Below are 51380 nucleotides of genomic sequence, written 5' to 3'. Positions count from 1 at the left end.
CCGTAGCGCCGATGGTAGTGTGGGGTCTCCCCATGCGAGAGTAGGGAACTGCCAGACATCAATTAAGCAAAAAGCCCAGTCTTATGACTGGGCTTTTTGCTTTTCTACATTGTAAAAAACTCCCCTTTCGGGGAGGATAATACTCAATGGATGACCTGAGAAAGGAATGCGCGGGTACGTTCCGACTTGGGATTGGCAAAGAACTGATCCGGAGGAGCTTGCTCGACGATCTCACCTCTGTCCATGAAGATCACTCGGTCGGCAACGGTTCTGGCGAAGCCCATTTCATGCGTCACACACAGCATCGTCATACCGGATTGGGCCAGACCAATCATGGTATCGAGCACTTCTTTTACCATTTCAGGATCGAGCGCCGATGTTGGCTCATCGAACAGCATAATTTTAGGTTTCATGCACAGGGAACGCGCAATGGCGACACGCTGCTGTTGGCCGCCTGAGATCTGGCCTGGAAACTTATGTGCATGTTCAGCAATACGTACACGTTCCAGATAATGCATGGCTAACACTTCCGCCTCCTTCTTCGGCATCTTCCGCACCCAGATAGGAGCCAGGGTACAGTTTTGCAGAACCGTCAGATGCGGGAATAAATTGAAGTGCTGGAACACCATCCCCACTTCCTGTCGCACGCGTTCGATATTGCGAATATCTTCATTCAATTCAATACCATCGACGACTATACGCCCCTGCTGATGTTCTTCCAGGTGATTGATACAGCGAATAGTCGTCGATTTCCCGGAACCTGATGGGCCACAAAGGACGATTCGTTCACCCTGTCTGACGTTCAGATTAATATCCTTCAGCACATGAAACTGCCCGTACCATTTATTGACGTTTTCCAGCGTAATCATCGCGTCCGCTGGCTGGAGTAATGTTTGACTCATAATATCCTCAGTGCGGAGTACGCCCGGTGTTAAAGCGCTTTTCCAGATGTTGGCTGTAGCGCGACATGCTAAAACAGAAGATCCAGTAGATCAGCGCGGCAAAGACATAGCCTTCCGTTGACATCCCAAGCCAGGCGGGATCGACGGTGGCTTGCTGAACGCTGCTGAACAGATCGAACAAACCAATGATGATCACCAGACTGGTGTCCTTGAACAGCGCGATAATGGTGTTGACCAGTCCAGGAATGACCAGCTTCAGGGCCTGGGGAAGAATCACCAGCGCCTGCGTTTTCCAATAGCCCAGAGCGAGCGAACTCGCGGCTTCATATTGTCCTTTCGGTAAAGCCTGTAGTCCGCCGCGCACCACTTCCGCGACATAAGCTGACTGGAACAGCACCACCCCGACCAATGCACGAATGAGTTTATCGATGCTGGTGCCTTCCGACATAAACAGCGGCAGCATCACCGAAGACATAAACAGAACGGTGATCAGCGGCACGCCACGCCAGAATTCGATGAAGATAACAGACAGAATACGTACGACCGGCATGGTTGAACGTCGTCCCAGCGCCAGCAAGATCCCGAGTGGTAATGCCCCTGCAATCCCCACCGATGCAATGATCAACGTCAGCGTCAGTCCACCCCATTGCCGGGTTTCCACCCGTTCCAGTCCAAAAAACCCACCATACAGCAGAAACCAGACAACGATCGGATACGCCACGGCCCAACAGGCGATGTAACGCCCGCGACGAGGCATCGCATTCAGGAACATGGGTACAATCGACAGCAGGCCAATAATCAATGTGGTATTGATGCGCCAGCGCTGGTCATGGGGATACAGCCCATACATGAACTGGCCGAAACGCTGATGAATGAACACCCAACAGGCACCCGCTTTGGTACAGTCAGCGCGCGTGGTGCCCACCCAGTTGGCCTGCAAAAAGGCCCAGTTCAACAAGGGGGGAATCAGCTCCCACATAAGCCATAGCGCGAATAGCGTCAGTAGCGTGTTGGACCAGCTGGAGAACAGGTTCTTGTGCATCCACGCCAGAGTTGGATTTCGCTTTGCACCGGCCGGGTGCGCAGAATGAGACACAAGTGCTTTTGTCATCATGACCCCTTAGCGCTCAATCAGTGCCATACGGCGGTTGTAAATATTCATCAGCAGCGAAATGCTCAGGCTGATAATCAGGTAGACCGACATTGTGATGGCAATGGTTTCAATGGCCTGGCCGGTTTGATTCAGCACTGTCCCGGCAAACAGCGACACCATATCGGGATATCCGATGGCAGCTGCCAGCGATGAGTTTTTAACAATATTCAGATACTGGCTGGTGAGTGGCGGGATAACCACGCGTAACGCTTGCGGAATAATGACCTGTCGCAACGTCACCGGATTCGGCAGACCCAACGAGCGGGCCGCTTCATGCTGACCATAAGGCACTGCCTGAATACCGGAACGAATAATCTCGGCGATAAAGGCGGAGGTATAGACCGATAGCGCCAGCGTCAACGCCGCCAATTCCGGGATCAGCGCCATCCCTCCGCGGAAATTAAACCCTCGAAGAACCGGCACATCCCAGTGGAGCGCCGCACCAAATACCCAGTGGGCGAGCAGCGGCAGAACGATGATAAGTACCAGCGCGGAGGGCCATGTCCGCCGGAGCTGCCCGGTTTTTATCTGATGCATTTTGTTGTAGCGAAACAGTCCGACGGTTAACAGTCCAGCCAACCCAATCGCCGCAACAAAAGCCAGTAATCCCTCTCCCCATTGCGGAGACGGAATATAGAGCCCGCGGTTACTGAGAAATGCTAAATCAAAGGCGCTGACGGCCTGACGTGGCCCGGGCAGGTTACGTAAAACGGCAAAGTACCAAAAGAAGATTTGCAGCAGCGGCGGGATATTACGGAAGGTCTCGATATATACCGTCGACAGCTTACGTAGCAGCCAGTTATCCGACAGTCTCGCCAGACCCAGGAAGAACCCAAGAAAGGAGGCAAAGACAATGCACAGCGCTGAGACCAACAGGGTATTGAGCAAACCTACCAGGAAAACCCGGCCGTAGGTGTCGCCCTGCTGATAATCAATTAAGTGTTGAACGATGCCAAAGCCCGCGCTTCGGTCGAGAAAAGCAAAACCGGAGGTAATGCCACGCTTGTCCAGGTTGGTGATGGTGTTGTGTATCAAATAGATGGCAATAGCGACGATGGTCACTACCGCCAGGATTTGAAACAGCCAGGCGCGAACCGTGGGGTTGGAAAAGGAGAGCGATCCTTTTACGGTCAGGCGGCGTTGGGACATAGGAAAACCTCAATGACCAGAACATCAGGTTGGGCACCGCCGAAGCGATGCCCGTCACAGCGTAAAACTTAACGAACCGGTGGAGCGTACTGGATCCCGCCGTTGTTCCAGAGATTGTTCTGGCCACGTTTGATCTTCAGCGCGCTGTCTGCACCGACGTTGCGATCAAAAATTTCAGCGTAGTTACCGACCTGTTTAACGATGTTGTAAGCCCATTTGTTGTCCAGCTTCAGATCCTTGCCGAAATCACCCTCTTTGCCCAACAGGTGAGACATATCCGGCGTCGATGGAGTCGCGAATTTCTCATCCACGTTCTTCGAGTTGATGCCCATTTCTTCGGCATTCAGCATGGCAAACAAGGTCCAGCGAACAATGGAGAACCACTCGTCATCACCGCGACGAACGACCGGACCCAGCGGTTCTTTAGAAATCACTTCTGGCAGAACAACCCAGTCGCCTGGCTTGCTCAGCTTGATGCGCAGAGCATATAGCTGGGACTGGTCAGACGCCAGCGTATCGCAACGCCCGGATTCCAGTGCTTTTGCGGATTCGTCAGAGCGGTCGAAAGTCACCGGCGTGTATTTCATCTTATTGGCTTTAAAGTAGTCCGCCACGTTCAGCTCAGTATCCGTACCGGCCTGAATACAGACGGTTGCACCATCGAGTTCTTTCGCGCTTTTCAGGCCCGCTTTATTGTGCGTCAGGAAGCCAATGCCGTCGTAATAAGTCACGCCGGTAAAGGAAAGACCCATACCCGCATCGCGAGAAGAGGTCCAGGTGGTATTACGCGACAGTAAATCCACTTCGCCCGACTGCAACGCGGTGAAACGTTCTTTCGCTGTCAGCGGGGTATATTTCACTTTGCTGGCATCACCAAATACCGCGGCGGCCACACCACGACAGACATCAACATCGATACCGGTAAATTTGCCGTCGGCATCCGCGTAGGAAAAGCCTGGCAATCCGTCACTGATCCCGCACTGGACAAAGCCTTTCTTTTTCACGGCTTCGAAAGTAGTACCTGCATGTGCCTGACTGGAGATTGCAAACAGCACGCCCGCCGCTGTGAGGCTGGCGATCATCATCTTTTTCATAAAGCATCCTGTGTGGCGAAATTTATCGTTATATATAGACGTCCGAAAGAACGTCGAAACCTGTCTGTGGCCATGGCCATACCCTGTTAAGCAAAGGGGATGCCAGAATTGCAACCACCTGATTTTGGGTCGCGGGGGAGCAATAGAGTGAGTGTAGACAGGAAAGAAAAAAATAAGCGCCCTGGGTTGGTGCAAAATTACAACCTGTGCCACAAAACAGAGCGAAAAAGTGTCAGGATTGAGAGGGGGAAAAGAATTGATTTCGTGGGTTAATATTTGCGTGAGAACGAAGGGAAATAAACTGTGAAATTGCTCACGAGAAAACGGCTGAACAATAATTTTTAATTATGGATGTCTTATGAAGACCACAATTTTATTTTTTTATGCAGTAAGGAAATGAGGCGATTTTTTTACTTTAGGGGTAAGTGCGCACTATTGTGAAGCAAAAGCGCGGGACCCCGCGCTTGAGTGTGATTATTTGGTTAAGGCGACAATACCTAGCGTCAGGCCTGCCAGAGCTGCTGCGCCACCGGCGATCGCTCCGGCTGTTTCCCAGTTATCCTGCGTGGTGCCTTTCATGCAGGTGTTGGTATGAACCAGCCGCCCCTGATCGTCATAAACCGGCACGCAAGGTGAATCGTGTGCGCAGCCTGCGAGTAAGGCGGCCAATAACGCAACTGAAATTAATCTTTTCATAATATTACCTCGAAAAAACCGCGGTGCCATAAAATATCGGTCTTGCGGAATGACGTTAATTTTACCATTGGGACGAGAACCGTCGGAGGGGCAAATAATCTCAATTTGTTTTCTCTGTAAACATCGTGGAGGTTTTGGCGAATATCCCGCTAATTATGTGGAAAATGTGCAGAATAAAACACTGATTTTGCCATCTGCTATTTAGGTATTAATCTGGTTGAAATTAAAAAGGCGCTTTAAGCGCCTTTTTGTTTTACTTATCATTTCGTTGTGCTGAAACGCCGGCGGACGACCACAAAGAATACCGGGACAAAGAAGATGGCCAGCAGCGTCGCGGCTAGCATACCGCCCATCACGCCAGTCCCTACGGCATTCTGCGCTCCGCTGCCGGCACCGTTACTGATTACCAGCGGCATAACGCCGAGAATGAACGCCAATGACGTCATCAAAATTGGACGTAGACGCATTCGGGAGGCCTCAAGGGTGGCTTCAATCACCCCTTTTCCTTCTTTTTCCATTAGGTCCTTAGCGAATTCGACAATCAGGATGGCGTTTTTCGCCGACAGTCCAATCGTTGTTAGCAGGCCAACCTGGAAATAGACGTCGTTATGCATCCCGCGCAGTGATGCGGCAAGTAGCGCCCCGATAACCCCCAGAGGCACTACCAGCATGACCGAGAACGGTATCGACCAGCTTTCATAAAGCGCCGCGAGGCACAGGAACACGACGATCAGTGAAATGGCATACAGCGCCGGAGCTTGGTTACCGGACAGGCGCTCCTGATAGGACATGCCCGTCCAGTCGTAACCAATACCGGCAGGCAGTTTGCTGGCCATCTCTTCCATCAGCAGCATCGCTTCACCGGTACTTTTACCCGGGGCTGCTTCGCCGAGAAGTTCCATTGACGGCAGACCGTTGAATCGCTCCAGACGCGGTGAGCCGTAAACCCAACTTGCGGTAGAAAACGCGGAGAAGGGAACCATTTCACCATTTGCACTGCGAACATAAAGGCTATTGATGTCGTTTGGCAGCATACGGAATTTTGCTTCCGCCTGAACGTAAACCTTCTTCACGCGCCCCCTGTCGATAAAGTCGTTCACGTAGCTCCCACCCAGCGCGGTCGAGATGGTCTGATTGATATCAGAAATCGACACCCCCAACGCCTGCGCTTTTTCCTGATCGACATTCAGCTTGTACTGCGGAGTATCCTCAAGACCGTTTGGACGCACACGTACCAATACGTCCGGATGTTCTTTAACCATGCCGAGCAGTTGGTTACGGGCCTGAGTCAGACCACTGTGCCCAAGCCCGGCCTGATCGACCAGCTCAAAGTCAAAACCCGTTGCCGTGCCTAATTCAATAATCGCAGGCAGGTTAAACGGGAACACCATGGCATCTTTAATGTGGCTAAAGCTGGCCGTTGCGCGTTTGATGATCGCTTCAACATGGTTCTCTTCACCGCTGCGTTCATCCCACGGCTTAAGGCTGATAAATGCCATCCCAGAGTTTTGACCCTGGCCGCTAAAGCTGAAACCATTCACGGTGAAGACGCTCTCGACGTTAGCTTTCTCATCGTTAAGATAGTAGTTGGTCATGGTATCCAGCACCTTTTGGGTGCGCTCCTGCGTCGCCCCCGACGGCAGCTGAACCATGGTCATGAACACGCCCTGATCTTCTTCTGGCAGGAAGGAGGTCGGTAAACGCATGAACAGAACCGCCATTCCCACGACGATTGCCACATAGATAATTAAATAACGCCCGGTTCCTCTCAGGATACGACTGACGCTGTCGGTGTAGTGGTTGACGCTCTGGTCAAACCGGGTATTAAACCAGCCGAAGAATCCGCGTTTGGGGGCGTGATGATCGGCTGAAACAGGTTTCAGCAACGTCGCGCACAGGGCTGGCGTCAGAATTAACGCTACCAATACGGACAGGGCCATGGAGGAAACGATGGTTATCGAAAACTGACGATAGATTGCCCCCGTTGAGCCGCCGAAGAATGCCATCGGGATAAACACGGCGGAGAGCACCATTGCAATCCCGACCAGCGCACCCTGAATTTGCTCCATCGATTTTATCGTCGCGTCTTTTGGTGAGAGCCGTTCTTCGGCCATCACACGCTCGACGTTTTCCACCACCACAATGGCATCATCCACCAATAGCCCTATCGCCAGCACCATACCAAACATCGTCAGGGTGTTAATCGAATAGCCAAACGCTGCCAGAATGGCGAATGTGCCCAGCAGTACAACGGGCACAGCGATGGTCGGGATAAGCGTTGCGCGGATATTTTGCAGGAAAAGATACATCACAAGGAAGACGAGGACGATCGCTTCGAACAGGGTTTTTACGACTTCGTGAATCGAGATTTTGACGAATGGCGTTGTATCGTAAGGATAGACGACACGCATTCCCTGTGGGAAGAAAGGCTGAAGCTCAGCGAGTTTAGTTTTGATCGCCTCGGCGGTGTTAAGGGCGTTCGCCCCGGTGGCGAGTTTAATACCCAAGCCGGATGCTGGCTGGCCGTTAATGCGGGCAAGCGTGTTGTAGTTTTCACCCCCGAGTTCAATCTGTGCCACGTCGCGCAGGTGCACAACCGATCCGTCCTGATTGACGCGCAGCGTGACGTTGCCGAACTCCTGCGGATCTTTCAGGCGTGTTTGAGCAATAATCGACGCGTTAAGCTGTTGGTTGCCGATGGCGGGTGTCCCGCCGAGCTGGCCCGCAGCAATCTGGTTGTTCTGGATTTTCAGCTGATTTACGACATCAACCGGTGTGAGCTGAAACTTGTTGAGTAGATTCGGATCGAGCCAAATGCGCATGGCATACTGTGCGCCGAACAGTTGGGTATCGCCGACGCCATTCAGGCGGCTGATCGCATCTTTAAGGTTGGAGGCGACATAGTCAGAAATATCATCCTGATTCAGGGCCTTATTATCAGATACAAAGCCCGCCACCAGTAAATAGCTGCTGCTCGATTTTTTAACGCTGATGCCTTGTTGCTGCACTTCCTGCGGCAGCAACGGGGTGGCCAGCTGCAGTTTGTTCTGCACCTGTACCTGAGCGATATCCGGATCGGTACCTGACTGGAAGGTCAGGGTAATGGTCACGCCACCGGCAGAATCGCTGGTGGAGGACATGTACATCAGGTTATCGATACCGTTCATGTTCTGTTCGATAACCTGCGTAACGGTGTCCTGCACGGTTTGCGCATCAGCCCCGGGATAGGTGGCCGAAATGGCTACCGCCGGGGGTGCAATCGTCGGGTACTGTGCGATGGGTAGTTGCAGAATAGCAAGACCACCCGCCATCATCAGAATGATGGCCAGTACCCAGGCAAAAATAGGGCGCTGAATAAAAAAACTGGACATAATGGCCCCTGATTATTTTGCGATTGAGGTTGCAGTGTCTGGTTCGGCCTGCACCGGCACGCCAGGACGCACCTTCTGCAATCCGCTGACAATGACTTTGTCACCAGGTTTAAGTCCGGCGGTGATAAGCCACTGATCGCCGACGGCCTGTGTGGCTGTCACGGTGCGAACTTCGGCCTGATTTTTGGCATTAACAATCATCACCGTAGCATCGCCTCTAGGTGTACGAGTTACGCCCTGTTGCGGAACCAGGATTGCGTCAGGCTGTACCCCTTCATCAATGCGTGCCCGGACAAACATGCCCGGCAGCAGGACGTGTTGTGGATTAGGGAAAACGGCCCGCAGAGTAATGGAGCCGGTGCTTTCATCCACCGTAACATCGGAAAATTGCAGTGTGCCTTTCTGGGCATATGGCTGGCCATTTTCCATCACCACTTCCACACTCTTGGCATCGTTGCCGCGCTCCAGACTCTCCTGCTTGAGACGCATGAAGTCATTGCTCGACTGAGTGACATCGACATAAATCGGATCCAGCTGCTGCACCGTCGCCAGCGCCTGAGCCTGGCCGTTGGTCACCAGGGCACCTTCGGTCACGCTGGATTTACCAATGCGACCACTGATAGGGGATGAAACTCGGGTGTAGGCCAGATTAATACGTGCCGTTTCTACTGCAGCTTTTGCGGCGAGGACGCTGGCATCCGCCTGTTGGGCATTGGCGACTGCCTGATCGTAATCCTGACGGCTGACGTACTGTGTCCCGACCAGCGGGATATAACGCTTCACGGTTAAATGAGCGATAGAGGCGGCGGCTACGGCTTTTGCCTCATCGCCTTTAGCGCTTTCCCAGGCCGCTTTGTAGGTGGCAGGATCTATCTGGTAGAGCGATTCCCCAGCCTGAATATCACCGCCTTCGGTGAAGTTACGGTTCAGGATGATCCCGCTGACCTGCGGGCGAACTTCGGCGATACGGAATGCCGAGGTTCTGCCCGGCAGTTCGGTGGTCACGGAAAGTGGCGCACTGCTGACCACATGTACGGTGACATGCGGAACCTGAGTTTGTGGCTGCCGATCCCCGGCATTATCGCAGCCGCTAAGCAGCAAAGCCGAAGCGAGCAAACTGGATAAGAGCGTAACCCTTGCGTGAGTCGTCATTGCAATTCCTTAATAACCGATATAGCAAATTCGCCGGAAACCGGTGAAAAAATAAAAAGTGAAGCGCGTTATAGTACAAATAAAAACTTTGAATTGTTAGTCGCGATAATTCAGTGGGAGGGGGTAACAGCACGCATACACAAAAAAGGCAGGATTCGTCCTGGTTTACCCGGAATAGCGCAGGTGATGAAATATATTCAGTATTTATGATTCGCTAGAATTCATTTCTTATGTCTATTGTTTGGTGACAAAAGTGTGCTGAGTCCGGCATTGGTAAATAAATAATTATGTATATAATGCCGATACCCATATATTTATGGGCTCACATTTTCGATTGTCTTGTAGGGGCACACTTAATGGTAAGAAAAACCAAAGCCGATGCGCTGGTCACTCGCCAGCAGTTGATCGATGCTGCCATTGAGCAGTTTGCGCTACGAGGCGTCTCTAACACGACATTGACGGATATTGCTGATGCCGCAGGGGTTACGCGAGGAGCGGTATACTGGCATTTTAACAGCAAGGTAGAAATATTTAATGAGATGTGGCGTCAGCAACTTCCGCTGAGTGACATTATTAAACATAGAATGATACAAAACGAAAAAGAAAATCCGTTGGGATGGTTACGCGAAGCATTTGTAACGGGTTTGCAATATATTGCACAAACACCGAAACAGCGTGCATTGATGCAAATTTTGTATCATAAATGTGAATTTAATAAAGACATGATGTGTGAAATGGAGATACGTCAACGTCTGTGCTTTCGTCATGAAAATATGCGGCGAATATTAAGTTTATGCATCCGGCAGGGGAGTCTTCCGGCAGATACCAATATTGAATTAACGCTGGTGATGCTACACGGTTTTTTTTCCGGAGTATTAAAAAACTGGCTACTTTCTCCTGAAAGTGTCGATCTTTACCATCAGGCCCCGGAGCTGGTGGACTACATCATGGCCACGCTACATCCTCATCCGGCGCTGTGGCCGGTCACGTTAGACACGGCGACGACATTCCAGCGTCAGGGCCTGTGATTATCCCGCTTTCTGATGGCTGGCGGTGATCGCCTCTGCGCTCTCCGGTTTGCCTAACAGGTAGCCCTGCAATGTGTTACAGCCGAGCTGGGTCAGAAACTCCAGCTGTGCCTGGGTTTCCACCCCCTCGGCGACAACGCGTAAATTCAGGGTTCGTGCCAGCGCCACAATAGCAGATACGATCGTCGCATCTTCACCTTCGCCCTTTAGCTCTTTCACGAACGCGCGGTCAATTTTTAGTTCACAGGCGGGTAAGCGCTTGAGATAAAGCAGACTGGAGTAACCGGTGCCAAAGTCGTCAATGGATGCCTTTACGCCGAGTTCCGTCAGACGAGTCAGGACCTCAACGCTCTGTTCCGGGTTGTGCATCGCCGTGGTTTCCGTCACCTCGAGGATCAGCATCTCGGCGGGAATATGATGGCGCTCCAGGCAAGCCAGCACAGTGTCGAGAAGCATTGGTTGTTCAAACTGCAACGCAGAAAGATTCACCGCCATGGACCATTCAAGCTGCCCTTGGCTGCGCCATTCGCTGAGCTGGCGGCAGGCCTCGTTGATAACCCAGTTACCCATCGGAATGATTATTCCGGTTTTCTCCGCCAGCGGCAGGAACACATCCGGAGCCAGCAGGCCTTTCGTCGGATGTTCCCAGCGCAGAAGCGCTTCAAAACCCATAATCGTTCCCGAGGATGCCTGGCATTTAGGCTGATAGTGCAGGCGTAGTTCCTGACGCTCAACGGCCATCCACAGATCGTTCATCAGTTGAAGTTGCTGTTGGGCAAAGGTATTCATCGATGGCTGAAAGAAGTGATAGCCGTTTCGCCCGGTGTGTTTGGTGTGGTACATCGCGGCATCGGCGTTAAACATCAGCTCGCGATCGTTCTGCCCGTCGTGGGGATAGAGCGCAATGCCGACGCTTAAGGTTACCACCAGTTCGTAAGGATCAATCATAAACGGTGCGTCGATGGCCTGCACCAGTGCGCTGGCAAGACGGGCCGCATCATCCGGGGCCGAAATGTCGGCCAGCAATACAAACTCATCGCCGCCGATACGCGCCAGCGTGAATTGACCGCTCAGCGGCAACTGTAAACGTTCAGTCACCGCGATCAGAAGCTTATCACCCACGTCGTGGCCAAAGGCATCGTTGACGGTTTTAAACCCATCGAGATCCATAAACATCAGGGCAAAAGGGCGTTCCTCGCGGTCGGCTTTGCTGATGGCCTGACTAAGGCGATCTTCAAACAGCACGCGGTTAGGCAATCGGGTCAGGGTATCCTGCAATGCCAGTTGCGCCAGCTCTTTATTCGCTTCGGCAAGCGACGAGGCGAGCAGAGCGGTGCGTGCCTGAAGACGTGCATCCAGCATCGAAATGAGGAGGGTTATCCCCAGAATAAACAGTGTCACCACGCTCACTAACACCGCAAGCCAGCTGCCGTTCAGCCCGTGGTGGGCCATCGGCATGTGTGACGGAAACTGCGCGGCCATCATGCCGGTGTAATGCATTCCGGCGATAGCCACCCCCATCAGCACCGCAGCGCCAAAACGCATTAACGCCACTTGGGCGGCTTCGTGGCGTAAGCGGAAAGTGAGCCAGAGGGCGGCAAAAGAGGCCAGCAGGGCGATAACCACAGACAAGGCGACCCACTGATAATGCCAGACGATGGAGGCCGATAAATCCATTGCCGCCATGCCGGTGTAATGCATCAGAGCCACGCCGGTGCCCATTACTATTGCGCCAGGCAGCAGTCGGCGCAGACGCAACTTGTCAACGCTGACTAACCATAAGGCAAACAGAGAGGAGGCCAACGCTATAGCCATTGAAAGCGCCGTTAATGCGGGGTTATAGCGAATGTCCATGGCGCTATCCATCGCTAGCATGCCGATAAAATGCATCGCCCAAATGCCGATACCCATCGCAATGCCGCCCCCGCTGAGCCACATCCATGCCGCTTTTCCGACGCTGGTTGAAACGCGCCCTGCCATGTTCAGTGCAGTCCAGGCGGCGAGAATGGCAATCACAAAGGAAATGGCGACCAGAATAGGGTCGTAATGGCTAGCCAGCATGGTGTCATCAGCTCGTTGGCGGGGTGGTGAGGGCCAAGACATTACCATCGACCTGAAGGGACTCAAAGTGATTTAAATCCCTGATTTTTGCGTGGAATATCGGCGTATTCGCCGACGTTATCGGCAGAGTATCATTCCAGTTCGGAGCAGTTCACCAGCTTCAAGGGGTTCACGGAATTCATATTGCGGCATTTATCGCTTTCGGTGGACATCAGCTCTATCCATTGCATCAGCAGCCCTTCGAACAAAAACATGAATACAGCAAAGACGACCAGCCATCCGTACTTACGAAGCATAACTGTACCTGGAAAGTAATTGGGTGAATGGCAGGCAATATACACGAAAAGTGCGCTGAGGAAAGAGGGGAAAAATGAGCGATTTCAGGTAATAAAAAAGGCGCTTCCCCATGCCGAAGAGCGCCTTTTTACCGCCATGAACGAACTTAGTTCATGCCGTATTTTTTCAGTTTCTTACGCAAAGTACCACGGTTGATGCCCATCATCAGGGCCGCACGGGTCTGATTACCGCGGGTGTATTGCATCACCATGTCCAACAGGGGCTGTTCTACTTCAGCCAGTACCAGCTCATACAGATCATTAACATCTTGACCATTCAGTTGAGCAAAATAGTTCTTCAGTGCCTGTTTAACCGAGTCACGGAGAGGTTTCTGAGTCACCTGATCCTGAGAGTTAACGGTAGAAACGGTCAGTACGTCAGAATTTACGCGTTGTTCGAACATAGTTCTGTCAGCTCTTTATTTCTGTTTACGTAAAATTTTCGAAGTATGCCTCCAACGCCTCCAGCTGTACGCTGGCATCCTCAATGGCGTTGAATGTGCGCCGAAACTGGTCATCTGGAGCGTGTTCCTGGAGATACCAGGAGACGTGTTTGCGCGCTATTCGGTACCCTTTTGTATGACCGTAAAAATCATGCAATTGCCGAACATGTGCACAAAGTAAGCGCTTCACCTCTGCCAGAGGCAGTGGCGGGAGCAGCTCCCCAGTGTCCAGATAGTGCTGGATTTCCCGAAAGATCCAGGGTCTTCCCTGAGCTGCACGTCCTATCATCAGGGCATCCGCCCCCGTATAGTCCAGTACGGCTCTGGCTTTAAGCGGGTCAGTAATGTCACCATTCGCGATAATCGGAATGGAAACTTTCTGCTTAACTGCCCGAATACTGTCGTATTCAGCGTCTCCGTTAAACAAGCAGGCGCGAGTGCGTCCGTGAATAGTCAGAGCCTGAATACCACAATCTTCAGCCAGTTGGGCAATCTCTACACAGTTACGGTGGTCCGGTGCCCAGCCAGTGCGAATCTTGAGAGTGACAGGAACGTCCACTGCCTTCACCACCTCGGTCAGGATAGACTTCACCAAACCGGGATGCTGCAAAAGGGCTGAACCTGCAAGCTTGCGATTCACTTTTTTCGCCGGGCAACCCATATTGATATCAATAATTTGGGCACCACTTTCAACGTTAATACGTGCGGCTTCCGCCATTTCTTCAGGACAGCTACCGGCAATTTGCACCGTGCGTATCCCGGGCTCGTCAATGTGCACCATCCGTAAACGGGACTTGTCGCTCTCCCATACTTGCGGGTTGGAGGACATCATCTCGGAAACGGTTAAACCTGCTCCCATCTCATAGCACAGCGTCCGGAATGGTCTGTCAGTAATGCCAGCCATGGGCGCTGCGATCAGGCGATTTCTAAGCTGGTAGTGTCCGATGCGCATGAGTTAAGAAATGACCATACTGTGACTGCAAGGCGGCGTATATTACGCATTTTTTGCACGAGATGAAAGGCCAAACTTTGAGCAATCCTCTGTCGTAGATCAAGGAATCGCCAGTCGGTAAGCGCGAATAAATTTAATCGTTAGTTAAATCATTGCTTTATATTCATCTGGTGGATTTATACACAGATGCAATTTTGCGAAACTTATCGTTTTTTCCCAGCCAAACAGGAGCAGAAACGGGATAACCTGTTGGTTTTATCAGCAGATTATCCCGATTGTTGCGGGCTGGATCTCATTTCAACGCTGGATGAGAAGGCTGTTTTATTGCACTTATTCGACCACAACCCGACCGTGCATCGGCTGAGTCGGACGGTTGTTATCGTGATGCATAGTGTGGGTAAACTTCTCCAGTTGCGCTTTGGAAAGCGTCAGTGGATGTTTCATTACCAGCCAGGTGACACCTTCGGAACATGGCGGGGTGGTCAGTGAACCACTAAAGCGCCAGTAAGTTCTGTCAGTCGGAATCAGATGGTTGATGTCTGGCGACGTTTTCAGCGCAGCATTGCTTTCAACCTTCTCCGGCATCACTTTCCACAGCTTATCGAGCTCAGAATTTGCCTGGCCGACATCAAACATCACTGCCACCACAGCTATCTCTCCGGCCGCATTTTTATGCACCAGATGCATCTCCATAGCATAATGTTTGCCGTGAATGGTGTTCTCGGATGGGGCGTGGAAATGGAACTGTTGCAGGGTGTAGTTTTGACCATCGAGAGTAATGCTGTCGTCGGCTTTCGGATCAACCGTTGCCTGTATGGTGTGGCCATTATTGACGAGAATGTCAGGCCCGGTGCCGTAGTGGGTCACTAGCGGTTGTAGATGTGTTTCCATCGTACGGCTAATATCGACAGGAGACTGGTTCATTCCCTGCTGACAGGTTTTATACTCATCGCTTAACTCGCTCCAGTGTTCTGGGGCACCTTCACCGTCGTAGCTCCAGTGTGAGGCCAATGCCAGGGTCGGAAGGGTACTCAAGGCCAGTAGCGCTGCCTTACAAAACATCTTGCTCATAACATTCATCCAATGAATAAATAAGATAACAATATTTTATAACTCAGAGAGTTATGCCGTTATTTTATCATGGGCAAAAAAGGGGGCTATAAGGAGAAAATGCTCGCGTGACCGGGCGGCCACGCGAAAGGGGAATCAGTGCTTACGACCGGTAATGCGACACCACTCTTCTTTCTCAACTACCGGGTCGAGGACGAACAGGGAAGCATAGGCTTCGCAAACGCTGTCGGCCTGGCTGGCAAGAATACCGGACAGGCCTAACAGACCGCCCTCAACGGGCAGGACGCTGATTAAAGGGGCCAGCTCACGTAATGGGCCTGCCAGGATGTTGGCGACCACCACATCGGCTTTCATGGCGTCTGGCTGATCCTGCGGTAAATAGAGTTCAAGCCTCTCGGAAACGCCGTTACGCTCTGCATTATCGCGACTGGCCTGAATAGCCTGTGGATCGATATCGATCCCGATCGCTTTTGCAGCACCCAGTTTGAGCGCGGCGATGGCAAGGATCCCGGATCCGCAGCCGAAGTCGATGATCGTCTTTCCGTTCAGATCGAGGCCGTCCAGCCATTGCAGGCACAGCGACGTCGTAGGATGTGTCCCGGTGCCGAACGCCAGGCCCGGATCGAGCATTACGTTGACCGCATTTTCATCCGGCACATCGCGCCAGCTTGGACAGATCCACAGCCGCTCGCCAAAGCGCATCGGATGGAAGTTGTCCATCCACTCGCGTTCCCAGTCTTTATCTTCCAGTTGTTCAATCTTATGCACAAACCCGGTGCCGAGCAGCGGATGGTGTTCCAGAATGGCCACCACCTCTTTCATATCGGTTTCGGCATCGAACAGGCCAATCACATCGGTATCGCCCCACAGGCGGGTTTCGCCCGGCAGAGGCTCAAACACCGGCGTGTCGTGGGTGTCCTGGAAGGTGATAGAGACAGCTCCCGCTTCCATCAGCGCATCGCTAAGCTCTTCAGCATTCGCGCCAGTGGTGTTCAGTTTCAGTTGGATCCATGGCATGGCAAAACTCTTTTAATGATTAACAGTGATATTTGGGGCCTGCGTGACAGGACGACCAAAACGGTTTCCTGCCACAAAAGCCAGAAGACTTAACAGTAATGATGGGACAATCGGATGAAAGCCCAGCAATTGAATTTTCAGGCTAGCCAGCAGGGCATACAGCACGCCGCCGGTGATCATGGCGCTCAGCGCACCGGCGGCGTTAGCGCGTTCCCAGTACAGACCCAGCACCAGCGGCCACAGGAACACGGCTTCCAGACCGCCAAACGCCAGCAGATTCAGCCAGATAATCATCTCCGGTGGACGCCATGCGGCCAGCAGCAGCAGCGCACCCAGCACGAGGGTAATCAGGGCCGACATACGCTTCAGGCGCTTCTCGTTGTGCATCTGCTCCGGGTGCAAATTCAGGTACAGATCTTTGATTATCGTAGCGGAACTCTGCAATAACTGCGCGTTGATCGTCGACATAATGGCGGCCATCGGTGCGGCAAGGAAGATGCCTGCAGCAAACGGCGGCAACACTTTGACCATCAGCGTCGGAATGACTAAATCCGGCACGGTAAGGTCAGGGATGACGGCCCGGCCTAAGGCACCCGCCAGATGCATGCCCAGCATCAGAATCGCCACCACCACCGTGCCGAGAATAATGCCGCGATGCACCGCTTTACTGTCTTTATAGGAGATACAGCGCACCGCGGTATGCGGCAAGCCAATGACACCAAAGCACACCAGCACCCAGAACGAGGTCATAAAGGTAGGCGACAAAATATCGTCCGCCCCCTGTGGGGACACCAATTTCGGGTCAATGTGCTCCAGCGTCTGCACCGCATGGCTCAGGCCGCCTGCTGCATGAACGATCCCAACCAGCAGCACAATGGTGCCAATCAGCATCACCATGCCCTGCATCGCGTCGTTCAGTACGCTGGCACGAAAACCACCGAAGGCGGTATACAGCGCGATGCTGATACCGAAAATCAGCAGACCCGTTTCGTAAGGAATGCCTGCGGCGGTTTCGAGCAGACGCGCGCCGCCGATGAACTGCACGGTCATTGCGCCGATAAAGGCAACCAGCAGGCTGAGGCTCGCCAGCCAGACCAGCAGGCGGCTCTGATAGCGGGCAAACAGCATGTCGTTGAGCGTTACCGCATTATAACGACGCGCCAGGATTGCGAATTTTTTCCCCAATACCCCCAGCGACAGCCACACGGCGGGGAGCTGGATCATCGCCAGCAGCACCCAGCCCAGCCCGTATTTATAGGCTGCACCCGGGCCGCCGATAAACGAACTGGCGCTGATATAGGTGGCGGTCAGGGTCATGGCCAGCACGAAGCCGCCCATCGATCGGCTGCCGAGAAAATACTCATTGAGGAACGAGCCGGTCGACCGCTTGCGCATCGCATAAATCGACAGGCCAAATACCACCAACAGGTAGGCGACCAGGGGCAGGATCACTTCAAGCTGCATCGTCGTCCTCCAACGGAATATCGCGGTAGATAAATTTAACCATCGCCCAGCACAGCAAAATGAAAACCAGTGGCATCAGTAGACAGGCCATTTCGAACCAGTGCGGTAAACCGGTAAAGCCCTGCAGTGAGTTGGGTATGTAAGCACTCGCTAACCATGCGGCGAGATAGAGGAGGGTTAGCCACAATGCCCATCGGGCTTCTTTGTGTGCCTGAACAAAACGCGCGTCCATAAGGCTCCCAGGGTCAATTTAAAGCGGGGATTGTACCTTAAGGGGCTGGTAAGGGGAGAGAAAAAGAAAAAAGGCCGGAAGATCCGGCCTTTTGCGAAACATTCAGGATTATTTTTCCTGAAGTCCGAGTTTTTTCTCCAGATAGTGGATGTTGGTTCCACCATGCTGGAAGTTCTCGTCGCTCATGATGCGCATCTGCAGCTCAACGTTGGTTTTGATACCGTCGATGATCAGTTCCTGCAGGGCGTTTTTCATGCGAGAAATCGCCACGTCACGGGTTTCGCCGTAACAGATGAGCTTGCCGATCATTGAGTCATAGTACGGCGGCACGGTGTAGCCAGCGTAGATATGAGATTCCCAACGCACGCCAAAACCGCCTGGCGCGTGGAAACGAGTGATTTTACCCGGGCTCGGCAGGAAGGTGTTCGGGTCTTCGGCGTTGATACGGCATTCTACCGCATGGCCGCGAACCTGCACTTCGTCCTGTTTGATCGACAGTGGCTGACCGGCAGCGATACGCAACTGCTCTTTGATCAGGTCCACACCGGTAATCATCTCGGTGACCGGATGTTCTACCTGAATACGGGTGTTCATTTCGATGAAATAGAACTCGCCGTTTTCGAACAGGAACTCGAACGTACCCGCGCCACGATAGCCGATATCAACACACGCTTTAGAGCAACGCTCGCCGATGTAGCGACGCAGTTCTGGGGTGATGCCCGGCGCTGGTGCTTCTTCGACAACTTTCTGGTGACGACGCTGCATGGAGCAGTCACGTTCTGCCAGATAGATAGCGTTACCCTGACCGTCGGCCAGAACCTGGATCTCGATGTGGCGAGGATTTTCCAGGTATTTTTCCATGTACACCATGTCGTTGCTGAAAGCGGCTTTCGCTTCGGCTTTGGTCATGGAGATGGACTGCGCCAGCTCAGCGTCGCTGCGCACAACGCGCATACCGCGACCGCCGCCGCCGCCGGAGGCTTTGATGATAACCGGGTAACCGATGCGTTTTGCATGGGCGCGGTTAGCGTCCATATCATCGCCCAGCGGGCCATCGGAGCCAGGTACCGTCGGAACGCCCGCTTTTTTCATCGCGGTGATCGCAGACACTTTATCGCCCATCAGGCGAATGGTGTCGGCTTTCGGGCCGATGAAGATAAAGCCGGAACGTTCAACTTGCTCTGCAAAGTTGGCGTTTTCGGACAGGAAGCCATAACCCGGATGGATTGCCACCGCGCCGGTGATTTCTGCGGCGCTGATGATAGCCGGGATATTCAGATAGCTTTTTACGGACGGAGCCGGGCCGATACAGACCGTCTCATCCGCCAGCAGTACGTGTTTTAAATCGCGATCCGCAGTGGAGTGCACAGCGACGGTCTTGATGCCCAGTTCTTTACAGGCACGAAGAATACGCAATGCAATCTCGCCGCGGTTGGCGATGACAATTTTATCCAGCATGTTCGCCTCGTTACTCGATGACGACCAGTGGCTCGTCAAATTCAACCGGTTGACCACTTTCGACCAGAATGGCTTTCACCACGCCTGATTTATCGGCTTCAATCTGGTTCATCATTTTCATGGCTTCAACGATGCACAGGGTATCGCCCGCATTAACCTTCTGGCCAACTTCGATGAACGCTTTAGCGTCCGGGCTAGGGGTGCGGTAGAAGGTACCAACCATCGGGGAGCGTACGATGTGGCCACTGATTTCAGCTTTAGGTGCTTCAGCAGGCGCAGCTGCTGGTGCAGCAGCGGCCGGAGCCATCTGCGGCTGCATCATCGGTGCAGCGTAAGCCTGTTGCATAACCGGGAAGCCCGCATTAGCCGAGGTGCGGCTGATGCGTACAGACTCTTCACCTTCAGAAATTTCCAGTTCGGAGATGCCTGATTCTTCAACCAGCTCGATCAGTTTTTTAATCTTACGAATATCCATGAGTGGGTTCCGTACTCTTTGTTTAGTGTGATTGTGACAGGCGTTTTACCGCCGTCTGTAATGCGTATGAATAGCCGTCAGCGCCTAATCCGCAGATGACGCCGGCAGCGATATCAGAGAGATATGAGTGATGGCGGAACGGCTCGCGAGCGTGCACGTTGCTCAGATGAATCTCGATAAACGGGATACTGACCGCCAAAAGTGCATCACGAATCGCCACGCTGGTGTGCGTGAAAGCGGCCGGATTGATCAGGATATAGTCAATGTTGTCTTTAGCCTGATGAATTCGGTCGATAATCGCGAACTCCGCGTTCGACTGCAAATGGTCGAGTGACACATTCAGAGCCTCGGCCTCCGTCGTCAAACGGTTAACAATCTCCGCTAACGTCAGGGTGCCATACTTCTCTGGCTCACGGGTTCCGAGCATATTCAGGTTCGGTCCGTTTAAAAGCAAAATGCGTAACTTGTCTGCCATTGTGCTGCTATCTCCTGCAATTCTCCGGTAAAAAACAAAATATACCTTCGATGCGCGCTTGTCACCTTTTCAGAGGCGAAAAACCCCTGTCAGGAAAACCAAAGTCGCACATTATAACGATTTCGTAGCATTTGGCAGCTAAATACTGGTCTTATCAGGGAAGATTATCAACCTCAATTGCGAAAATGCCTGACGTACTGCGGGAGATCTGCGGGAAACTGCACATAATCGGGGATTAACGCCACCACTGGCGGAACTTCTTATAACGCCACGCTAACAGCGCCAATGCTGCAAGCGCGTACAATACGGGCTGGGGAGACAAGATCTTCACCGACCACAGATAGTGGATGGGGGCAAGGATAGCGACCAGATAGACGAAGTTATGCAATTTTTGCCATTTTGGCCCCAGTTTTCGCTGCGCTCGCTGGAAAGATGTTGCCGCCAGCGCCAGTAAAATCACCCAGCTTATCAGCCCCAGCATTAAATAAGGCCGCGTCACCACTTCCTGACCTAACAGACCCAGATTGTGAATGCCAAGCTCCAGCAGCGCATAGCTGGTGAGATGCAGTGTTGCCCAGGCAAAACACCATACGCCTAACAGGCGACGGGTTCGTATCAATAAAGGCTGTTTAGCGTAGCGTGCCAGCGGGGAGATCAGCAAGGTGGCAAGCAGTAGTTTCAGAGCCATCCGACCAGTAAAGTGCTGAATATCCTTAGCCGGGTCAGCGCTGAAATAGCCCTGAGAACCGGCCCAGAACAACCACACCAGCGGTAAGAAAGCGGCAAGATGCAGCGCCACTTTTAGCCAGACAATCTGTTTAGCGTTTAAGCGCACTCAGAAATTCTCCCGTAAATTGAGACCGCGATACAGCGACGCGACCTGATCGGCATAGCCGTTAAACAACAGCGTAGGCTGGCGCTTCACATCAAGCACGCCGCCGGAACCAATAAAACGCTCTGACGCCTGCGACCAGCGAGGATGGTCGACATGCGGGTTCACATTGGCAAAGAAACCGTACTCATTCGGTGCTGCCATATTCCAGGTGCAGGGTGGACGTTCCCGGGTCAGCGTGATGCTGACGATGGATTTAATCCCTTTGAAGCCATATTTCCACGGCACGGTCAGGCGGATTGGCGCGCCGTTTTGCGGCGGTAGCGCTTTGCCATACACCCCGGTGGTGAGGAGCGTCAGCGGGTGCATAGCCTCGTCGAGACGCAAACCTTCGACGTATGGATACGCCAGTCCTCCGCCGATAAAGCGGTCTTTCTGACCGGGCATTTGCTCGGGCGCATAAAGGGTTTTGAAAGCGACATATTTGGCATCGCTGGTGGGTTCAACCAGCGCCAAAAGCTTATGCAGCGGGAAGCCAATCCACGGCACCACCATCGACCAGGCCTCAACGCAGCGCATCCGATAGATTCGCTGTTCGAGCGGGAAACGCTTGGTCAAATCATCATGATCGAGGGTCAGCGGTTTGGCTACTTCACCATCTATGGTGAGTTTCCACGGATCGGTGACCAGGCTACCGGCGTTGGCGGCTGGATCGGCTTTATCCAGACCAAATTCGTAATAGTTGTTGTAGCGCGTGACCTTATCTTCTGGCGTTAGCGTCAGATCATTTTGCCATTCGGCAGGGCGTGAAAATTCCAGCGGCTTGCCGGACGGGGCGGGTGGACGGTCGTTACCTTTAAACCAGCTGAGTAAATCAGCCTGCGCGGTGGGAGCCAGCGTCATCGCAGTGGCGCTAATCCCTAACATCTTCAGCACCTGGCGGCGCTGGAGCATAAAAACAGATTCCGCCGTTACATCGGCTTCCGTTAGCTTTTTCGACTTCATGGCATCCTCCGGCATGCTTTTTCCTAAGCATGACGGAGGTGCGGGATTAACGCGAATATGTCACGAAAATTTGAAGATTAGGCAATTTTCACCAGCGTCCGGCCCTGGATCTGATTGTTCATTATCTTGTCAGCAAATTCTGGGGCCTGGGCGAGGGTGATTTCGGTCGCGCTCTGGTTATAAAAAGAAGAAGGTAAATCCTGAACCAGACGCTGCCAGGCTTCTGCCCGGCGGGCGGCTGGCGTCATCACCGAATCAACCCCCTGCAAACGGACGTTACGCAGAATAAACGGCATCACGGTAGTCGGCAGGGCAAAGCCACCTGCCAGGCCGCAGGCCGCAACGCAACCGCCGTAGTTCATCTGCGCCAGCACTTTGGCCAACACTTTATCACCGACGGTATCGACCGCACCGGCCCACAGTTGTTTCTCCAGCGGACGGGTTTCGGCGAACTCATCGCGGCTCAGAATACGGTTTGCGCCGAGGCTGCGCAGGTAATCGTGGGTGCTCTCGCGCCCGGATACCGCTGCCACCGGGTAACCTAACTTATGCAGCAGCGCGACCGCCGTGCTGCCGACGCCACCGCTGGCACCGGTGACAACAATTTCACCGTCCTGAGGGCGAACGCCTGCGTCTTCCAGCGCCATCACACACAGCATGGCCGTAAAACCTGCGGTGCCGATGATCATCGCCTGACGGGCATCGAGACCTTTTGGCTGGGCAACCAGCCAGTCGCCTTGCACGCGGGCGCGTTGGGAAAGACCACCCCAGTGGTTTTCACCCACGCCCCAACCGGTAAGCAGAACCTGCTGGCCGGCATGGAAACGCGGATCTTCACTGCTGTGAACCACACCCGCAAAGTCGATACCGGGAATCATCGGAAAATTACGGATGATTTTGCCTTTGCCGGTAATGGCGAGCGCGTCTTTGTAATTGAGGCTCGACCACTGAATATCGACCGTGACATCACCTTGCGGCAGCTGGCTCTCCTCGATGGCCTGTACCGAGGCGTGAGTTTTACCGTCGTGCTGTTCTAAGATTAACGCCTGCATAATCGTTCCTCAGTTGCTCAATGATTGGAAAATAATTTTCGATGACTATACTCGCTAACTGAAACGTGTTTCCGACTTACCGCAATAAATTGCCAGAATCACTCACTCTGGTAGTATGCAAGGTCTTTTTAGATGCGAGTTAGTGCTCACTAATTTTTTGAGTTTTAGCGCGGGTGTCCGGTCAACGATCGGGCTGTAATTCATTAACGGAGTTAATACAGGGATGCGATTAACGACGAAATTTTCAGCTTTCGTGACGCTGCTGACGGGCCTGACCATCTTTGTCACCCTTATCGGCTGCTCGCTGAGCTTCTATAACGGTATTCAGTATAAAATTGATTACCGTGCCCGCGCCGTGGCGACGGTGATTGACACCCGCCTGGTCAACACCCCCCTCAGCCAACTTGACAACCAGCTTGATGAAATTCTGGTTCCCGTCGATATCGTGCGTATCGATCTTATCGTTAACGATAAAACCATTTTTAGCCATTCTCGCACCAACGGCTATCGCCCGGTGGGCAGCAATTATCAGTATCGCGAGCTAAACGTGGAGTCGGTGAAACATCCGGGGATGACCATTCGGATGGAGTATCAGGATCCGATGGCGAACTATTTTCACTCGTTGCTGACCACCGCCCCGCTGACCATTGCCATTGCTTTTATGGTGTTGATTATCTTCCTCTCGGTGCGCTGGCTGCGTAATCAGCTGGCGGGTCAGGAATTGCTTGAGCTACGCTCCACGCGGATCCTCAACGGTGAACGCGGCCATCAGGTGCGCGGGACGGTGCATGAATGGCCAGCACGGACCAGCAGCGCGCTGGACACGCTGTTATCAGAAATCCAGTTTGCCGGTGAACAGCGCAGTCGGATGGATACGCTGATTCGCTCGTACGCCGCGCAGGACACCAAGACCGGCCTCAGCAACCGTATGTTCTTTGATAATCAGTTGGCGACACTGCTTGACGATCAGGAGAAAGTAGGGGCACATGGTATCGTTATGCTGATTCGCCTGCCGGAATTCGATCTGGTGCGTGACCAGTGGGGACGCACGGCGGCGGAAGAGCATTTCTTCATGCTCATCAATATGCTCTCGACCTTCATGATGCGTTATCCGGGGGCGTTGCTGGCGCGTTATCACCGCAGCGATTTTGCGGTGTTATTGCCCCATCGCACCTTGAAAGAAGCTGATAGTATCGCCGGGCAGCTGCTAAAAGCGCTCGATGCGCTGCCATCTACTAAAATTCTTGACCAGGACGACATGATGCATATTGGCATCTGTACCTGGCGCAGCGGGCAAAGCACCGAACAGGTAATGGAACACGCCGACGCGGCGGTGCGCAACGCCGTCCTTCAGGGCAGTAACAGTTGGGCGGTTTACGATAATACTCTGCCAGAGAAAGGGCGGGGCAACGTGCGCTGGCGGACGCTTATCGAGCAGATGCTCAGCCGTGGCGGCCCGCGTTTCTACCAAAAGCCTGCGGTGCATTACGATGGTCGCGTGCATCACCGCGAGTTGATGTGCCGTATTTACGACGGTAAAGAAGAAGTGATTGCCGCCGAATATATGCCTATGGTCCTCGAATTTGGGCTGGCAGAAGAGTACGACCGTCTGCAGGTGACTCGCCTGTTGCCGTTCCTCTCCTACTGGCCTGAGGAAAATCTGGCATTGCAGGTGACGGTCGAGTCCTTCATTCGCCCACGGTTTCAGCGCTGGCTGCGGGATACGCTGATGCAATGCGAAAAAGCGCAGCGAAAACGGATTATTTTTGAACTTGCAGAGGCGGATGTCTGTCAACATATCAGCCGCTTACAGTCGGTGATGCGTTTAATCAACGCATTAGGGGTCAGAGTAGTGGTCATACAGGCCGGTTTGACGCTGGTCGGTACCAGTTGGATCAAGGAACTGTCGGTGGAAATCGTCAAGCTTCACCCGGGTCTGGTGCGCAATATCGAGAAACGCAGCGAGAACCAACTGCTGGTGCAAAGTCTGGTCGAGGCCTGTAAGGGCACCACGACCCAGGTTTTCGCCACTGGGCTTCGCAGCCGAAGTGAGTGGCAGGTATTACGAGAGTGCGGTGTGCTGGGTGGTCAGGGCGATTTTTTTGCTGCTTCACAACCACTTGACACTAGCGTAAAAAAATATTCGCAAAGATACTCTGTTTGATCTGCCGTTTGCCGCGATTTCACGTAGAATAACGCGCGCTGTTTCTCCGGGATGTGCATGATGCCCCCGCCGGGATGTTACAGATAACAAGCCAGTGATCGTCCTTTGACAGATTGCAATGCAGGCGAGGAATGCTGCGGCCCTGACGGTGTCAGGTCGAAATTGTAACAAAGGAAACGAACTGCACTAATTTTCACCGTTGCAGATGATTTTTGCGCCTTGTCGCTGCTGCGTGTGGTTGGTAAAGTAAGCGGATTTTGTTTCCGCCCCAGCTTTCAGGATTATCCCTTAGTATGTTGAAAAAATTTCGTGGCATGTTTTCCAATGACCTGTCCATTGACCTGGGTACCGCGAATACCCTGATTTACGTGAAAGGACAAGGCATCGTACTGAATGAGCCTTCCGTTGTGGCCATTCGCCAGGATCGTGCCGGTTCACCGAAAAGTGTGGCTGCCGTCGGTCATGAAGCTAAGCAGATGCTCGGTCGTACGCCGGGCAACATCGCAGCGATCCGTCCAATGAAAGACGGCGTTATCGCCGATTTCTTCGTGACTGAAAAAATGCTGCAGCACTTCATCAAACAGGTTCACAGCAACAGCTTCATGCGCCCGAGCCCACGCGTTCTGGTGTGTGTGCCAGTCGGTGCAACTCAGGTTGAACGTCGCGCAATCCGTGAATCTGCTCAGGGTGCAGGCGCGCGTGAAGTCTTCCTGATTGAAGAGCCAATGGCAGCAGCAATCGGTGCGGGTCTGCCGGTTTCTGAAGCGACCGGTTCGATGGTTGTGGATATCGGTGGCGGTACCACTGAAGTGGCGGTCATTTCGCTTAACGGTGTGGTGTACTCCTCTTCTGTCCGCATCGGCGGTGACCGTTTCGACGAAGCCATCATTAATTACGTGCGCCGTAACTACGGCTCTCTGATCGGTGAAGCCACCGCAGAGCGTATCAAGCATGAAATCGGTTCTGCATACCCTGGCGACGAAGTTCTGGAAATCGAAGTTCGTGGTCGTAACCTGGCTGAAGGCGTTCCACGTGGTTTCACCCTGAACTCCAACGAAATCCTCGAAGCGCTGCAAGAGCCGCTCACCGGTATCGTGAGCGCAGTGATGGTTGCGCTGGAACAGTGCCCACCGGAACTGGCATCCGACATTTCTGAGCGTGGTATGGTTCTGACTGGTGGTGGTGCGCTGCTGCGTAACCTCGACCGCCTGTTAATGGAAGAGACAGGAATTCCTGTCGTAGTTGCAGAAGATCCACTGACCTGTGTTGCCCGTGGCGGCGGCAAGGCACTGGAAATGATCGACATGCACGGCGGCGACTTGTTTAGCGAAGAGTAGTCAGCCAGAAGTCTGGGGTAGCGCTGGTGCTGCCCCTTGATTTCCCTGACACGAGAATACGCATAGCCTATGAAGCCCATTTTTAGCCGTGGCCCGTCGCTACAGATTCGCCTTATTCTGGCGGTGCTGGTGGCGCTTGGCGTCATTATTGCCGACAGCCGCCTCGGTACGTTCAGTCAGATTCGAACGTACATGGATACTGCTGTTAGTCCTTTCTATTTTGTTTCCAACGGTCCCCGCGAATTACTTGATGGTATTTCGCAAACGCTGGCTTCCCGCGATCAGCTTGAGCTGGAAAACCGTGCCCTGCGTCAGGAACTGCTGTTAAAAAACAGCGATCTACTGATGATGGGTCAATACAAGCAGGAAAACGCTCGTCTGCGTGAGCTGTTAGGTTCGCCGCTGCGTCAGGATGAGCAGAAGATGGTGACCCAGGTTATCTCGACGGTTAACGATCCTTACAGCGATCAGGTCGTTATCGACAAAGGTAGCGTCAACGGCGTCTACGAAGGTCAGCCTGTGATCAGCGATAAGGGCGTAGTTGGCCAGGTGGTAGCGGTCGCGAAATTGACCAGCCGCGTGCTACTGATTTGCGATGCGACACATGCTCTGCCGATTCAGGTTTTGCGTAACGACATCCGAGTGATCGCCGCGGGTAACGGCTGTACCGATGATTTGCAGTTGGAACACCTGCCTGCCAACACCGATATTCGTGTCGGCGACGTGCTGGTGACTTCCGGCCTCGGTGGTCGTTTCCCGGAAGGTTATCCGGTGGCAGTGGTCTCTTCTGTGAAGCTGGATACGCAGCGTGCGTATACGGTTATCCAGGCGCGTCCAACCGCTGGCCTACAGCGTCTGCGTTATCTGCTGCTGCTATGGGGTGCTGATCGTAATGGTGCGAACCCGATGACGCCGGAAGAGGTCCATCGTGTTGCCAATGAACGTCTGATGCAGATGATGCCGCAGGTTCTGCCTGCTGCTGATTCTATGGGCCCTCCAGCGCCTGTACCTCCGCCTGCAACCGGGATTACACAGCCTGCTCCTGGGGCTACCACGCCTGCGCCTTCATCAGGAGGACAGTAGTGGCAAGCTATCGAAGTCAGGGGCGTTGGGTTATCTGGCTTTCGTTTCTGATAGCCCTGCTGTTACAAGTCATGCCCTGGCCGGACGACCTGTTGGTCTACCGGCCAAATTGGGTCCTGCTGATCCTGCTTTACTGGATCCTCGCTCTGCCACACCGGGTCAATGTTGGTACAGGTTTTATTATGGGTGCCATACTGGATCTGATCAGCGGTTCTACGCTCGGTGTGCGGGCGTTGGCCCTGAGCATCATTGCCTATCTGGTGGCGCTTAAATATCAGCTGTTTCGTAACCTGGCGCTCTGGCAACAGGCGCTGGTGGTCATGCTGTTGTCGCTGGCGATGGATATCGTTGTTTTCTGGGCAGAGTTTTTAGTGATCAACGTCTCTTTCCGACCGGAAGTGTTCTGGAGTAGCGTTGTTAACGGTGTACTCTGGCCCTGGCTGTTCTTGCTGATGCGGAAAGTTCGCCAGCAATTCGCGGTTCAATAAAGGTTTCTATGACAATGCTTTATCTTGCTTCCGGTTCCCCGCGTCGTCAGGAGCTGTTGATCCAGTTAGGTGTCAGCTTCGAGCGTATCGTGCCCGGCATCGAAGAACAACGCGAGCCGCAGGAAAGCGCGCAGCACTATGTTGCGCGTCTGGCGCGAGAGAAAGCCCAGGCTGGCGTGGCGCTGGCCGCACACGATCTACCTGTGCTCGGGGCCGATACCATTGTCGTATTGAACGGTGAAGTGCTGGAGAAACCGCGAGATGCAGAGCACGCCGCAGCAATGCTTCGTCAGCTGTCCGGGCACACTCATCAGGTAATGACCGCGGTGGCGTTGGCCGATAGCCAACAGACCGTCGACTGCATGGTGACCACCGAGGTGACGTTCAGAGTATTGTCAGATGAGGATATCCAGGGTTACGTCGCGACGGGCGAGCCGATGGATAAAGCAGGTGCATACGGTATTCAGGGGCTGGGTGGCTGTTTTGTCAGGAAGATAAATGGCAGCTATCACGCCGTAGTCGGCTTACCGCTGGTGGAAACGTATGAGTTGCTGAGCAATTTTAACTCACTGCGTGAGAAAAGAGATAAACATGACGGCTGAATTATTAGTGAACGTAACGCCCTCGGAAACCCGCGTGGCGTATATCGATGGCGGCATTCTTCAGGAAATTCATATAGAGCGTGAAGCGCGACGCGGGATCGTAGGCAATATCTACAAAGGTCGTGTTAGTCGAGTCCTCCCGGGGATGCAGGCGGCATTTGTAGATATTGGCCTGGACAAGGCCGCGTTTCTTCATGCCTCTGACATCATGCCCCACACCGAATGCGTGGCCGGGGAAGAGCAGAAGCAGTTCACCGTACGCGATATTTCTGAACTGGTGCGTCAGGGCCAGGACCTTATGGTTCAGGTGGTGAAAGATCCACTCGGCACCAAAGGCGCGCGTCTGACTACTGATATCACATTACCCTCTCGTTATCTGGTCTTCATGCCGGGGGCGTCCCACGTCGGCGTTTCGCAGCGTATCGAAAGTGAAGCCGAGCGCGAGCGTCTGAAAAATGTGGTCACCGCCTACTGTGACGAGCAGGGCGGATTTATCATCCGTACCGCGGCGGAAGGCGTCTGCGAAGAGGATTTAGCCTCTGATGCGGCGTATCTGAAACGCGTCTGGACCAAAGTGATGGAGCGTAAAAAACGCCCACAGACCCGCTATCAGATGTATGGCGAGCTGGCGTTAGCGCAACGCGTACTGCGTGATTTTGCCGACGCACACCTCGACCGGATCCGCGTCGACTCCCGTCTGACCTTCGAAGCCTTGATGGAATTCACCGCCGAATACATGCCGGAGATGAACAGCAAGCTGGAGCATTACAGCGGTCGGCAACCGATTTTTGATCTCTTTGATGTCGAAAATGAAATCCAGCGTGCGCTGGAACGTAAGGTTGAACTTAAGTCCGGCGGTTATCTGGTTATTGATCAGACCGAAGCGATGACCACCGTCGATATCAACACCGGGGCCTTTGTTGGGCACCGCAACCTTGACGACACGATATTCAATACTAACATCGAAGCGACGCAGGCGATTGCGCGTCAGCTGCGTCTGCGTAATCTCGGCGGTATCATCATCATCGATTTCATCGATATGAGTAATGAAGATCATCGTCGCCGGGTGCTGCATTCACTGGAACAGGCGCTGAGCAAAGACCGCGTGAAAACCAGTATCAACGGCTTCTCGCAGCTCGGCCTGGTAGAAATGACCCGCAAGCGCACCCGTGAAAGCGTGGAGCATGTGTTGTGTCATGAATGCCCGACCTGTCACGGACGTGGCACAGTGAAAACGGTGGAAACAGTGTGCTACGAGATCATGCGTGAAATCGTTCGTGTGCATCACGCGTATGATTCCGACCGTTTCCTGGTTTACGCCTCTGCCGCCGTGGCGGAAACCCTGAAAGGCGAAGAGTCGCATGCGCTGGCGGAAGTGGAAATCTTCGTCGGTAAACAGGTAAAAGTGCAGATTGAACCGCTCTACAATCAGGAGCAATTCGACGTGGTGATGATGTAGTTTGCTGGCAGTTACAAGGAGAGATGCGTGAGGCGTTTGCCTGGAATTCTACTGATCACGGTGGCAACATTGATTGTTATCGTCGCGCTACTGGTCAGTGGCCTGCGTCTCGTTTTGCCACATCTCGATAAATGGCGACCGCAGCTGCTGGAGAAAATCTCGCACTCTACCGGGCATCCCGTTGACGCCTCACAGCTGAAAGCCAGTTGGGAAAACTACGGTCCGACCCTCGAAGTACGTGATATCAAAGCCGAACTGAAAGACGGCGGTCAAATGTCCGTGAGGCGCGTGACGCTGGCGCTCGACGTCTGGCAAAGCTTGCTGCATTTCCGCTGGCAGTTTCGCGAGCTGACCTTCTGGCAGCTGCAAATCCACACCAATTCCCCTTTGCAACACAATGACAGCAGCGGCACGTTGAAGATTGACCGCGTGGGCGATCTGTTCTTGCGTCAGTTCGATAAGTTTACCCTGCGCGACAGTCATTTGAGTTTCCTGACCCTCTCGGGCCAGCGCGCCGAACTGGCGATTCCCCAGCTCACCTGGATGAACAGCACCAACCGTCACCGCGCCGAAGGCGAACTCAGCCTGTCCAGCCTGACCGGGCAGCACGGGGTGATGAAAGTGCGCATGGATCTGCGTGATGAAAGTGGTCTGTTGAACGAAGGGCGGCTGTGGGTGCAGGCAGATGACATTGATGTCAAACCGTGGTTTGGCCGCTGGATGCGGAACAACGTCGCGCTGACCTCGGCACGTTTTAGCCTGGAAGGGTGGATTGATCTCGATAAAGGCGATATTTCCAGCGGTGACGTATGGCTGAAGAAAGGCGGTGCAAGCTGGAAGGGCGACAAACATCCGCACGATCTGGCGGTCGATAACCTCACGGCGCACATTACTCGTGAAAAGTCGGGTTGGGCATTCCATATCCCGGATACGCGCATAACCATTGACGGCAAACGCTGGCCGCAGGGCGCGCTGTCGATGGCGTGGATCCCGGATCAGGACGTGGGCGGCAAAGATAACGTGCGCAGCGACGAGTTGCGTATTCGCGCCAGCAATCTGGAGCTAAGCGGGCTGTCTGGTCTGCTGCCGATTGCGGAAAAATTCTCCCCGTCGCTGGGTGAAATTTGGGACAGCACGCAGCCCGCCGGGCAGATTGATGCCCTGGCGCTGGATATTCCACTCAAAGCGACAGAGAAAACTCGCTTCCAGGCGGCATGGAGCAATCTGGCCTGGAAACAGTGGAAGCTGCTGCCTGGCGCAGAGCATTTCTCCGGCCGGGCGGAAGGGAGCCTTGAACACGGCGCGCTAAACGTCAGCATGGAAAACGCCAAAATGCCGTACGAGACGGTGTTCAGAGCGCCGCTCGAGATTGCCAAAGGCGTGGCTAATCTTTCCTGGGTGAACAACGACAAAGGCTTCATGCTCGACGGTCGGGATATCGACGTGCAGGCAAAAGCGGTTCATGCCCACGGCGGTTTCCGCTGGCTACAGCCGGAAGGTGATGATCCGTGGCTAGGGATCCTGGCAGGTATCAGTACCGACGACGGCGGTCAGGCATGGCGCTACTTCCCGGAAAACCTGATGGGCAAGCATCTGGTTGATTACCTCAGCTCGGCTATCAAAGGCGGCCAGGCGGACAACGCCACGCTGGTCTATGGCGGTAACCCTCATCTGTTCCCGTATAAGCACAATGAAGGCCAGTTCCAGGTGTGGGTACCGTTACACAACGCCACCTTCGCCTTCCAGCCAGACTGGCCTGCACTGACCAATCTTAATATCGACCTTAACTTCCTCAACGATGGCTTGTGGATGCAGGCTGATAAGGTCGCGCTCGGCGGCGTGACGGCACACAACCTCAACGCCGCCATCCCGGATTACTCGAAAATGAAGCTGATCATTGATTCGCAGATTACCGGGCCGGGTAAAGACGTTGGACCCTATTTCAAAGACACACCGCTGAAAGATTCCCTTGGTGCCACGCTCGACGAGCTTCAGCTCGATGGCGATGTGAATGCTCGCTTACATCTGGATATTCCGCTCGACGGCGAACAGGTGTTGGCCAAAGGCGATGTGCGTCTGAAAGGCAACAGCCTGTTTATCAAACCGCTCGACAGCACTCTGAAGAACCTCAACGGCGAGTTCAGCTTCGAGAACGGCAACCTGAAAAGTGGGCCGATGACCGCCAACTGGTTCAATCAGCCGTTGAAGGTCGATTTCTCCACCACCGAAGGACAAAAAGCGTATCAGGTGGCGGTTAACATGGACGCCAATTGGGACCCGACCCGTACAGACATGCTGCCTAAGCAGCTTAACGACGCCATCAGAGGCAGCGTGCCGTGGCAGGGTAAGGTTGCCATTGAATTACCGTACAAAGGCAGTGCCAACTACAAGGTTGATATCACCGGCGATCTGAAAAATGTGAGCAGTCGCTTACCTGCCCCGGTAGATAAGAAAGCGGGCGAGCCGTTACCCGTTAAGTTTAACGTTGAAGGCAGCCTGAACCACTTCGATTTGACCGGCAACGTCGGCAGCAAAAATCACCTTAATAGCCGCTGGTTACTGGGTAAAAAACTGACTCTCGACCGGGCTATCCTGGCATCGGACAGCCGCAGCGTGCCGCCTTTACCAGACGCCGCCGGCGTAGAGTTAAACCTCCCGCCGATGGACGGTGCTCAGTGGTTGGCGCTGTTCCGTAAAGGCGCGGTGGATAGCGTGGGTCATGCGGTGGCCTTCCCGCAGCGCATTACTTTGCGTACACCAGCGTTAACCATGGCGGGCCAGCGCTGGAACAACCTGAGCATTGTTTCGCAGCCGATGGCGAACGGCACAAACGTTGAGGCGCAGGGACGCGAGGTGAACGGCACATTAACGCTGCGGGACAACGCCCCGTGGCTGGCCTCCATTCGTTATCTGTATTACAACCCTTCAGCAACCACGACCACGGGCGGCCAAATCGGCAGCGGTATCATGAGCAATAACCGCATCGACTTCCAGGGCTGGCCTGACCTGCAACTTCGCTGTGCGGAATGCTGGCTGTGGGGGCAGAAATATGGCCGTATTGACGGTGATTTCGCCATTAAGGGCAATACCCTATCGCTGGCTAACGGCCTGCTGGATACCGGCTTTGCACGCCTGACCGTAGGCGGCGAATGGGTTAACGCGCCGGGCAGCGAACGCACCTCCCTGAAGGGGAAACTACGCGGAAGCAAAATTGATGCGGCGGTGAATTTCTTTGGCGTCTCGACGCCAATCCGAGACTCGTCGTTCAACCTGGATTATGACCTGCACTGGCGCGATGAACCGTGGAAGCCAGATGTGGCTTCGTTGAATGGGATCCTGAAAGCGCGGCTGGGCAAAGGCGAATTCACCGATATTAGCACCGGTCATGCGGGTCAGTTGCTGCGCCTGCTGAGCGTCGATGCGCTGCTGCGCAAGCTGCGTTTCGACTTTAGCGATACCTTTACCGAAGGGTTCTATTTCGACTCCATTCGCAGCACCGCGTGGATCAAAGACGGCATTCTGCACACCGATGATACGCTGCTGGATGGCCTCGAAGCGGATATCGGCATGAAAGGCTCGGTTAATCTGGTGCGTCGTGAACTGGATATGGAAGCTATCGTCGCACCCGAAATCTCCGCCACCGTCGGCGTGGCCACCGCGTTCGTTATCAACCCGATTGTGGGTGCCGCGGTCTTTGCCGCCAGTAAAGTGCTCGGTCCGCTGTGGAGCAAAGTGTCGATTCTGCGTTACCACATCAGCGGGCCTATCGATCAGCCACAAATCAATGAAGTACTGCGCCAGGCGCGCAGTGATAAAACGCAATGATTTGACGGGCGTTACAAATTACCTCACTCTCAATAGATATACCGCGATCTTCGCGACAACCAACGAGTAGCAAAACCATGAGTCTCAACCTGGTAAGTGAACATCTGCTGTCGGCAAACGGCCTGAGTCATCAAGACCTGTTTTCCATACTTGGCCAACTGGCTGAGCGCCGCCTCGACTATGGCGACCTCTATTTCCAGTCGAGCTATCACGAATCCTGGGTGTTAGAAGACAGCATCATCAAAGACGGTTCGTACAATATCGATCAGGGCGTCGGCGTGCGTGCCGTTAGCGGTGAGAAAACCGGCTTCGCCTATGCCGATCAGATTAGCCTGCTAGCGCTGGAACAAAGCGCACAGGCTGCCCGTACTATAGTGCGCGATGTCGGTGACGGCAAAGTCCACGCCCTGGGCGAGAAAAGTTATTCCCCGCTGTACACCAGCCTCGATCCGCTGCAAAGCATGAGCCGTGAAGAGAAGCTCGATATTCTGCGCCGGGTAGATAAAGTCGCCCGCGCCGCCGACAAGCGTGTGCAGGAAGTTTCTGCCAGTCTGACCGGTGTGTATGAGTTAATCCTGGTTGCGGCTACCGACGGCACCCTGGCGGCGGACGTTCGCCCGCTGGTGCGTCTGTCGGTTAGCGTGCTGGTGGAAGACGACGGCAAACGTGAACGTGGCTCCAGCGGCGGCGGCGGTCGTTTCGGTTACGACTATTTCCTCGGCGACGTTGACGGTGAAGTCCGTGCCGACGCGTGGGCGAGAGAAGCGGTGCGCATGGCAATGGTCAATCTGACCGCTGTGGCGGCCCCAGCCGGAACGCTGCCGGTGGTGCTTGGCGCGGGCTGGCCGGGCGTATTGCTGCACGAAGCGGTAGGTCACGGACTGGAAGGCGACTTCAACCGTCGTGGCACCTCGGTATTTAGCGGCCAGATGGGCCAGTTGGTCGCCTCTGAGCTGTGTACCGTGGTCGACGACGGGACTATGACCGATCGCCGTGGCTCCGTATCCATTGATGATGAAGGGACGCCAGGCCAGTACAATGTGCTGATCGAAAATGGGGTACTGAAAGGCTACATGCAGGACAAACTGAATGCGCGTCTGATGGGTGTGAAGCCAACGGGCAACGGTCGCCGTGAATCTTATGCGCATCTGCCGATGCCGCGTATGACCAACACCTATATGCTGGCCGGGAAATCGACCCCGGAAGAGATTATCGCCTCGGTCGATTACGGTATCTATGCGCCAAACTTCGGCGGCGGTCAGGTGGATATCACCTCCGGCAAATTCGTTTTCTCAACCTCAGAAGCGTACCTGATTGAGAAAGGCAAAGTCACCAAAGCGGTCAAAGGTGCCACCCTGATTGGTTCTGGTATTGAAGCCATGCAGCAGGTCTCGATGGTCGGTAACGACCTCAAGCTGGATAACGGCGTCGGCGTCTGTGGCAAAGAAGGCCAGAGCCTGCCGGTGGGCGTGGGTCAGCCAACCCTGAAAGTCGACAATCTCACGGTCGGCGGTACGGCATAACATCCTGTGCCCGCCTTGTGCGGGCATTTTTTTGACGGAGACCGCAGATGAAGGTCGCTCGCCATCAGCGCATCGTTACGCTTCTCGCCCAATCCCACAGCCTGACTACCGATGAATTGGCCGCCGCGCTCGGCGTCAGTAAAGAGACGGTGCGTCGCGATCTGAGTACACTTCAGCAGCTGGGCCAAATACAGCGCAGCCACGGGCGGGCGCGTGCCATTCGACGCGACAGCCAGGGCAACGAAGCGCCGTTTCACGCCCGGCAGAAAAGTCATTATGCCCACAAGTCAGATATCGCCCGACACGCGCTGGCGTGGATAGAAGAAGGGATGACTCTCGCGCTGGATGCCAGCTCCACCTGCTGGTTTCTGGCGCGTCAGCTGCCGGATATCCCGCTGACCGTGTTTACCAATAGCCACTTGGTGTGTACCGAACTCGGCAAGCGCGAGCAGATCCGCCTGATCAGCTCTGGCGGCGAGCTCCAGCGCCGGTACGGGTATTACATCAATCCGTCGCTTATCTCGGCGCTAAAGTCGTTGGAGATAGATCTGTTTATTTTTTCCTGTGAGGGCGTCGACCGCCACGGCGTGCTGTGGGATTCGAACAGTCACAACGCCAGCTATAAATCCTTACTGCTCAAACGGGCGTCACAGTCGCTGCTGCTGGTGGATAAAAGTAAATTCAACCGTGCGAGCGAGGTGCGAATTGGCCCGCTAAGCGACGTTACGCATGTCATCTCTGACGCGGAGCCTGAGCCGGTTCCTTAGTTTTTTCCGCGGCCGTTAATGCCCTGGAAGCGGTTAGCAACATCAACAAAATAGTCAGTCAGATAGTTGATGCACACTTGTACCTTCAGCGGCAGCTTATCCTTTTCGGTATACACCGCATACACCGGACGCGGGTCGGACTGATAGCGGGGCAGGAGGATCTCCAGTTCTCCGCGGTTGATCTCATTGATCACCCACATCAACGGCACGAAAGCGATCCCGGCCCCCGCGGTCAGCCAGCGGTTGAGGGTCATCGGATCGTTGGTGACGAAACGTCCCTGCGGGATAAGCTTGGTCGATAGCCCTTCCGGGGCGATCAGTTCAAATTCATTGTATGGTCGGATGCTGTATTCCAGCCACGAATGACTGGCCAGATCTGCTGGTTTCTCAGGGGTGCCGGCGTGTTGCAGATAGCTCTTTGCGGCGCAAAGTACCATCGGCATCGAGCCCAGGCGGCGGGAAAAGAGGCCCGAATCCTGCAAAGCACCGACGCGGATCACCAAGTCTAACCCATCGGCAATGAGGTCCGGGGCTGGTATTCCGGTCACTAAATTTACCGACAGAGCCGGATACTCTCTGAGCATTTCCGAGGTGATTGCAGCGAGGACATTTTGTGCCATAGTTGAAGAACAGCCGACACGCAGTGTGCCAATCGGCGTGTTGTTAAAGGCGTACAGCTGTTCATGAACGTCCTGCGCTTCATGCAGCATTCGCCGACAGCCCTGATAGTAAATTTTTCCGGCCTCGGTCAGCCCAATGCTGCGTGTGCTGCGGTTCAGCAGCTTGACCTGAAGTTCGTCTTCAAGTTTTGAAACGGTCTGGCTAATTGAAGAGACGCTCATTTCGAGCTGTCTTGCCGCCGCCGTAAAGGAACCCAGTTCCACGACTTTGGCGAAAACCGACATGCGTTTTAATCGTTCCATTGTTCACTCTGACTTAAAAGTGATTTAGATCACATAATATAGATCACGCAATAACAGTTACGTTAATATACTGTTAGCTGAATAATCAAAGCATCACTACTCTCACCTGCACTCTCTTAATCAAGGTCAACATGAGTCTGTTTCCCGTCATCGTGATTTTCGGTCTCTCGTTTCCGCCGATCTTCGTCGAGTTGCTATTGTCGCTGGCCATCTTCTGGCTATTGCGTCGGATGCTGGTCCCTACCGGGATCTATGACTTCGTCTGGCATCCTGCACTTTTTAATACCGCGCTGTATTGCTGTTTGTTCTACCTGATATCGCGTTTGTTTGTCTGAGGCCGCTGTGAAAACACTAACAAGAAAAATATCCCGTACCGCCATCACGCTTATCCTGGTCGTGCTGGCCTTTATCGCCATTTTCCGCGCATGGGTGTATTACACCGAATCTCCGTGGACGCGTGACGCGCGTTTTAGCGCAGATGTCGTGGCGATTGCGCCAGATGTGGCTGGGCTTATCACTGACGTGAAGGTCAAGGATAACCAACTGGTCAGCAAAAATCAGGTTCTGTTCACGATTGATCAGCCGCGCTATCAGAAAGCCCTCGAAGAAGCCGATGCCGACGTAGCCTATTACCAGGCGCTGGCTACGGAAAAACGCCGTGAAGCGGGCCGTCGTAATCGGTTAGGCACTATGGCGATGTCGCGGGAAGAGATTGACCAGGCCAACAACATTTTGCAGACCGTTGAACATCAGTTAGCCAAATCACAGGCCACGCGTGACCTGGCGCGTCTCGACCTTGAACGTACCGTAATCCGCGCCCCAGCTGATGGCTGGGTGACCAACCTCAACGTTTACAGCGGCGAATTTATCACTCGTGGCTCAACCGCCGTCGCGCTGGTGAAAAAAGAGAGCTTCTACGTGATGGCCTATATGGAAGAGACCAAGCTCGAAGGCGTACGTCCTGGCTATCGGGCTGAAATTACGCCGCTCGGCAGCACTAAAGTGATTAAAGGCACCGTCGACAGCGTGGCGGCAGGCGTGACCAACGCCAGCAGTAGCAGTGATGCCAAAGGCATGGCGACCATTGATTCGAACCTGGAATGGGTCCGTCTGGCGCAACGCGTGCCGGTGCGTATTCGTCTCGATAAGCAGCAGGGCAATCTGTGGCCTGCAGGCACCACCGCGACGGTGATTATCACCGGTGAGAAAGACAGAAACACACAAGACGCCTCTTTCTTCCAGAAGTTAGGTATGCGCCTGCGTGAGTTTGGATAATCGCTATGGGCATTTTTTCTATTGCCGATAATCATCTGCGCTTTGCGATTAAACTGGCCTGCGCGATTGTGCTGGCCCTGTTTGTTGGTTTTCACTTTGAACTTGAAACCCCGCGCTGGGCGGTACTGACCGCGGCGATTGTGGCGGCGGGTCCGGCATTTGCCGCAGGTGGCGAACCCTATTCCGGCGCAATCCGTTATCGCGGAATGCTGCGTATCGTCGGCACGTTTATCGGCTGTATTGCCGCGCTGGTGATGATCATCCTGATGATCCGCGCCCCGCTGCTGATGGTGTTGGTCTGCTGCCTGTGGGCCGGTTTTTGCACCTGGGTGTCCTCGCTGGTTAAAGTCGAAAACTCCTACGCCTGGGGCCTGGCGGGCTATACCGCACTGATCATTATCATCACCATTCAGAACGCACCGTTGCTGTCCCCCCAGTTTGCCGTCGAACGCTGTAGCGAAATCGTTATTGGTATCGTGTGTGCGATCGTTGCCGATCTGCTGTTCTCCCCACGTTCAATCAAACAAGAGATCGACCGCGAGCTGGATGCCCTTCTGGTGAAGCAATATCAGCTGATGCAACTGTGTATCCGCCACGGCGACAGTGAACAAGTGGACGCCGCCTGGAGCGCGCTGGTACGTCAGACTCAGGCCCTGGAAGGGATGCGCAGCAACCTGCATATGGAGTCTTCCCGCTGGGCACGCGCCAATCGGCGTCTGAAAGCGCTCAACACGCTGTCGTTGACGCTGATAACCCAGGCCTGTGAAACCTATCTGATTCAAAATACCCGCCCGGAATTGATCACCCCCGAGTGGCGTGAAATGTTTGAACAGCCCGCTGAAACCGTGCAGGACGTGCATAAACAGCTCAAAAGGATGCGGCGTATTCTGTCGTGGACCGGCGAGCACGACACGCCGATTACGTTGTACAGCTGGATCGGCGCGGCGACGCGATATCAGTTGCTGAAACGCGGCGTGGCGGGCAATGCCAAGATCAGTGCGCGTGAAGAAGAAATCTTGCAGGGCGAAGTGGTGGTTAAAGTGGAGTCAGCGGAACGCCACCATGCGATGGTGAACTTCTGGCGTACTACGCTTTCCTGTGCGCTCGGCACGCTGTTCTGGCTGTGGACTGGCTGGACCTCTGGCAGCGGCGCGATGGTGATGATTGCGGTGGTGACCTCGCTGGCGATGCGTCTGCCGAATCCTAAAATGGCGGCTATCGACTTTTTGTACGGCACCATAGCCGCGCTGCCGATTGGCGCGCTGTACTTTCTGGTTATTCTGCCGTCGACGCAGCAAAGTATGCTGCTGCTGTGTATCAGTCTTGCGGTATTGGCGTTCTTTATCGGGATTGAAGTGCAGAAGCGGCGGCTTGGCTCGCTGGGTACATTGGCCTCCACCATCAATATTCTGGTGCTGGATAACCCGATGACTTTCCACTTCAGCCAGTTCCTCGACAGTGCGCTCGGTCAGCTGGTGGGCTGCTTCCTGGCGCTAATGATTATCCTGCTGGTGCGTGATAATTCGCAGGCCCGTACCGGTCGTGTGCTACTCAACCAGTTTGTGTCTGCGGCGGTGTCATCCTTGACCACCAATACCGTGCGGCGCAAAGAAAATCATCTCCCCGCGCTGTATCAGCAGCTGTTTTTACTGCTGAATAAATTCCCGGGTGATATCGCCAAATTCCGCCTCGCTCTGACCTTAATCATCGCTCATCAGCGTCTGCGCGATGCGCCCGTTCCGGTGAATGACGATCTGTCAGCTTTCCACCGCCAGCTTCGACGTACCGCCGATAAGCTGATTTCCGCCAGCAGCGATGATAAGCGCCGTCGCTACTTTGGCCGCTTACTGGAGGAGCTGGATGTGTATGAGGAAAAACTGGTCATCTGGCAAGCACCTGACCAGGTCACTGAGCCAGTGAAAAGGCTGGTGGGTATGCTGAGGAAATATCAGCATGCGCTGACGGTGAATTAACCCCCTGAAACCGACGCCAAAAGCGTCGGTTTTTTTATGGCTATACTTAACTGTTATCACAGGACAACACTGTCAGGAGGAAACATGACTATGCAGGCGCTCCAGGATAACGAACTTTTTCAGACCGGTTATTTGGTCGACGGGATATGGAAAACGCTCGATACCACATTCGACGTGGTCAACCCGGCCACCGGCGAGACGATCGCCAAAGTCGCCAAAGCGGGTAAGCAAGAAACCGAAGCGGCTATCGCTGCGGCCAGCAAAGCCTTCCCACTCTGGCGGGCGAAAACCGCCAAAGAACGTTCCGAAATTCTGTATCGCTGGTATCAGCTGATTATCGACAATAAAACCTGGCTCGGCAGGCTGATGACTACCGAGCAGGGCAAGCCGCTGAAAGAGGCGGAAGGCGAAGTGGAATACGCCGCAAGCTTTATCCAATGGTTCGCCGAGCAGGCGAAACGCGCCAATGGCGAAATTATTCCGCCTGCTAAACCCGGCTCCCGTATTCTTGCCACCCGTGAACCGGTTGGTGTCGTCGCTGCCATTACGCCGTGGAATTTCCCGATGGCGATGCTGACCCGCAAACTTGGCCCCGCGCTCGCGGCCGGCTGTACCGGCGTGATTAAACCCGCCAACAATACGCCGTTGAGCGCTTTTGCACTGTTGCAACTGGCGAAGAAAGCCGGTGTGCCTGACGGCGTGCTCAACGCGGTGGCCGGGAATACCCAAGAAATCAGCGATGCCATCATGGCCAGCCACGCGGTGCGCAAAATCTCCTTCACCGGATCGACCGCGGTGGGCAAAACGCTGGTGCGAAACGCGGCGGAAACGATGAAGAAAGTGTCGATGGAGCTTGGCGGGAACGCACCGTATATCGTTTTTGACGATGCCGATATTGAGGCCGCGGTGAAAGGGGCAATTGCCAATAAATTCCGCAATGCCGGGCAGGTGTGCGTCAGCGTCAATCGTTTCTATATTCAGGAAAAGGTTTATGACGACTTTACCCGCAAGCTGACCGAGGCGGTAAATGCGCTCAAAGTCGGTAACGGGGTGGATGAAGGCGTAGTCGTCGGCCCGCTGATTGAACCTTCGGCGGTGAAGAAAGTGCGTGAGCATGTAGAAGATGCGGTGGCGAAAGGGGCTCGCGTATTGGCGGGGGGCAAACCTCACGCCCTCGGCGGCAACTTCTGGCTACCGACGGTGCTCGGCGATTGCAGCGATAACATGCAGCTCGCGCAGGAAGAGACCTTCGGCCCGGTAGCTGCCTGCTTCCGTTTCACCAGTGAGGATGAGGTGATTCAGCGGGCGAACAATACGCCCTTTGGTCTGGCGGCCTACTTCTATACCCAGAATCTGCAACGTGTTTTCCGCGTCTCGCAGGCGCTGGAAAGCGGGATGATTGGTATCAACGAATGCGCAGTCTCAACGGAGTTAGGCCCGTTCGGTGGGGTGAAGGAATCCGGTCTGGGACGTGAAGGTTCAGTGCTGGGTCTGGATGAATTTTTGGAAGTGAAAACCCTGCATTTGGGTGGTTTGTAAGTGACATCCCGGGCGGTAATCGCCGCCCGCTCAGGAGAGGCGGGAAATGAATGAAAACCTATACCTTTGATTTCGATGAAATAGGCACTCAGAACGATTTTTATCGTGAGTTTACCCGCACCTTTTCGCTCAGCGCGACAGCCATCCACGATCTCGATTCGTTGTGGACAGTGGTCACTGGAAGTCAGCTTCCCTTGCCGCTTGAGATAGAGTTTGTCCATCTGGAAGAGAAACAGCGTCGGCGCTATGGGGCCTTAATTCTGTTATTTGATGAGGCGGAAGAAGAGCTGGAAGGGATGCTGCGATTTAATATTCATCATTCATAAAAAAAGCCCCCGACAGGCGGGGGCAAGTCGTCAGTAAGACGACGAGGGTTTATTTGTACAGTTCGGCAGTGGCATGCCAGGTGTCACCGGTACGGGCTTCGATGATACGGTAGCTGCTTGCGCCTTCTTTCTCTGCTTTTGCTGCCAGTTCGTGACGCATATCCATTGGGGCGCTACCAATCTGCGATACGGATACGGTGCCCATGGATTGCAGACCCTGAGCCTGCTCTGCATTAACCTGATGAACCGCTGCGCCTGCGCTAAAGGAAAGTACCGATGCCAGACCCAGTGTTGCGATAATCATTGCGTTTTTCATAATCTTTACTCCTCAATTCATTGACTGCGCGGCGCGAAGGTTTCAACTGCTTTTTTTATGCCTGAGCCGCGTTATGACAGATGTTTTCGTTCGGACTATCAAGAAATCTTATTTGTACAGCTCAGCCGTTGCGTGCCAATGGTCGCCGCTACGTGCTTCGATAACGCGGTAAGAGGAAGCCCCTTGCTCCTGCGCTTTTTGATTCAGCATGTCGTGCATGTCCATCGGAGAAGAACCGACTGCACCAACGGAAACGGTGCCGATTGCTTCGCGATTGGCTGCCTGATCCGCATTGATGGAATCAGCGGCGAATGCGCCAAAAGAGAGAACCGAAAGGATGGTCAGTGCACTTACAGTGGTTTTGATTTTCATAATATTCACCTCGTCGAATTTTTTAACAGGGCCTTATTTCGTGACCCTCATCACAAAATCAAGTATACACTAATCACTCGAAAAATTAATACCAGACTAATGGTTTCGCGTGTAATTAAGTGTCAAAAACGGTCATTTTTATAACGTAAAAGCATTAAAAACGTCAGCCCGGAAGGACGTATAGCGCTTATAGCTAAGAAAATCATATGGATATGTGAATTTGATAATTTGTGCGATTTTTCTAACAACATTCACTGGATGATTACATTCAGGCAGTGAAACGCACTTAATGTTAAAGAAAAGGGAGTTTTATGTAGCGCTTGGGTTCGTGCCAAGGGGATAAGACGCTCTCCGGCTGGCTGCCGGAGAGTAGGGGATTAGAGCTCTTGTTCGAACAGTACCAGAATGGCTTCGTACAGGTCTTTAACGGTAAAACCCCGAGCAGGGGTAGTAAAGATAGTGTCGTCCCCGGCGATGCTACCGAGAATACCTTCCGCTTTACCCAGGGAATCTAACAGACGAGCAATCAACTGCGCGGCACCAGGGCTGGTATGGATAACCACCACTGCGTCGTTATAGTCGATATCCAGCACCAGATTTTTGAGCGGGCTGGAGGTGGTCGGTACGCCGAGTTCAGCCGGTAAGCAGTAGACCATCTCCATTTTGGCATTGCGGGTACGTACCGCGCCAAATTTGGTCAGCATCCGGGAGACTTTGGACTGATTGATATTTTCGAAGCCCTCCTCCTGTAATGCCTGGACTATCTCTCCTTGAGAACTGAATTTTTCTTCTTTTAGTAGCGCTTTAAACGCTTTGACTAATTCATCTTGCTTAGCCGAGGTTCGCATAAGTCACCCGTATCATGGCGGTAAAAACAACATTATTATGCATATGAATGAATTTTTATGCAAATTATCTGCCGTGAATAAGGCTGAAATAATGTTATGAAAGGGAGGGATTTTATCAAAATTCGTTATCGGGGAACATGCTTTCATCACAAGGTGAAAATTGCGGCAAAAGTAAATGAATTGTTATGAAAATGAAGTTGTTTTGCGCATCTGACAGGGTGTATTGTAACCAACAGTCGACCGGTTACGCTGTCGCGGATGTCTTATCACAGGCGGTAAGTGAGCGATGACACCGCAATGCTGCGGGGAGAGCCGCATTCTTCAACAACGCTTATTGTTATTGTTTACCTTGTGAATTAAGGTTGCCGCAACGGAGTTACGGTAGATGAAACTAACCATAATAAGGAGTTTAGGATGAAAGTCGCAGTCCTCGGCGCTGCTGGCGGTATTGGCCAGGCGCTTGCCCTACTACTTAAGACCCAACTGCCTTCAGGCTCAGAACTCTCCCTGTATGACATCGCACCGGTTACTCCGGGCGTGGCAGTGGATCTCAGTCATATCCCGACTGATGTGAAAATCAAAGGCTTCTCCGGCGAAGACGCAACCCCGGCACTGGAAGGTGCTGATGTGGTGCTGATTTCCGCAGGCGTGGCGCGTAAACCGGGGATGGATCGCTCCGATCTGTTCAACGTTAACGCGGGTATCGTCAAAAATCTGGTGCAGCAGGTGGCAACAACCTGTCCGAAAGCCTGCATCGGTATCATTACTAACCCGGTCAACACCACCGTGGCGATTGCCGCTGAGGTGCTGAAGAAAGCGGGCGTGTATGACAAAAACAAACTGTTTGGCGTGACCACGCTGGACATCATCCGCTCGAATACCTTCGTGGCGGAACTGAAAGGCAAACAGCCAACAGAAATCGAGGTGCCGGTGATCGGTGGTCACTCTGGCGTGACCATTCTGCCGCTGCTGTCGCAAATCCCAGGCGTGAGCTTCTCCGAACAGGAAGCCGCTGACCTGACCAAACGTATTCAGAACGCCGGGACCGAAGTGGTCGAAGCCAAAGCCGGTGGCGGGTCTGCAACGCTGTCTATGGGCCAGGCGGCGGCGCGTTTCGGTCTGTCGCTGGTTCGTGCGCTGCAGGGCGAGAAAGGCGTGGTGGAGTGTGCCTACGTTGAAGGCGACGGTCAGTATGCACGTTTCTTCTCACAGCCGCTGCTGCTGGGTAAAAACGGTGTGGAAGAGCGTCAGTCGGTCGGTAAACTGAGTGCTTACGAGCAACAGTCGCTGGAAGGCATGCTGGATACGCTGAAGAAAGATATCGTGCTGGGCGAAGAGTTCGTTAATAAATAAGCGACTCGCCAGAAAGCAAAACCGGAGCCTGCGCTCCGGTTTTTTTATGCCCGTCAGTTGGTGGCGGGATATTCCTGAATAGTGACTTTCAGCGACAGTTTTTTGTCGTCGCGCATCACGACCACCGGAATCTCTGAGCCAGGGCGGATTTCGGCCACCTGGTCCATGGTTTCCAACGCGGAGACCGCAGGTTTGTCGTTCACGGAAACAATCACATCGTTAACCTGAATACCGGCTTCAGCCGCAGGGCCGCCCGCAGCGACTTCATTCACCACGATGCCCTGAATCTGATCCATCGGGCCGCTTTGGGTGTGCATAGGCGCAATTTCACGACCGCTGATCCCAATATAGCCACGAATTACCCGACCATCACGAATCAGCTTATCCATAATTTTGGTGGCCAACTGGAAGGGGATAGCAAAGCCAATCCCCTCTGGCGTCTCACCATCATTACTTTTATCGAAGGAAAGGGTGTTAATCCCCATCAGCTCACCCAGGGAATTGACCAGCGCGCCGCCGGAGTTACCGTGGTTGATGGAGGCATCGGTTTGCAGGAAATTTTGACGACCAGACGGGTTCAGGCCGATACGACCAGTGGCACTGATAATCCCCTGGGTAATAGTCTGTCCGAGGTTATAGGGGTTACCGATAGCCAGAACCACATCGCCGATATGCGGGGTACGCTTCGGGTTGATAGGGATAACCGGCAGTCCACCGCTGGCGCTGATTTTTAGCACCGCCAGATCGGTCAGGGTATCCGAGCCGACGATCAGCGCTTCAAACACGCGTCCATCCTGCAAGGCGACGATGATTTGATCGGCGTCGTTAATTACATGCTTGTTGGTAATAATGTACCCACGCTCGTCCATGATCACCCCGGAACCCAGCGTCAGCATGTTATGGCTGGTGGTGTTATTCAGGGCGCGGTTATAGACGTTTACCACAGCCGGTGCGGCGCGTTTAACGGCCTGATTATAGCTGGCAGGAGATTCATCAGTGCTGTCATAAGGCGCTGATGCCAGAGGGTTAAACTGCCGCAATGACGGCATGGCGGCTAACAGAATGCCACCGACGACACAACCAATTGCGACTGAACGTAAGAGCTTTACAAGCATGATGCGATTATCACAGGTAAGGAAACAGGCGCAGCATATCACGACTTCAGCGGACATCACATGCAGGCGATGTCCACGGAAAATTTCGCTTAACGCAGCAGCAGATAGATACTCTCATTGTTGCGCATGACGTTCAGCGCCACGATAGCCGGTTTGGCCTCCAGTACCTTGCGCAGCTCGGCGATTGACTGTACGCGCTGGCGGTTGACGCCGATTATCACGTCATCTTTGTGTAAACCGACCTGTGCCGCCGGACTGCCTTTCTCGACGTCATCAAGCACAACGCCTTTGGTGCCGTCTTTCATCTGACCATCGCTGAGCGAAGCCCCTTGCAACGCAGGCGTGATCAATTCCGCACTGGCCGTCGACGAGGTACTTTTATCCAACGTCACTTCAACGCTGAGTGGTTTACCGTCGCGCAGCAAGCCGAGTTTTACCTTGGTTCCCGGTTCGGTGGTCGCGATGCGGGAACGCAAATCGGCAAAGCTGTTCAGCGGTTTGTCATTCAGGCTGATGATGATATCGCCTGCTTTCACGCCCGCTTTTGCAGAGCCTGAGCCCGGCAGAACTTCACTGACAAACGCGCCGCGCTGAATGTCGAGATTAAACGCTTTGGCGATGTCCGCGTTCATCTCCATACCTTTTATGCCCAGCAGGCCGCGTTTGATTTCACCAAACTGAATCAGCTGTTTGGCCAGCGTCATCGCCATGTTACTTGGGATGGCAAAGCCGATGCCAATGCTGCCACCGCTCGGTGCCAGTATGGCGGTGTTGATCCCGACCAGTTCCCCGTTGAGGTTGAGCAGCGCGCCGCCGGAGTTACCCCGGTTAATCGAGGCATCGGTCTGGATAAAGTTTTCCAGCCCTTCCAGATTCAAGCCGCTGCGGCCCAGGGCGGAAATGATCCCGGAGGTTGCGGTCTGGCCGAGACCGAACGGGTTGCCTACGGCGACGGCGAAATCACCGACGCGCAGCTTGTCGGAATCGGCGATGGCGATTTGTGTCAACTGGTCGGCTTTTTGTAATTGCAGCAGGGCGATATCGCTTTGGTCGTCACTGCCGACCAGCTTGGCCTCGAACTCACGCCCGTCATTAAGCTGAACGCTGATTTTCTGTGCCTGCTTAACGACGTGATTATTGGTCAGGACATAGCCCTTCGTGGCATCAATGATGACCCCAGAGCCAAGGCCTTCGAACGGCTGTGGGGTCTCGTTCGGGGCGTCTTCACCGAGATATTTCTTCAGTTCATCCGGCACCTGGCCCACTTCGGCAGGCGTGGCCGTGCCGGAAACCTTCACGCTCACCACCGCTGGCAGGACTTTCTCCAGCATCGGCGCGAGGCTTGGGATCTGCGTCTGACCCGGGATCTGAGCAGGCAGAGAAGCAGACACCGGCGCGACGACGCCTAGAGATAACCCAACACTTAACGTTAACGCACTTAATAATAAGGTTTGTTTCTTCATTGATGCTGGCTCTCATAACCTGAGGAATGTGAGGAAAATACGCCCTTAAACAGCCCGATGTTATTGAATTTTCGGACGTCTAACAATGAGGTTGATGATTAAATAATAGCTGGGTCAGGCGGGAAGTGACGGGCGCAGTGGCTGCGCCCGTAAAAAAGAGGAATTAATCGCGTTTTGCACCGCTGCGCAGCAGGCCAGACGCGCCATCAGAATAGTCGCGTGGCATCTGGACTGGTGCCTGATCGTTACCCGCTTCGGATTCAGCCAGACGGTTGCGGAACGGATTTTCTTCGGCGCTCATTTCCGGCAGCAGGCTGCTGGAGCTTTTCGCCATATGTTGATACAGCTGGCGGTAATCGTGGGCCATATTGTCGAGCAGCTCGGCGCTGCGGGCAAAGTGGCTGACCAGTTCTTCACGATACTCGTCGAGCTCTGCTTTGTTTTTTTCCAGTTCGTACTGCAGGGCCTGCTGTTGACGTAATTTGCGGTTCCCAAATCGCATAGCGACGGCGCCAATGATGAGACCGACAACTAAACCAATTAGCGCATATTCCCAGGTCATGAACTTCTCCCGTTGTTTTGTGGTTCCGTAGGGTGGCAATAAGGCTGCTCGCCTGCGCCCGATATTGCCACTATAACCGCTATTCCCTTAGAAGTGGAATCCTGGCGTGTCATCGCGTACTGTAGAACGGCCTTTTTTTCGACAACCGTGAACTGCTGCACGTTGCTTTTCAGGAAATAACAATAGCTTATGCAAAGCATGACCCCCACATCGCGATATCTCCAGGCCCTTAAAGAGGGCACTCACCAGCCCGATGACGTCCAGCGTGAGGCTGTGTCCCGGCTGGACAGCATCTATCAGGAATGGGTTAACTCTCCGGCTGCAGCCGCGCCCGCTAGCGGCGGCCTGCGGGCCAAATTCGGGAAACTGCTGGGCAAGCGTGAACCGACGAGCAGCATGCCGGTTCGCGGCTTATATATGTGGGGCGGCGTAGGGCGGGGAAAAACCTGGCTGATGGACATGTTCTATCTGAGTCTGCCGGGGGAACGTAAGCAGCGTCTGCACTTTCATCGCTTTATGCTGCGTGTACACGAAGAGCTAACGGCCTTGCAGGGCCACAGCGATCCGCTGGAAATCATCGCCGATCGGTTCAAAGCTGAAACCGACGTGCTGTGCTTTGATGAGTTTTTTGTCTCCGATATTACCGATGCCATGCTGCTCGGCGGCCTGATGAAAGCGCTGTTCGCCCGCGGGATAACCCTGGTGGCGACCTCTAACATCCCGCCAGACGAGCTGTATCGCAACGGCCTCCAACGCGCACGCTTCATCCCGGCCATCGAGGCGATAAAAGAACACTGCGATATCATGAATGTGGATGCAGGCATTGATTACCGCCTGCGCACCTTGACCCAGGCGCATCTGTGGCTTTCACCGCTCACTGATGAAACGCGTCAACAAATGGACACGCTGTGGCAGGCACTGGCGGGAACGAAACGCGAAACCGCCCCAGTGCTGGAAATCAATCATCGCCCGTTAGCCACCATGGGTGCCGACAATCAGACTCTGGCCGTCTCCTTCGAGACGCTGTGTGTGGATGCCCGCAGCCAGCATGATTACATTGCGCTGTCCCGGCTGTTCCATACCGTGATGCTGTTTGACGTGCCGGTGATGACCGGGCTGATGGAAAGTGAAGCCCGCCGTTTTATTGCGTTGGTGGATGAGTTTTACGAGCGCCATGTAAAACTGGTGGTCAGCGCAGCCGTGCCGCTGTACACAATTTATCAGGGAGAACGCCTGAAATTTGAGTTCCAGCGCTGTCTTTCCCGTCTGCAGGAGATGCAAAGCGAAGAGTATCTCAAGCGTGAACACCTGGCGGGCTAAAAACCCGCTTCAAATCATAAAAAGGGGTCGATCTTTGAAGTCGACTTCTCTATAATCTTGCGACCCCACGTTACAACCAAAGTTTTTTTCCCAAAACTTTTGTCGTGCCGGCATAGGCTATTCGAAGGGGTAGGTTTGCTGGACAATGTCGTGTGAACCTCAACTTTTAAACGTTTGGGCGTTCACCAACGTGTAACTATTTATTGGGTAAGCTTTTAATGAAAACTTTTACAGCTAAACCAGAAACCGTACAGCGCGACTGGTATGTTGTTGACGCGACCGGTAAGACTCTGGGTCGTCTGGCTTCCGAACTGGCTCGTCGCCTGCGCGGTAAGCACAAAGCGGAATACACCCCGCACGTGGATACCGGTGATTACATCATCGTTCTGAACGCAGAAAAAGTTGCTGTAACCGGCAACAAGCGTGAAGACAAAGTGTATTACCATCACACCGGCCACATCGGCGGTATTAAAGAAGCGACCTTTGAAGAGATGATTGCCCGCCGTCCTGAGCGTGTAATTGAAATCGCGGTTAAAGGCATGCTGCCAAAAGGCCCGCTGGGTCGTGCTATGTACCGTAAACTGAAAGTTTACGCGGGTAACGAGCACAACCACGCGGCACAGCAACCGCAAGTTCTGGACATCTAATCGGGATTATGGCAATGGCTGAAAATCAATACTACGGCACTGGTCGCCGCAAAAGTTCCGCAGCACGCGTGTTTATCAAACCGGGCAGCGGCAAAATCGTTATCAACCAACGTTCTCTGGAACAGTACTTCGGTCGTGAAACTGCCCGCATGGTAGTTCGTCAGCCGCTGGAACTGGTCGACATGGTTGAGAAATTCGATCTCTACATCACTGTTAAAGGTGGTGGTACTTCTGGTCAGGCTGGTGCGATCCGTCACGGTATCACCCGCGCTCTGATGGAGTACGACGAGTCCCTGCGTGGCGAACTGCGTAAAGCTGGCTTCGTTACTCGTGATGCTCGTGAAGTTGAACGTAAGAAAGTCGGCCTGCGTAAAGCACGTCGTCGTCCTCAGTTCTCCAAACGTTAATTGGTTTCTGCTTCGGCAGAACAATTGGCGAAAAAACCCGCTTCGGCGGGTTTTTTTATGGATAAAATGGGCGTTATCCACAATCCTTATCTCTCTTTTCACTCCTTTTTCAGCATTTCCAGAATCGGCTCACCACAAACCCTGCAAAATCTGGTAAACTATCATCCAATTTTCTGCCCAAATGCGGGCGATTGTTCATTTTTTGTTTGTTTTGTTTTTGAACAGGAATGTCGTTCGACGCTTAGCGGGCTCTACAACTGACCGGTCACAATATCG

General features: G+C 53.8%; 47 protein-coding genes. 19 read left to right on the top strand and 28 right to left on the bottom strand.

Annotated features, from left to right (window positions below):
• Window positions 1-143: 143 nt before the first annotated feature.
• The 7 genes from SIK69_RS12130 to SIK69_RS12100 form a co-directional block, all read right to left on the bottom strand.
• Window positions 144-902 carry an amino acid ABC transporter ATP-binding protein gene (locus tag SIK69_RS12130; RefSeq protein WP_319627469.1) on the bottom strand — a complete coding sequence of 253 codons (759 nt, stop codon included), beginning with the start codon at window positions 900-902 and terminating at the stop codon, window positions 144-146.
• 7 nt (window positions 903-909) lie between these two features.
• Window positions 910-2013 carry an amino acid ABC transporter permease gene (locus SIK69_RS12125; RefSeq protein ID WP_319786165.1) on the bottom strand — a complete coding sequence of 368 codons (1104 nt, stop codon included), beginning with the start codon at window positions 2011-2013 and terminating at the stop codon, window positions 910-912.
• A gap of 9 nt (window positions 2014-2022) precedes the next feature.
• Window positions 2023-3204, bottom strand: a complete 1182-nt coding sequence (locus SIK69_RS12120; protein ID WP_319627467.1) for an amino acid ABC transporter permease — start codon at window positions 3202-3204, stop codon at window positions 2023-2025.
• Between the two features lie 68 nt (window positions 3205-3272).
• Window positions 3273-4298 (bottom strand): amino acid ABC transporter substrate-binding protein, encoded by a 1026-nt coding sequence (locus SIK69_RS12115; RefSeq protein ID WP_319627466.1) that lies wholly within the window; start codon window positions 4296-4298, stop codon window positions 3273-3275.
• A gap of 474 nt (window positions 4299-4772) precedes the next feature.
• Window positions 4773-4994 carry a lipoprotein gene (locus SIK69_RS12110; protein ID WP_319627465.1) on the bottom strand — a complete coding sequence of 74 codons (222 nt, stop codon included), beginning with the start codon at window positions 4992-4994 and terminating at the stop codon, window positions 4773-4775.
• A gap of 260 nt (window positions 4995-5254) precedes the next feature.
• Entirely contained in the window at window positions 5255-8365 is a 3111-nt protein-coding gene (locus SIK69_RS12105) for an efflux RND transporter permease subunit (protein ID WP_319627464.1), read from the bottom strand.
• Window positions 8366-8377: 12 nt separating this feature from the next.
• Window positions 8378-9517 (bottom strand): efflux RND transporter periplasmic adaptor subunit, encoded by a 1140-nt coding sequence (locus SIK69_RS12100; protein WP_319786164.1) that lies wholly within the window; start codon window positions 9515-9517, stop codon window positions 8378-8380.
• Window positions 9518-9873: 356 nt separating this feature from the next.
• Between SIK69_RS12100 and envR the strand changes: the two genes are divergently transcribed.
• A complete protein-coding gene (gene envR, locus SIK69_RS12095; RefSeq protein ID WP_319786163.1) occupies window positions 9874-10545 on the top strand; it encodes an acrEF/envCD operon transcriptional regulator in 672 nt (223 codons plus the stop codon).
• Here the strand turns inward: envR and SIK69_RS12090 are convergent, their stop codons facing one another.
• The 14 genes from SIK69_RS12090 to acuI all read right to left on the bottom strand — a co-directional run bounded on the left by SIK69_RS12090 (window position 10546) and on the right by acuI (window position 23417).
• A complete protein-coding gene (locus SIK69_RS12090) occupies window positions 10546-12606 on the bottom strand; it encodes a putative bifunctional diguanylate cyclase/phosphodiesterase (protein ID WP_319786168.1) in 2061 nt (686 codons plus the stop codon).
• A 131-nt stretch (window positions 12607-12737) separates the two neighbouring features.
• A complete protein-coding gene (locus SIK69_RS12085; protein ID WP_319627461.1) occupies window positions 12738-12902 on the bottom strand; it encodes a DUF2556 family protein in 165 nt (54 codons plus the stop codon).
• A gap of 146 nt (window positions 12903-13048) precedes the next feature.
• A complete protein-coding gene (gene fis / locus SIK69_RS12080; protein ID WP_000462905.1) occupies window positions 13049-13345 on the bottom strand; it encodes a DNA-binding transcriptional regulator Fis in 297 nt (98 codons plus the stop codon).
• Window positions 13346-13370: 25 nt separating this feature from the next.
• Window positions 13371-14336: a tRNA dihydrouridine synthase DusB gene (gene dusB / locus SIK69_RS12075; RefSeq protein WP_319627460.1), complete on the bottom strand. Its 966-nt coding sequence runs from the start codon at window positions 14334-14336 to the stop codon at window positions 13371-13373.
• A 330-nt stretch (window positions 14337-14666) separates the two neighbouring features.
• Window positions 14667-15407: a carbonic anhydrase gene (locus SIK69_RS12070; protein WP_319786162.1), complete on the bottom strand. Its 741-nt coding sequence runs from the start codon at window positions 15405-15407 to the stop codon at window positions 14667-14669.
• A gap of 135 nt (window positions 15408-15542) precedes the next feature.
• A complete protein-coding gene (gene prmA / locus SIK69_RS12065) occupies window positions 15543-16424 on the bottom strand; it encodes a 50S ribosomal protein L11 methyltransferase (RefSeq protein ID WP_319786161.1) in 882 nt (293 codons plus the stop codon).
• A gap of 12 nt (window positions 16425-16436) precedes the next feature.
• On the bottom strand, window positions 16437-17888 hold the full coding sequence (gene panF, locus SIK69_RS12060; RefSeq protein WP_319627457.1) for a sodium/pantothenate symporter: 1452 nt from the start codon (window positions 17886-17888) through the stop codon (window positions 16437-16439).
• Window positions 17878-18120, bottom strand: coding sequence for a YhdT family protein (locus SIK69_RS12055; protein ID WP_319627456.1), 243 nt, complete (start codon window positions 18118-18120; stop codon window positions 17878-17880). Before SIK69_RS12055 ends, panF begins: the two co-directional genes overlap by 11 nt.
• Window positions 18121-18228: 108 nt before the next feature.
• Window positions 18229-19578 (bottom strand): acetyl-CoA carboxylase biotin carboxylase subunit, encoded by a 1350-nt coding sequence (gene accC / locus SIK69_RS12050; protein WP_319627455.1) that lies wholly within the window; start codon window positions 19576-19578, stop codon window positions 18229-18231.
• 10 nt (window positions 19579-19588) lie between these two features.
• A complete protein-coding gene (accB, locus tag SIK69_RS12045; protein ID WP_319786160.1) occupies window positions 19589-20053 on the bottom strand; it encodes an acetyl-CoA carboxylase biotin carboxyl carrier protein in 465 nt (154 codons plus the stop codon).
• 22 nt (window positions 20054-20075) lie between these two features.
• A complete protein-coding gene (gene aroQ / locus SIK69_RS12040; RefSeq protein ID WP_319627453.1) occupies window positions 20076-20528 on the bottom strand; it encodes a type II 3-dehydroquinate dehydratase in 453 nt (150 codons plus the stop codon).
• 235 nt (window positions 20529-20763) lie between these two features.
• Window positions 20764-21363: a protein-methionine-sulfoxide reductase heme-binding subunit MsrQ gene (gene msrQ, locus SIK69_RS12035; protein ID WP_319786159.1), complete on the bottom strand. Its 600-nt coding sequence runs from the start codon at window positions 21361-21363 to the stop codon at window positions 20764-20766.
• Window positions 21364-22365, bottom strand: a complete 1002-nt coding sequence (gene msrP / locus SIK69_RS12030; protein WP_319627451.1) for a protein-methionine-sulfoxide reductase catalytic subunit MsrP — start codon at window positions 22363-22365, stop codon at window positions 21364-21366.
• A gap of 77 nt (window positions 22366-22442) precedes the next feature.
• The gene (gene acuI / locus SIK69_RS12025) at window positions 22443-23417 is read right to left on the bottom strand and encodes an acrylyl-CoA reductase (NADPH) (RefSeq protein ID WP_319627450.1); all 975 of its coding nucleotides are present in this window, start codon (window positions 23415-23417) and stop codon (window positions 22443-22445) included.
• 223 nt (window positions 23418-23640) lie between these two features.
• On the opposite strand from acuI, the gene csrD reads away from it, so the two are divergent.
• From csrD to fucR, 9 genes are all read left to right on the top strand, one after another.
• Complete coding sequence (gene csrD / locus SIK69_RS12020) at window positions 23641-25581, top strand: RNase E specificity factor CsrD (RefSeq protein ID WP_319786158.1); 1941 nt, start codon at window positions 23641-23643, stop codon at window positions 25579-25581.
• A 293-nt stretch (window positions 25582-25874) separates the two neighbouring features.
• Entirely contained in the window at window positions 25875-26918 is a 1044-nt protein-coding gene (gene mreB, locus SIK69_RS12015) for a rod shape-determining protein MreB (RefSeq protein ID WP_110510622.1), read from the top strand.
• A 69-nt stretch (window positions 26919-26987) separates the two neighbouring features.
• Complete coding sequence (mreC, locus tag SIK69_RS12010; RefSeq protein WP_319627448.1) at window positions 26988-28001, top strand: rod shape-determining protein MreC; 1014 nt, start codon at window positions 26988-26990, stop codon at window positions 27999-28001.
• On the top strand, window positions 28001-28489 hold the full coding sequence (gene mreD / locus SIK69_RS12005) for a rod shape-determining protein MreD (RefSeq protein WP_319627447.1): 489 nt from the start codon (window positions 28001-28003) through the stop codon (window positions 28487-28489). Before mreC ends, mreD begins: the two co-directional genes overlap by 1 nt.
• Before the next feature lie 8 nt (window positions 28490-28497).
• Window positions 28498-29091, top strand: a complete 594-nt coding sequence (locus SIK69_RS12000; protein ID WP_319786157.1) for a Maf family protein — start codon at window positions 28498-28500, stop codon at window positions 29089-29091.
• On the top strand, window positions 29081-30550 hold the full coding sequence (gene rng / locus SIK69_RS11995) for a ribonuclease G (RefSeq protein ID WP_319627445.1): 1470 nt from the start codon (window positions 29081-29083) through the stop codon (window positions 30548-30550). The genes SIK69_RS12000 and rng overlap by 11 nt, the downstream gene beginning before the upstream one ends.
• A 27-nt stretch (window positions 30551-30577) precedes the next feature.
• Window positions 30578-34375 (top strand): AsmA2 domain-containing protein YhdP, encoded by a 3798-nt coding sequence (gene yhdP, locus SIK69_RS11990; protein WP_319786156.1) that lies wholly within the window; start codon window positions 30578-30580, stop codon window positions 34373-34375.
• A gap of 77 nt (window positions 34376-34452) precedes the next feature.
• On the top strand, window positions 34453-35898 hold the full coding sequence (gene tldD, locus SIK69_RS11985; RefSeq protein WP_319627443.1) for a metalloprotease TldD: 1446 nt from the start codon (window positions 34453-34455) through the stop codon (window positions 35896-35898).
• A 47-nt stretch (window positions 35899-35945) separates the two neighbouring features.
• Window positions 35946-36665: an L-fucose operon activator gene (fucR, locus tag SIK69_RS11980; protein ID WP_319627442.1), complete on the top strand. Its 720-nt coding sequence runs from the start codon at window positions 35946-35948 to the stop codon at window positions 36663-36665.
• Here the strand turns inward: fucR and aaeR are convergent.
• Window positions 36662-37588 (bottom strand): HTH-type transcriptional activator AaeR, encoded by a 927-nt coding sequence (gene aaeR / locus SIK69_RS11975; protein ID WP_319627441.1) that lies wholly within the window; start codon window positions 37586-37588, stop codon window positions 36662-36664. The genes fucR and aaeR overlap by 4 nt on opposite strands.
• A 131-nt stretch (window positions 37589-37719) precedes the next feature.
• Here aaeR and aaeX point away from each other — a divergent pair, with 131 nt between their 5' ends.
• The 5 genes from aaeX (at window position 37720) to SIK69_RS11950 (ending at window position 42701) form a co-directional block, all read left to right on the top strand.
• Window positions 37720-37923 (top strand): p-hydroxybenzoic acid efflux pump operon protein AaeX, encoded by a 204-nt coding sequence (gene aaeX / locus SIK69_RS11970; protein ID WP_258965227.1) that lies wholly within the window; start codon window positions 37720-37722, stop codon window positions 37921-37923.
• A 7-nt stretch (window positions 37924-37930) separates the two neighbouring features.
• Window positions 37931-38863, top strand: a complete 933-nt coding sequence (gene aaeA, locus SIK69_RS11965; RefSeq protein ID WP_319627440.1) for a p-hydroxybenzoic acid efflux pump subunit AaeA — start codon at window positions 37931-37933, stop codon at window positions 38861-38863.
• Between the two features lie 5 nt (window positions 38864-38868).
• On the top strand, window positions 38869-40836 hold the full coding sequence (aaeB, locus tag SIK69_RS11960; protein ID WP_319627439.1) for a p-hydroxybenzoic acid efflux pump subunit AaeB: 1968 nt from the start codon (window positions 38869-38871) through the stop codon (window positions 40834-40836).
• 84 nt (window positions 40837-40920) lie between these two features.
• Complete coding sequence (locus SIK69_RS11955; RefSeq protein ID WP_319786155.1) at window positions 40921-42375, top strand: NAD-dependent succinate-semialdehyde dehydrogenase; 1455 nt, start codon at window positions 40921-40923, stop codon at window positions 42373-42375.
• Between the two features lie 50 nt (window positions 42376-42425).
• Entirely contained in the window at window positions 42426-42701 is a 276-nt protein-coding gene (locus SIK69_RS11950) for a barstar family protein (RefSeq protein ID WP_319627437.1), read from the top strand.
• A 49-nt stretch (window positions 42702-42750) separates the two neighbouring features.
• Here the strand turns inward: SIK69_RS11950 and yhcN-B are convergent, their stop codons facing one another.
• From yhcN-B to argR, 3 genes are all read right to left on the bottom strand, one after another.
• The gene (yhcN-B, locus tag SIK69_RS11945) at window positions 42751-43017 is read right to left on the bottom strand and encodes a DUF1471 family stress response protein YhcN-B (protein ID WP_319627436.1); all 267 of its coding nucleotides are present in this window, start codon (window positions 43015-43017) and stop codon (window positions 42751-42753) included.
• A 108-nt stretch (window positions 43018-43125) separates the two neighbouring features.
• Complete coding sequence (gene yhcN, locus SIK69_RS11940) at window positions 43126-43389, bottom strand: peroxide/acid stress response protein YhcN (protein WP_097164159.1); 264 nt, start codon at window positions 43387-43389, stop codon at window positions 43126-43128.
• A gap of 377 nt (window positions 43390-43766) precedes the next feature.
• Window positions 43767-44237: a transcriptional regulator ArgR gene (gene argR, locus SIK69_RS11935; protein ID WP_319627435.1), complete on the bottom strand. Its 471-nt coding sequence runs from the start codon at window positions 44235-44237 to the stop codon at window positions 43767-43769.
• Between the two features lie 414 nt (window positions 44238-44651).
• On the opposite strand from argR, the gene mdh reads away from it, so the two are divergent.
• A complete protein-coding gene (gene mdh / locus SIK69_RS11930) occupies window positions 44652-45590 on the top strand; it encodes a malate dehydrogenase (RefSeq protein ID WP_319627434.1) in 939 nt (312 codons plus the stop codon).
• 53 nt (window positions 45591-45643) lie between these two features.
• Here mdh and degS read toward each other — a convergent pair whose 3' ends face one another.
• The 3 genes from degS to zapG all read right to left on the bottom strand — a co-directional run bounded on the left by degS (window position 45644) and on the right by zapG (window position 48730).
• Window positions 45644-46705 (bottom strand): outer membrane-stress sensor serine endopeptidase DegS, encoded by a 1062-nt coding sequence (gene degS, locus SIK69_RS11925; protein WP_319627433.1) that lies wholly within the window; start codon window positions 46703-46705, stop codon window positions 45644-45646.
• Between the two features lie 89 nt (window positions 46706-46794).
• Window positions 46795-48168 (bottom strand): serine endoprotease DegQ, encoded by a 1374-nt coding sequence (gene degQ, locus SIK69_RS11920; protein ID WP_319786154.1) that lies wholly within the window; start codon window positions 48166-48168, stop codon window positions 46795-46797.
• Between the two features lie 163 nt (window positions 48169-48331).
• Window positions 48332-48730, bottom strand: a complete 399-nt coding sequence (zapG, locus tag SIK69_RS11915; protein WP_319627431.1) for a Z-ring associated protein ZapG — start codon at window positions 48728-48730, stop codon at window positions 48332-48334.
• 189 nt (window positions 48731-48919) lie between these two features.
• Between zapG and zapE the strand changes: the two genes are divergently transcribed.
• From zapE to rpsI, 3 genes are all read left to right on the top strand, one after another.
• Window positions 48920-50050: a cell division protein ZapE gene (gene zapE / locus SIK69_RS11910; RefSeq protein ID WP_319786153.1), complete on the top strand. Its 1131-nt coding sequence runs from the start codon at window positions 48920-48922 to the stop codon at window positions 50048-50050.
• A gap of 218 nt (window positions 50051-50268) precedes the next feature.
• Window positions 50269-50697, top strand: coding sequence for a 50S ribosomal protein L13 (gene rplM / locus SIK69_RS11905; RefSeq protein ID WP_110510601.1), 429 nt, complete (start codon window positions 50269-50271; stop codon window positions 50695-50697).
• Between the two features lie 14 nt (window positions 50698-50711).
• Window positions 50712-51104: a 30S ribosomal protein S9 gene (gene rpsI, locus SIK69_RS11900; protein WP_064543072.1), complete on the top strand. Its 393-nt coding sequence runs from the start codon at window positions 50712-50714 to the stop codon at window positions 51102-51104.
• Window positions 51105-51380 lie beyond the last annotated feature (276 nt).

Source organism: Scandinavium lactucae, assembly GCF_033843265.1.
Taxonomy (GTDB): domain Bacteria; phylum Pseudomonadota; class Gammaproteobacteria; order Enterobacterales; family Enterobacteriaceae; genus Scandinavium; species Scandinavium lactucae.
The sequence above is the reverse complement of the archived record's forward strand: the minus strand, read 5'-3'. Positions and strand labels throughout refer to the sequence as shown.

Coding starts and splice junctions, on each gene's coding strand:
- SIK69_RS11950 (WP_319627437.1), top strand. CDS start 42,426: ATGAAAACCTATACCTTTGATTTCGATGAAATAGGCACTCAGAACGAT.
- SIK69_RS12120 (WP_319627467.1), bottom strand. CDS start 3,204: ATGTCCCAACGCCGCCTGACCGTAAAAGGATCGCTCTCCTTTTCCAAC.
- SIK69_RS11955 (WP_319786155.1), top strand. CDS start 40,921: ATGACTATGCAGGCGCTCCAGGATAACGAACTTTTTCAGACCGGTTAT.
- SIK69_RS12125 (WP_319786165.1), bottom strand. CDS start 2,013: ATGACAAAAGCACTTGTGTCTCATTCTGCGCACCCGGCCGGTGCAAAG.
- fis (WP_000462905.1), bottom strand. CDS start 13,345: ATGTTCGAACAACGCGTAAATTCTGACGTACTGACCGTTTCTACCGTT.
- zapE (WP_319786153.1), top strand. CDS start 48,920: ATGCAAAGCATGACCCCCACATCGCGATATCTCCAGGCCCTTAAAGAG.
- argR (WP_319627435.1), bottom strand. CDS start 44,237: ATGCGAACCTCGGCTAAGCAAGATGAATTAGTCAAAGCGTTTAAAGCG.
- SIK69_RS12110 (WP_319627465.1), bottom strand. CDS start 4,994: ATGAAAAGATTAATTTCAGTTGCGTTATTGGCCGCCTTACTCGCAGGC.
- msrP (WP_319627451.1), bottom strand. CDS start 22,365: ATGAAGTCGAAAAAGCTAACGGAAGCCGATGTAACGGCGGAATCTGTT.
- SIK69_RS12055 (WP_319627456.1), bottom strand. CDS start 18,120: ATGGACGCGCGTTTTGTTCAGGCACACAAAGAAGCCCGATGGGCATTG.
- yhcN (WP_097164159.1), bottom strand. CDS start 43,389: ATGAAAATCAAAACCACTGTAAGTGCACTGACCATCCTTTCGGTTCTC.
- SIK69_RS12000 (WP_319786157.1), top strand. CDS start 28,498: ATGACAATGCTTTATCTTGCTTCCGGTTCCCCGCGTCGTCAGGAGCTG.
- acuI (WP_319627450.1), bottom strand. CDS start 23,417: ATGCAGGCGTTAATCTTAGAACAGCACGACGGTAAAACTCACGCCTCG.
- tldD (WP_319627443.1), top strand. CDS start 34,453: ATGAGTCTCAACCTGGTAAGTGAACATCTGCTGTCGGCAAACGGCCTG.
- rplM (WP_110510601.1), top strand. CDS start 50,269: ATGAAAACTTTTACAGCTAAACCAGAAACCGTACAGCGCGACTGGTAT.
- SIK69_RS12070 (WP_319786162.1), bottom strand. CDS start 15,407: ATGAGCAAGATGTTTTGTAAGGCAGCGCTACTGGCCTTGAGTACCCTT.
- SIK69_RS12100 (WP_319786164.1), bottom strand. CDS start 9,517: ATGACGACTCACGCAAGGGTTACGCTCTTATCCAGTTTGCTCGCTTCG.
- SIK69_RS12105 (WP_319627464.1), bottom strand. CDS start 8,365: ATGTCCAGTTTTTTTATTCAGCGCCCTATTTTTGCCTGGGTACTGGCC.
- rpsI (WP_064543072.1), top strand. CDS start 50,712: ATGGCTGAAAATCAATACTACGGCACTGGTCGCCGCAAAAGTTCCGCA.
- aaeX (WP_258965227.1), top strand. CDS start 37,720: ATGAGTCTGTTTCCCGTCATCGTGATTTTCGGTCTCTCGTTTCCGCCG.
- yhcN-B (WP_319627436.1), bottom strand. CDS start 43,017: ATGAAAAACGCAATGATTATCGCAACACTGGGTCTGGCATCGGTACTT.
- envR (WP_319786163.1), top strand. CDS start 9,874: ATGGTAAGAAAAACCAAAGCCGATGCGCTGGTCACTCGCCAGCAGTTG.
- accB (WP_319786160.1), bottom strand. CDS start 20,053: ATGGATATTCGTAAGATTAAAAAACTGATCGAGCTGGTTGAAGAATCA.
- csrD (WP_319786158.1), top strand. CDS start 23,641: ATGCGATTAACGACGAAATTTTCAGCTTTCGTGACGCTGCTGACGGGC.
- aaeR (WP_319627441.1), bottom strand. CDS start 37,588: ATGGAACGATTAAAACGCATGTCGGTTTTCGCCAAAGTCGTGGAACTG.
- mreB (WP_110510622.1), top strand. CDS start 25,875: ATGTTGAAAAAATTTCGTGGCATGTTTTCCAATGACCTGTCCATTGAC.
- prmA (WP_319786161.1), bottom strand. CDS start 16,424: ATGCCATGGATCCAACTGAAACTGAACACCACTGGCGCGAATGCTGAA.
- rng (WP_319627445.1), top strand. CDS start 29,081: ATGACGGCTGAATTATTAGTGAACGTAACGCCCTCGGAAACCCGCGTG.
- SIK69_RS12115 (WP_319627466.1), bottom strand. CDS start 4,298: ATGAAAAAGATGATGATCGCCAGCCTCACAGCGGCGGGCGTGCTGTTT.
- aroQ (WP_319627453.1), bottom strand. CDS start 20,528: ATGGCAGACAAGTTACGCATTTTGCTTTTAAACGGACCGAACCTGAAT.
- panF (WP_319627457.1), bottom strand. CDS start 17,888: ATGCAGCTTGAAGTGATCCTGCCCCTGGTCGCCTACCTGTTGGTGGTA.
- mreC (WP_319627448.1), top strand. CDS start 26,988: ATGAAGCCCATTTTTAGCCGTGGCCCGTCGCTACAGATTCGCCTTATT.
- dusB (WP_319627460.1), bottom strand. CDS start 14,336: ATGCGCATCGGACACTACCAGCTTAGAAATCGCCTGATCGCAGCGCCC.
- aaeB (WP_319627439.1), top strand. CDS start 38,869: ATGGGCATTTTTTCTATTGCCGATAATCATCTGCGCTTTGCGATTAAA.
- SIK69_RS12085 (WP_319627461.1), bottom strand. CDS start 12,902: ATGCTTCGTAAGTACGGATGGCTGGTCGTCTTTGCTGTATTCATGTTT.
- degQ (WP_319786154.1), bottom strand. CDS start 48,168: ATGAAGAAACAAACCTTATTATTAAGTGCGTTAACGTTAAGTGTTGGG.
- fucR (WP_319627442.1), top strand. CDS start 35,946: ATGAAGGTCGCTCGCCATCAGCGCATCGTTACGCTTCTCGCCCAATCC.
- accC (WP_319627455.1), bottom strand. CDS start 19,578: ATGCTGGATAAAATTGTCATCGCCAACCGCGGCGAGATTGCATTGCGT.
- degS (WP_319627433.1), bottom strand. CDS start 46,705: ATGCTTGTAAAGCTCTTACGTTCAGTCGCAATTGGTTGTGTCGTCGGT.
- zapG (WP_319627431.1), bottom strand. CDS start 48,730: ATGACCTGGGAATATGCGCTAATTGGTTTAGTTGTCGGTCTCATCATT.
- SIK69_RS12090 (WP_319786168.1), bottom strand. CDS start 12,606: ATGCTGGCTAGCCATTACGACCCTATTCTGGTCGCCATTTCCTTTGTG.
- mdh (WP_319627434.1), top strand. CDS start 44,652: ATGAAAGTCGCAGTCCTCGGCGCTGCTGGCGGTATTGGCCAGGCGCTT.
- SIK69_RS12130 (WP_319627469.1), bottom strand. CDS start 902: ATGAGTCAAACATTACTCCAGCCAGCGGACGCGATGATTACGCTGGAA.